The organism is Paenibacillus sp. TSM33 (assembly GCF_056099025.1).
Genome location: NZ_JBLZXB010000002.1, coordinates 1 through 57,671, shown reverse-complemented (window position 1 = coordinate 57,671; position 57,671 = coordinate 1). Strand labels below are relative to the sequence as shown.

The window sequence follows — 57,671 nt, the reverse complement described above, 5'->3', positions numbered from 1 at the left end:
ACGCTAACCGCATCTCGCATCCCTCCATCTGAAAGACGTGCAATATATTGCAGCGCATCCAAATCAGCCTGGATGTTCTCCTGTTGGCATATCAGGTCAAGCCGCTCTGTCTGCTCCTCCAGTGATACTCGCCGGAAGTCAAAACGCTGACAACGTGAAATAATTGTCGCGGGAATCCGATGCGGCTCTGTCGTAGCCAATATAAACATTACGTGTGGCGGCGGCTCTTCCAGCGTCTTGAGCAGCGCATTGAACGCTTCCGTCGTCAGCATGTGCACTTCATCAATGATATAAACCTTGTGCCGCACTTCTGTGGGCGCATATTTGACTTTATCGCGCAAATCCCGAATCTCTTCAACACCCCGGTTAGAGGCTGCGTCAATCTCCTGTACATCCATGACCGCTCCGGCCGTGATTCGTTTACAGGCTTCGCATTCGTTGCAAGGTTCCGGCGCAGGTCCATGCTCACAGTTGATTGCCTTGGCCAAAATTTTGGCCGCACTGGTCTTACCCGTTCCTCGCGGACCACTGAACAGGTAGGCATGGGACGTGCGATTTTCGCGGATGGCATTCTGCAATGTCTGGATAATATGCTGTTGTCCTACCATGTCCTTGAAAGCCTGCGGCCGCCAAGCACGGTACAACGCTATATGTTCCAATGCGCGTTCCCTCTTTCCCATTCACTTTCATGACCATTCATGGTCACTTCATTATACTATACTCCCGTCCGAATCTAAACCAGACACATTTCAATTTATAAGCACAAAAAAACATCTTCGCATAATCGCCAAGATGTTCCAATTCCTAAGTATATACCGTGCACCTGTTATTGATCGTTGTGATCCGAGCGGCAACCCTGAGCAACAACTCGGGCTAGGCGACCCTCCGGCACAAGAGTGGGCTTGCTTATGGCTGCTTCCTTCCGGACCTGACCAGGTTCACAAGTACTCATTGCGGAGGACCCAGCCGTCAACATTGTGCGCAGGGACCAGCCTCACATCAACAACACCTCTAACAGGAATTCAACCTCGCTATAGCGGATTGCGAGTTACAGGGCACCGCTACCTCCCCATCTAGCACGGTGAAAATAAGTATATCTCATGGTTGCACAAAATGCAAATAGCAAATAACGACAAAAAGAGCCTCCTGCAATTGCAGAAGGCTCTAATAACTTTATAACTTGCGGTAACTTATTACATACCGTATTTCTTTTTGAAACGATCCACACGTCCACCAGCATCAATAAATTTCTGCTTACCTGTGAAGAACGGGTGGCAAGCGGAACAAATTTCCACACGCAGAGATTCCTTCACGGAACCAGTTTCAAACGTATTTCCGCAAGCGCAAGTAACATTAGTTACGTTAAACTTCGGTTGAATAGCCTGTTGCATTAACTTTCACCTCTTTCCGCCCTGAACGTCCTATCAGTCCAGAGTTGTATGAACACATGTTCAAATTATAGCACTTGAATATAAGTGTTTCAACATCTTTTTAGCATACAAAACCAGTGTAACATCGGTGTGTTTCAAGTAGCTGACGACCGTTAGGTTCTAGCAAATTTGGGACGTGCCAACCCTTGCGGCGGCACATGAGTGTAAGAACCGATAACCACATCAGGCAGTTCCTCACGATAAATCTCAAGCATTTGCTTCATACCAAGTATCTCCCCTTGAGCCGGTGGAATCAACTCCAGATAGCTTTCAGGATCAATATTCAAATTACGCATTTGAATCAGCTTGAGCTTAGTGCGTTTGGCAAATTCAATCATTGCCTCAATTTCTTCCTCCCGGTCTGTTACACCCGGAAAAATCAAATAGTTAATGGACGTATACACTCCCTGCTCGGACGCATAACGGAGCGACTTTTCCACATTAGCCAGCGTGTATCCGCGCGGCTTGTAATACGCATTGTAATGGTCGTCCAATGCACTAATTGTACTTACTCGCATGAGATCAAGACCCGCATCCACAATCCCCCGGATATGATCACTCAGTCCTGCATTCGTATTGATATTAATATATCCCATATCTGTAACGGAACGCACTTCTTTGATCGCATCAATAATCAGTTTGGCTTGGGTGGAGGGCTCACCTTCACAACCTTGCCCAAAACTGATGATAGACTCAGGTGTCTTCAAATGTTCCAACATAACTTCTACAATCTCTTCCACGCGGGGACGGAAGTTCATTCTTGTCTGTGGAGATACAAAACCACTGTCATCCGGCTGTTCAGATATACAACCAAAGCAACCCGCATTACAAGAATAAGATACCGGAACTCCCCCTTCCCAGCGATTCAGGAACGTATTCGAGGAAGTAAGACATTCGTACCCCAGCGCACAGTTAGACAAATGCTGGTATAGCCTATTTTCGGGATACTGCTCTGTCATCCGCTGAACTCCCAATTTAACTTGATTGCGGTCGCAGTTTTCGGGATTCCATTTGGAAGGACTGTCACTTTGCTCTGCCGTCACATAAAATGCCCCATCTTTCCAGACAACGGCCGAATAACCGAACAAGGGGAGTTTATACTCCTTATCCGTCTTCACATATCCCGGCAGACATAGGCGAGTAAAACCTTGGGGTAACAAAGCCCCTACTGCCTGCATATCTCCCGGAAGAGAGACCATTTCCCCTGTTTCAGGGTTCATACCGACCGGGCGGGTGCTGGGCAGGCTTACCAGTGTGGCTCCTTCCGGCAACGGAATAAGCTCATCCTCCATGATTTCAACAATCATGTCTGCACTACGGGCAAGCCCATACAAAGAAGCATGATCATATACATTGCCTTTTTCGTCGGCATACACCAAATACATTATGGAGCTCCTTTCGTTCCATTAAGCGCACCATTAACCAAATGAATGGTAATGGCTGTCTACTTACAGAACAGATAAAATACATGGATTGGGTTTAATTGGTTGTGGCGGGAACCGACGCTGTGGTAGAACGCGTTGTTCTTCGTTGTTGACCACCAGAGCTACCTTGCGAGCCGCTGGAAGATGGTGCTGTCAAATCAAACGAAGCTAAAAACTCAGCGTTAGTTTTGCTGTTACGCAGTTTTTTGAGGAAGCCTTCCACAAAGTCATGGCTTTCCGTCATATTTTTACGAATAGCCCAGATCGTATCTAATTCTTCCTTGTTTAACAGTACTTCCTCACGACGTGTACCGGAACGACGAATATCAATCGCAGGAAAGATACGACGTTCTGCCAATTTGCGGTCCAAATGCAGCTCCATGTTACCTGTGCCTTTGAACTCTTCATAGATGATATCATCCATACGAGATCCTGTATCAATCAGCGCTGTGGCAAGAATCGTCAAGCTACCGCCTTCCTCCACATTCCGAGCTGCACCAAAAAAGCGTTTTGGACGGTGAAATGCTGCCGGATCAATACCCCCACTCAAAGTACGACCAGAAGGAGGGATGACGAGATTGTACGCACGAGCCAACCGTGTAATGCTATCCAACAGGATGACAACATCCTTTTTATGTTCTACGAGACGCAGTGCACGCTCCAACACCAGTTCTGCCACTTTGATGTGATTTTCAGGAAGTTCATCAAATGTAGAGGCCACAACTTCACCTTTGACAGAACGCTGCATATCAGTCACTTCTTCAGGGCGTTCATCAATCAACAAGACAAACAGCTCAATCTCGGGATTGTTGGTAGAAATGCTATTGGCAATTTCTTTGAGGAGAAGCGTCTTCCCAGCTTTGGGAGGTGCTACAATAAGTCCGCGCTGTCCAAGTCCGACAGGGGCCAGTACATCCATAATTCTCGTAGACAAATGGTTGGGGGAAGTTTCAAGGACTAATTTGGTTTGCGGATACAGTGGAGTCAGTGCAGGAAAATGTAGCCGCTCAGCAGCTTGCTCAGGACTTCTTCCATTGACGGCGTTAACTTGAAGCAATCCAAAATACCGTTCATTTTCTTTTGGCGTTCGGCATTTACCGGAAACGAGATCGCCTGTTCTCAAGTCAAACTTGCGGATTTGTGAAGCAGAGATGTAAATATCTTCGGTACTTGGGAGATAATTGATCGGCCTCAGAAAGCCGTAACCTTCAGGAAGTATTTCCAGAACACCCTGCATAAACATTAATCCGCTCTTCTCCGCTTGTGCGCGCAGGATGGCAAAAATTAATTCTTTCTTCTTGAGCGTTCCGTAGTACGGGATCTGGTATTGCTTGGCCAGCTTGTACAGGTCGGTCAGCTTCATTTCTTCCAGATCGGAAATTTGCAGATCCATATAATAACCACCTATTCAATTATTAAGTCCATTCATACATCTAAATGATAGACAATGATATCATAAACACCATCAACATAATTTTAACCAAAACAAATAAAGTTATGCAGCCAACTGCCTGGATTATACCGAATTATTCCGGTTTTCCGATAAAAGATTGTTAGGTATGAACCAACTCTTATATCAAGCAGCGGCTGCCTAGGTGTTACCCATTTTATAGCTTTGGTTATAGAATTCAAACGAGCACATGATTTAATTACTCAGTTTGCCGCCATACATCCGCGCCCAAAAGACGCAGGTTGGAGACAAGATGATCATAACCACGGTCAATATACTCGACACCTGCCACCTCGGTTACCCCTTCGCTTACTGTAAGTCCAGCAATGACAAGGGCCGCTCCGGCGCGCAGATCTGCAGCCTTCACTTTAGCCGCATTCAGTTGACCACCTTCAATAATGGCAGACCGACCCTCTACGCGAATTTTAGCCCCCATTCGCACCAGTTCAGGGACATGCTTAAAACGATTGCTGTACACAAAATCGCTCAACACACTGACACCCTGAGCTTGGGTTAGCAAGCTGGTCATAGGAGATTGTAAATCTGTGGCGAAGCCGGGATATATCAAGGCTTTAACGTCTACATGCCCATAGGAAGGTGCACCGAGTACGCGAATACTTTCATCGTATTCCTCGATGCCGATGCCCATTTCCTGCATTTTGGCAGTGAGAGCCTCCATATGTTTGGGGATTACATTGTCAATTAATACATTTCCACGGGTTGCAGCAGCAGCAATCATATATGTGCCTGCTTGTATACGGTCAGGTATGATGGAATGGCGGCAGCCATGCAGCTCCGACACACCTTCAATACGAATCGTCTCCGTTCCAGCGCCTTTAATAATCGCCCCCATGGAGTTTAACAGAGTTGCTACATCTATAATCTCAGGCTCTTTAGCCGCATTTTCGATAGTTGTGGCGCCTTTGGCACGTGCGGCCGCCAGCATAATATTAATGGTTGCTCCTACGCTGCTGACATCTAGATAAATCTTGGTGCCGCGCAGTTCTTTGGCGTGCAAATGAATAGCGCCGTGCTCGTTCGTAACCGTGGCACCCAGCGCTTCAAAACCTTTGATATGCTGATCAATGGGCCGGGGTTCAAAATTACATCCTCCTGGCAAACCGATGATCGCTTCCTTGAATCTGCCCAGCATGGCCCCCATCATATAATAAGAGGCTCGTAATTTCTTAACAGGTCCATTCGGCATAGGAATGGATTTAATGGAGGAAGGGTCTATCTTCATCTGGCTACCTTCCCAGGTAACCTTTGCGCCAAGCTCCTCCAATATTTCGGAATACACCGCCACATCACTAAGCAACGGCAAATTATCCAAAATGACTTCCGACTCTGCCAGAATGGCTGCGGGAATCAAGGCGATGGCACTGTTTTTGGCACCGCTGATGGAAACTGTACCCTGAAGCGGCCGTCCACCGGTGATCATCAATTTTTCCATAAGCTTGAGGGTCCCCCTACGTGTTTTGCAGTCGGTCAAACAATGAACTGAAACCATAAACTTTCAACTTTTTTAGTGGTGAAAATGGAAAGACACCGGCTAAGCGGTGTGCTTTCCATACCACACTATTCAACTGTACAGATTTAAATATTTTGTGCAGCATAATTACAGCTACAACGAAGAAATGCATCCAGTCTATGCAGAGGCATGACTAGTTGGAACTTATTACGCTTTGTTATTGGAACCAAACTCACGGATTTTACCGATAACTGTTTGTTTGATTGCTTCACGACCTGGTTGGATGAATGTACGTGGATCGTAAGCATCTGGTTTTGCAGCAAGCACTTCACGAACCACTTTCGCAAATGCGATTTGGTTTTCAGTGTTTACGTTGATTTTGGAAGTACCCAGGGAAATGGATTTTTGGATGTCATGTGTAGGGATACCTGTTCCACCGTGAAGAACGAGTGGCAGTTTCACAGCATCGCGAATTTCTTCCATTTCTTTAAAGCCCAGGTTTGGTTCACCTTTGTATGGTCCATGAACAGAACCCAGTGCAGGAGCTAGTGTATCGATGCCTGTTTCTTTAACGATACGTACACAATCGTCCAGCTTAGCGTACATTACGTCACCTACAACATCATCTTCTTGACCGCCAACCATTCCAACTTCAGCTTCAACGGAAACGCCTTTGGAATGTGCATATTCAACAACTTTCTTCGTTGTTTCGATATTTTTCTCGATTGGGCTGTGGGAATCGTCAATCATAACAGATGTGAAACCAGCGTCGATCGCTTCTTTACATTTGTCAAAGCTAGAACCGTGGTCCAAGTGAATTGCAACTGGAACCGTAATTTTCATGTCATGAATAAGACCTTCTACCATTTTAACAACAGTGTAGAATCCGCCCATGTGACGTGCTGCGCCTTCAGAAACACCCAAGATTACTGGGGATTTTTCTTCTTCAGCAGCGCCCAAGATTGCTTGAGTCCACTCCAGGTTATTAATATTGAATTGACCTACTGCATATTTTCCTTCGAGTGCTTTGTTCAACATGTCTTTCATAGATACCAATGGCATGGTTACAGTCCTCCTAAAGGTGTTTGGGTTTGTCTATATTTTTAGCCGACATCACATACGGGCTTATTATACCACAACCCATGTTAAATACTAAACAAGCTTTTGCATATCAACACATACAAAAATCACGCTCAGGACGCCGTTTTTCCATAGAATTGTATAAGGAGAGGATTTACTTTCAGTATTTCCCATAATCACAAACAAAAAACCCTGTTTTGTTAACAGAGTTCTCAACCATAATGACTCACCTAGTCACCTCTGAGTTGTTTGTTCACGGCAATCCGCATTTCATCAATATCAAAGGGCTTGGTAAAATGCATAAGTGCACCTAGCTCCGTCGCCTCTTTAATCATGTCCAGTTCTCCATACGCTGTCATCATAATAACCTTGATGTCGGGATTCATGCTTTTTAGGTGCTTCAGAATTTCGAGTCCGTCCATACCTGGAATTTTCATATCGAGCAGAACCAGATCAGGTGGTTCCTTCTCAACAATTTCAAGAGCAATTTTCCCGTTCGCTGCCTGAAAGGTCTCATAACCCTCACTTCCGAACACTTCCATCAGTAAAATCCGTATTCCATTCTGGTCATCGACGATTAATACTTTTTTCTTTTCCAATGTTTTAACCTCCTAAGATCTTAAAACGAGGATCATGCAGCTATTGCCATAACAGCGTCCGATGACGTACAATATCCGTCCCATACCTAAAACTATATTCGCTCCTGCAGAAAGAAAATCCTTCTCTTATACATAATTGTGGAATATTCTTTCATAATCAGGAAGCATGGGATAAAAAAAGACCTCCCAGAGGAGGTCTTTCAAGCTATAGCATTAACCTTGAAGCTGCAATGCCGCCTTTACAAATTCACGGAACAAAGGCTGTGGACGATTCGGACGGGAAGTAAATTCTGGATGGAATTGTACCGCCAGGAACCATGGATGCTCAGGAAGCTCGACAATTTCCACCAAACGTCCATCCGGTGAAGTACCAGAAATACGAAGACCTGCTTTTTCAATAACTTCACGATATTCGTTATTGAATTCGTACCGATGACGATGTCTCTCGTACACCAGCTCGTCGTTGTAGCAAGCCGCTGCCAGAGAACCTTCCACCAGCTTACATGGATACAGTCCAAGACGCATGGTACCGCCCAAATCTTCGATGTCTTTTTGGTCAGGAAGCAAGTCAATGACAGGATAATCGGTAGCCGGGTTAATTTCCGAGCTGTTGGCTCCTTCGAGCCCAGCCAGGGAACGAGCAACCTCAATAACAGATACCTGCATACCCAGACAAATACCGAAAAACGGAATTTTTTGCTCGCGTGCATAACGAATGGTGCTGATTTTACCTTCAATTCCGCGATCGCCGAAGCCACCCGGTACGAGAATACCGCCAATGCCGCCCAGCATGTCAGCTACGTTCTCGTCCGTTACTTCTTCAGCGTTCACCCAACGGATTTTTACGTCCGCATTTGCATCAAATCCAGCGTGAGAAAGTGACTCAACAACACTCAAGTATGCATCATGTAGCGCAACATATTTACCAACAATAGCAATTTCAACCGTTTTGTCCAACTTGCTGATTCGATCAACTAACCCTTCCCATTCGGTCATATCCGGTGCAGGTGTTGTCAGCTTCAGGTGGTTAACTACGATTTCGTCCAAACCTTCTTCGCGCAGGTTCAACGGAACTTCGTAGAGAGTCGAAGCATCGCGGCATTCTACCACTGCATTCGCATCAATATCGCAGAACAATGCAATTTTAGCCTTCATGTCGGAGGACAATTCATGCTCTGTACGGCAAACAATGACATTCGGTTGAATGCCGATGCTGCGCAGTTCTTTTACACTGTGCTGAGTTGGTTTGGTTTTAACCTCACCCGCAGCTTTAATATAAGGAATGAGCGTTACGTGAATGTACATGACATTCTCGCGTCCAACTTCACTTTTGAGCTGACGAATGGCTTCCAAAAATGGCAAGCTTTCAATGTCGCCTACAGTACCGCCGATTTCCGTAATAATGACATCCGAACCCGCTTCACGGCCTGCACGGTACACGCGCTCCTTGATTTCGTTTGTAATATGAGGAATAACCTGTACTGTACCGCCCAAATATTCTCCGCGACGCTCTTTGCTAATCACGCTGGAATATACCTTGCCTGTTGTGACATTGCTGTTCTTGGACAGATTAATATCAATAAAGCGCTCATAGTGTCCCAAGTCGAGATCCGTTTCCGCACCATCATCCGTTACAAACACTTCACCGTGCTGGTAAGGGCTCATGGTACCCGGATCGACATTCAGGTAAGGATCAAATTTTTGAATCGTTACCTTCAGTCCCCTGTTCTTCAAAAGCCTCCCCAGTGAAGCTGCCGTAATCCCTTTGCCCAAGGAAGACACAACCCCGCCTGTCACAAAAATATACTTCGTCACTGTTCAAAACCCTCCTAGATAAGATGCAAAATTCAGGCGACATTATGATGTTATCGTAACCCGTTTGCACGGATTATCATCCATGAAGAAGGCAGCGGTTATATTTTCCAATCCGCCGCCCTTAGCCCTCTTTCATGAGTGAAAACACCCCTATAAAAAACAAAAAAGCACTCCCGTAGTACGGGGCACTTTTATACAAAAAGCAAACATATAAGTGAATCAATCATAAGCCCAAGCAATAGTTTACCCCGTGTCCAATCCGCTGTCAAGGAAGTTATCTGTGTTAATTTGTCCTTTGAACCCGATTGGAATAAATCTATCTGAAAGCTATAAATCAGCAGGGGTTTCAAGAAAACGGTCATGAAAAAGGGGAGAGCGTATCTCCCCTTGCAACCTGTTCCTAACGAAGTGAATCGTCGTCGTCTTCGATCGACTCATCGTCATTTTCATCATCTGTATCTTCCTCATCACTGAGGTCTTCATCGTCAATAACTACGTCATCGTCACTATCATCGTCATCTTCTCCGTCGAACAGCTCGTCTTCGCCATCCTCGTCTTCGCTATCTGCATCGAAGTCGTCATCGGAGTTGTATGTTTCTTCTTCCTCATGATAGTCATCTTCGTCGTCATCGTCTTCATCGTTAATGATACGAGGACGCTTGGCGCCTGTCAGGGCATCTTCGGATTTATCTACCGGATACCAACGTTTCAAGCCCCACAGATTCGTACCGACACAGGCAAAACGCCCGTCAATGTTGATTTCAGTATATAGCTGAGCAATAACGTCATTAATTTCTTCGTCGGACAAGCCGCGCAATTTGGCGACTTCATTCATCAGGTCACGGTAATAATATGGAGTATTGGCTGCTTTCAATACCATAAATGCCAAATCCACCATTGGAGTCTCGTGGACTTTCTCCGGGTCAATCTTCAAGTTGAGTGGTGTACTCACCTAGGGACACTTCCTCTCACACGTAATTCACAAGAACATGTTTCAGAGCATACACGATACATGCAATACTAACATATCCATTATCAAAACTAAGTAAAACCTATTTGGAAGCAAATTGCAAGTTAAACATGGGTATCGTCATAATTTCCAAGAATATCCCTCTGCACAAGACGGCACACGTAAAAAGACGGGGTTCCCCCCGCCTCCGACTGTACCCGCTCCGGGAGAGGCCTCCCAAAGTTGTTGCACAAGAGCTTATGCCCTCCATGTATCGTATGTGTCCATAGCTACTTTGACACGACAAGCAGGCCTATTTCCATAAAAAAGGGGCAAGTTTCCCATGCCGTAGCTGACGCTTGCTCATACAATACCTCAGCATGGCTCATCGGAGGGGGACCGTCTCAAATGGACTATCCGGATTTTTTGCAGCGTTTGCATGAGGGTATTTCGGAGCCGTCCGGCAGTGGACGGAACAAACAGATTATCACGTTCGATAAGCCTCACCAATACCGGGAATGCCTGTCCTATCTCAGAAAGCTGAAACCTGAGCTTACGGGATTACGGCAAGTACAACCGGCTAGGCTAATCCGTGCTCTCATCGCTCCGCTTTCAGGGGGAGACAGGCTGGGCAAATATCACCACGGTGTTACCGTTGAAGAAGATACCCGCATAAAGGTTCACGCAGAAACGGCTTATATACCGAAAGCAGAGAAAAGCATTTCTATGCCATGGGGAGTCAAACAGGTACGTGCATACAAGGCTTGGCCTTCCTCGACAGGGAATCGGGTCAGAATCGGTGTGATCGACACAGGAGCGGATTTTCATCATCCTGATCTTCGCCATTCCCTTGCCAGAGGTATCAATTTGTTGAACCGGACCATGCTACCCTATGACGACAACGGCCACGGCACTCATATTGCTGGAACCATCGCGGCATCCAACTATGACGAGGGTATGGTTGGCGTAGCACCACGGGCTTTAATTCATCCTGTAAAAGCATTCGATCATAATGGAGCCGCCTATGTCTCTGACATCATTCTTGGTATCGACTGGTGTGTATTAAATCGTGTCGATATTATTAATATGAGCTTTGGTATGAAGTCGCGCAGCAAGGCACTGCTTGATATGGTGAATAAAGCATATCATAACGGCATTGTAATCGTAGCTTCCTCGGGAAATGAGGGTAAGCGTCGAAGTATTGACTATCCGGCCCGCTATTCCCAGACGATTTCAGTCGGAGCTACCGACAAATACAGACGTATCGCTCCTTTTAGCAATCGGGGGCAATTCGTAGACGTGTATGCACCCGGTGAGAAGATCAGATCCTCCTGGATTCATGGAAAGCATCATGAAATGAGCGGCACCTCTATGGCTACTTCCCATGTGACCGGGAGCATCGCACTTCTCCTTTCACTGAGACCGGAACTGGAGCCCGGAGAAATTAAAGCGCTGCTTAAGCGCACTGCCACACCGCTACGCCTTCGTAAAAGTGCTGGACGCACTTCCATCTCCACCAAGCTTGGAGAAGTGGATGCCTTCCGATTGATGCAAGAGGGCACAAAGTGAACCACGATCTGATGAATACTAAACCTCTATCGTTGCACCTGGCTCCAAAGAGTGAACTTCTCTGGCAGGACCTCCATGTTCATTATTTCCTTCTCTTATTAACTCATCTCGTACAAGGTCGGTCTGCAATTTGGGTGCATGAACGAGTACAACCTGTTTGCTAGGCATCTCCTTCAGCATTTGCCGTACATCCGATAATCCCTGGTGCACCTTGTAAATCAAATGCCGAGCTATACAGATGTCATTGGCGTCTGCACGTTCCAACAGATGTTTACCAAAAGAACCATTGGAAGCATGCCCGGTCAATATCACAATGTTCCTAATATCCTCCCCGCTATCCACATCGATCAGCATGTTGCGGTGATCCGACAGATATTGATAATACCAACGCGCTTGCGGGGAATCCATCATGCCGTCTCTTGTTACGATAATAGTGGCCGAGTTCCGTTCCAGCAGGCTTATTCGTTCCGCAGCATCACGAGGCACGAACACCCTGTCACTGTTTAATACATGTTTTATTCGCGTGGAAGCTTCCGGCCGCAGCCATTCTTCCCAGCGATTTAACTGTTTCAATCCGTGCCACAGTTCAGGCTCTACAATGATTGCTTGCTCAGGAAATTGCTCACTGGCCCATACGATCAACTCCTGTCCTCTCCCAAAGGCAGGCACCGGCAACAACACATGACCACCAGACCATAATATCTGCTCCATCTCGACCCTCAGCCGCTCCAGCTTAATAGGCTGCGGGTCTATATCCATGCCATAGGCGTTGTCTATGATGGATATGTCCACTAGATTGGACTTTGGCTTGCATTCAGGAGGGTCATCTATCCCCTCTCCCATACACAAGCCTGGTGCATCGGCAGCAAGAAGCTCAGATTCACGACTGTAGTCTCCAGAAAAGAACAACCGCTTCCCTCCCATTTCTACGATATACCACACTGCACCAGCCAAATGCCCACTGCGTCCCCACAGGATTCTCACACCGGGACAAGCTTCATGCCACACTCCTGACGGCGCTTCGTCTTCTAGATAGCGATAGGTAATGGATTGGATATCCTGTTCACTGTACGGCAATTCGCCACCTCTCGATTCAACATAAGTTTGCCAGGAGCGAAAATAGGAGCTCAGCTGCTCAGCGGTGGCCTTGGTCGTCCAGACCTCTCCCCGGTATCCATACTTGTACAGCAAGGGGAGCGCCATGGAATGATCCTCATGTGCATGAGACAGCAAAACAGTAGTTAGCTCCTTCACCTTCTGTGGCGGAAAAACCGGATATTGCCCGGTTCCTTCCTTTTTCACACCACAATCCAGCATGATACGATGCTGTTTTCCTTCAAAAACATAACAGGAGCGGCCATGTTCGCCCGCTCCACCCCAAATCCTAATCTTGGTCATCATCATTTCCACTTTCTCCGCGAGTTTAAGCTTTCCATTAAGATCAGTAGCAGTGTGGTCAACCCAACCGATATAACAGCCATCGCCATGCCAAGCGACACCTGTCCCTGCTCAAACTGGGCAAATATATAGGTTGCAGACGTCTGGACAGATGGCGGTAAAATCAGCAATGATCCTACCAGCTCTCGTGAAGCAATGGTAAAGGTCATCATCCAACCAGCGAGCATCCCAGGTACAATCAGAGGCAGTACAATCCGGCGGAATATGTAAGACGGACGCCCGCCAAATACCTGGCCCGCCTGAAAAAGGCCAGTGTCCACCTGCGTAAAGGCGCTTTTGACATACTGCACCGTATAAGGAACAAACAAAATAACATACGTCAGAATGACCATGCCGTATGTGTTATACAACGGAATTGGCATCCACGGCGAGTTCCACCACAAAATCAGACCCACCACCATAACAATTCCCGGCACTGTATTCGGAAGTAAGCTGAATGCATCAACTGTCCGTTGGATTTTCGTGCGTGAGCCACCGATAACAAGCGCAAACCAGGTGCCCAGCACCACAGCAAGCGTCGATGCACCCAAAGAGAGAAATACACTGTTCAGTAACGCTTCCATGCTTTCTGAGCCCCACGACAGCAGTTCCTTGTAATAGTCGAGTGTAATGTTGTTCCATGCCAATCCGATTCCCCGTAGCTTCATGGAGGAAGCCGCGATAATTGAAAAGTAAGGGATGCCAATAGCTGCGATGAGCAGCAATAGGATGAAAGCGACACTCAGTGCTGTAGTCCAACTGGATACACGAAGACGGGAAGGACGGGAACCTTTACCCCCTACCAGTCTGTATGTGAATTTTCGGTTGATCACCGATTGCACGTACCACATAAGTAGACAAGCCGTTAACAGCACTGAGGCCATAGACGTCGCTTTGCCAAAATCGATGGGCCAACTGGAAATATATTTGTGAATTTCAGAAGTCATAACCTCATACCCGATACGTCGCCCAAAGGTAGCAGGTGTGCCAAACTCGGCAATCGTTTTAACGAAAATGAGCAACGCACCCATTCCGTATGCCGATAGCAGTAGCGGTAAAATGATTCGACGGAACCTGTACAGAAAGCCTCCGCCCATGACGGCACCGGCCTCTTCCAGACTGCCGCCAATCCTTACCAGCGCCCCGCGCAGCAGCAAATACAGGAATGGAAACAGATGCAGACTCATGATCATCACCATGCCACCAAGGCTGAAGAAGGAAGCCGTTAAGAAATGCAGATCCGGGAACAATTGCTCCATATACCCGTTTTTTTGCATAAACAGAATCCACCCCATGGAACCGATGTAGGGCGGAGTCATAAACGGAATCAGCAGCACGACATCCAACCAGCGCCAGTGTGTAAGTCGGGTGTTGGACATGATCCAGGCTAGCGGAAGTGCAAGGAAAGTCGTTCCTGCGATCACACAGATGCCTAGCCAAATCGAGTTGAATAGCACGCCTGCAAATTGAGAAGCAGCTAACGTTCGAAAAGGCGCAGCCCATTGAAATTTTTCATCAACATACACACTTTGGAAGAAGATTTGCAGCAACGGCAGTACAATTAGGATAAAAAGCGCGATCAGTGCAAGTATCAAGGACCATCCCCTGATGTGTTTAACAGATAACCCTTCCATCGGCTTATTTGAACATTTGCGTGAACTTTTCCGTCACGTCTGTTCCGTGTTCACCCATCCATTCCCAATTCGTTTTCAGCAATGGAATCTCGTCCAGATTCGCACGCTTGTCAGCTTTGATATCCGTGCGTCCAGGGAGTAGGGAAGCATCTGCTACTAGTTTCTGTGCTTCGTCTGACAACAGATAGTCAATGAACGCTTTGGCATTTTGCTCATGCTGTGTGGACTTGAGGATTGCGGCAGGACGCGGGCTAATGACCGTTCCCTCTGTCGGATAAACGATGTCAATCGGCTCGCCTTTGGCTTTAGCCTTGTAGGTCATATAATCGACCGCAGCGACGACTACACCTTTAGCCCCCGTAATCACTGGATCTAGCGCTTCCTGATTGGCACCGGCCATGGCCACACCGTTTGCCTTGTACTGCTCAAATAACGTCCAGCCTCCATCGCCCTTGGCGCTCAGATAGCCTGTCATAAAATCCAACGCTGAGCCGGACAGCGATGGATCGGGAATATTAACCTGATCCTTGTACTCTGGCTTCGCCAAATCGGCCCATGAAGTAGGCGGGGATTTCACCAGCTTCTTGTTATAAGCAATACCTAGAGCAGAAGCACTGGTACTGAAATAGTTACCCTCCTTATCGGACCAATCCGGGTTTAGCTTGTCCGCATTTTTGGCATCTGGATAGGGAAGTGTAAGTCTTTCCTTTTTCAAGCCTTGTACAGACGGAAGCGAGGCCAGCACAACCACGTCCGCTACCGGATTCGACTTCTCCGCTTCCATTCGGGCTAAAATCTTACCGGTCGTTCCCTGAAATAACTCTACCTTAACCCCGCTCTGCGCCTCATACCCTGCTATCAGCTTTTTCGCCAGTCCATCCGGACCTGCGCTGTAAACAACCAGCTTCTGATCGGTCGACGCCACCCCTGCTTGCCCTGCTGATCCATCGGCTTGCGCCCCATCCTTCGATGTTGTAGCGGTTCCGCAGCCTGCCACAGCCAGTCCAAAAGTCAATGTTAAAGCAAGCATAGCCCCTTTTTTCCATCCTGTACGAAAAACACGCCTATTCATCATCTTGTTTATACCCCTTTTCCCTATGTTTCAAGTTGGTGGATGTATTGCGGTGATACCCAAATATGCATTTGTTCGCCTATGGGCAAGCGGGTGGAGTGATACGCAGTCCATTGCTCGCCGTTTTCGGCTACTAGACGGATTTCATAGCGATCGCCAACATAGCTGACATGCAGGATCTCTACTGTAAAAGTGTGCTGATCCGCTTGTTCCTGCTCCCATCGGACATGTTCAGGTCGAAATAGTGTCCGTTCCAACTCGATCCAGTTGGATTTGCCGATAAACCTTGCCACCTCTGGATGAGACGGACAACCATAGATCACTTCTGGTGTTCCCGTCTGCAAAATATGTCCACTTTTCATAACCACTACTTCATCAGACATGGACATGGCCTCGATCTGATCATGAGTGACATATAAGGCGGTCAGCCCCAGATCGCGCACAAGTGATATCATCTCAATGCGCATCTCCTCCCGAAGTACGGCATCCAGTGCACTGAGTGGCTCGTCGAACAAAACCAGTCGTGGCCGGATAGCAACTGCTCTTGCAAAAGCAACCCGCTGCTGCTGACCACCAGACAGTTGATGGGGATAGCGATCCTCCATCCCTGACAACCTCACCTTATCGAGTGCCTCTAGTACCACTGCCTGCAGTTCCTTGCCTTGAGCGCTAACAGACCTTTTCCCCCGCCTGCTCGCTCGCAAGCCGAAAGCCACATTTTCAAATACCGTCATATGCGGCCACAGCGCGAAATCCTGGAATACCATGCCAAAGTGGCGGAGATGTGCGGGAACATCCTTTTTGCGTTCAGCTGAAAAGAGAATTTCCTCTCCCATCGTGATTGTGCCGGTATCTGGTGTCTCCAGACCAGCAATCAAGCGCAAGAGCGTCGTCTTCCCACAACCGGATGGTCCGAGCAGTGTGGTGAATTTGCCCTGTCGTACGACCAGATTCGTCTCATGCAACGCGGTGGTATGGCTGAAGGTTTTACTTAATCCGCGAATATATAGATCCTGATTCATCGCATTACCTACCTGTTCTCGTGACTGACCCCAGTGTAAAACTTGAATTCGCAACCTGTGTTATTGGGAAGTTAAAACAAAATTAATTATTTCAATGAATTGTGTTAACACTCATAGATTTAATCTATATAGAGGCGGTTGATGCTGTTGCCCAGAGAATAAGCATGATTGTTCGACTTAACTGAAAGCGAGGCATTCTAAGTGAACTTAAGTCTTCTAAAGTTACACATTGTAGAGCTACTGAACAAGCACCATAAAATTACCACCGTAGCCGAGCTCCTCGGCCTAAAGCAACCCACTGTTACTTTTCATATGAAAAATCTGGAGCGTGAATTCGGTGTGAAGCTATTTGATACACGTATGGGCAAAATCATCCTGACGGATGCCGGAAATGCGCTGCTGCACTACGCCACCAAGATTAATGCACTTGCGGCTGAGGCTGAGCGGGTCGTCCGCGAGTTCGATACGCTCCAACGAGGGAGCATACGTATTGGCGCAAGCTATGTACCAGCTACCTATCTGCTTCCTGCCGTGCTGCACCGGTTTGCTCGCGATCACCCGGGCATTCACATCGCCTTGTCCGTGAAAACAGCGCCCGTGATCAAGGACATGCTCGCTCGCCACGAAATTGACCTCGGCATTATTTCGGCAGAGCCGTTTCAATCCCCAACGCTGCTCTCAGAATCCTTGGGAGCAGATGAACTGGTGCTCATCTGCTCACCCAATCATCCGCTCGCTAGCGAAGCCGATTTAACACCCGAGCGCATCGCTTCTTCCTCTTTTGTGTTGCATGGGAAGGATTCCAGCACACGCCACGTGACTGACAAATGGCTGGAGCGCGGTAGGCGCCGACTTCCATCCTATCTGGAATTAGATTCACTAGAAGCTATCAAACAGGCGGTTATGCTGGGAGAACACATCTCCTTTGTCTCTCGCCTTGCTGTTCAATCAGAGGTTGAGCGGGGTTTACTGATCATAAGACCTATTCCGGGCCAGCCTGTTGAAAGGCATATTTATATGGTCAGCAACAAAGATCGTCATCGCTCCGCGTTGATTCACAGATTCACTGAATATTTATGATGGAACCAAGATTAAATCTTAGCTGTCATATAAAAATTATGGTATTTTTTAACCAGAATACCATCTTAGCTTGACATATGACTGACAAATCACCCGTAAACTGAAGCGTGTAACCTATTCGGACGAACAGGAGAGGATGAAATGAAAACAAGCCTTCGTATCACCAAATTCATGTCAGTAGTAACTCTGAGTGCAGTGCTGCTCGCAACAGGATGGAAAGGGGCAGAGCCTGTACAAGCCGCTGCCAATGCCACACCAAGCTATGAGGTAAAGCTGCTGCTGGATACAGCTCAGGTCCTCAATGCGGATGGCTCTTTAAAAAGCGATATCGTAAACGAATTTCAAATAAGCGAAGATGCGCAACGATTGAGTGTCGAGTATTTTGATACAGACTCATTGCAACTGAATGACGAGGGTTGGAACGTTAGATTTCGCAAAAAAGAGGACAAAAAAAATTATGAATTAACCTACAAAAAGCGCTATACAGTCACAGGCGGAAATATCGACGCAGCACTCACCCAGGCCAATAAAGAAGGTTTCAGCGCAAAAGATGATAATTATGAGGCTGAGGTGGATTGGGGATACAACAAGCAGACACTAAGCTTTTCTAATGACAAGAAAACGAACGCCTCCAAAGGATTAGCTCTGCCTTCCCCGGATCAAGCGTTAAAACAATTGCAGGACAATCTTCCGGGTAAGCTAGAAAACTGGAAAAGCAGCAATTGGGGTAAACAAGCCTTGGCAAACTCCAGAGTACGCGGTCCTGTACAGGTCAGCAAATATGAGGGCAGCTTTCAGGGCTTGGATACTGACGTTGAAGTATGGCCTATTCGTAGCGCAAACGGATCGGGTACCGACAATATCATCGAAATCTCCTTCAAAACTTCGGATTACAATACTGCCGCAAGCAACCGTGCCAAGCTGATTAACCTGCTACAATCCAAAGGATGGCTGATTCCTGCCGATTCTCTGAAAACGAATCTGGTACTGGAACGCTATTAAACACTCGAACTAAAAATTACTCAAACCTAAAAAAGGAACCGAACGGGCCTCCCTGTAGAGGGCAGCACGAACGGTTCCTTTTTACTATTATACATATGACTACAGGGTCATTATGTTGCAGTTTTTTACTTACATACGTTCCGGTGCAGACACACCCACCAGCTTCAGTACATTGGCAATGGTCGTGCGGACCGCGCCAAACAAGGCCAAGCGAGCTTGCGTTTGAGCGGCATCCTCCGTGATGACACGCTCTGCCTTATAGTAGCTGTGGAACATGGATGCCAGCTCGTAGACATAGCGAATCATGCGATGCGGCGCAAAGTTTGCAGCTGCCACTGATACTTCCTCTGGCAACTCGCCAATTTTGCGTAACAGATCGTATTCATGCTCAGCCGTCAGCTTCGACAAGTCAACTTCTGCCAATGGCAGTACAGCAATATCCTGCTCTTCGGCTTGACGATATACGCTGCATGCACGTGCGTGTGCATATTGCACGTAGAATACCGGATTCTCATTGGAAGTGGAAATCGCCAAATCCATATCAAAATCCAGATGTGAGTCCATACTACGCATGGTGAAGAAGTAACGGATCGCGTCTACGCCCACTTCTTCCATCAGATCCTCCATCGTTACGGCCTTGCCAGTACGCTTGGACATTTTTACTTTTTCCCCGTTTTGGAACAAGCTGACCATTTGGGCAATCAGTACTTTAAGCTTATCCGGGTCATTGCCCAGTGCTTCCATTGCCGCTTTCATCCGTGGAATATAGCCGTGGTGATCCGCTCCCCAGATGTTGATGATCGTGTCATACCCACGAGCATATTTGTCGCGGTGATAGGCGATATCCGGAGTCAGGTACGTATAAGTGCCGTCATTTTTGATCAATACACGGTCTTTATCGTCGCCATACTTGGTCGTGTTCAGCCAAGTAGCTCCGTCCTTATCATAAATTTCCTCACGGTCACGCAGCTCATTCAGCGCTTTAAGCACTTCACCGTTATCATACAGTGATGTTTCACTAAACCAGGAATCAAAAGGTACACGGAACCGCTCCAGATCACGCTTGATCTTATTCAGTTCCTTTTCCAAACCGTATTCACGGAAATAAGCGGCACGATCTCCCGGTTCCATGGACAACAGAGAATCTCCCTTCTCAGCCACCAGTTCCTTCGCAAACCCGATGATGTCCTCACCATGGTATCCGTCCTCCGGCATCTCTGCAGGCTGTCCCAGCTCCTGCAAATAACGCGCTTCAATGGAACGGCTCATATTGTAAATCTGGTTCCCCGCATCATTAATGTAATATTCACGAGTGACTTGATATCCTGCAAAATCAAGCACGTTACAGAGCGCATCCCCTACGGCTGCACCACGTGCATGGCCCAAGTGAAGACTCCCAGTCGGATTGGCGCTGACAAATTCGATCTGTACCTTTTTGCCTGCACCTACCTGTACACGACCGTAATCTGCTCCTTGCTCCTGCACTTGTCCGATCACTGCATAGAGGTAGCTCTTGTTCAAACGAAAGTTAATAAATCCCGGCCCGGCGATTTCTGCACTTTCAATAGAAGCGGAAGCTAAGTCCATATTTGCAATCAAATCTTCTGCGATTTGACGCGGGTTCTTCTTCGCAATGCGAGTGAGCTGCATGGCTACGTTGGTAGCTAAGTCACCGTGTGACTTGTCTTTAGGTACCTCCAGCGTAATGGTCGGCAGCTCTTCACGGCTCACGATTCCAGCAGCCAGGACCGCTTCCTCGATTGCTGAGGTCACCTTTTGATTAATAAGTTCCAGTGGATTACTTGTCATGATTGTTGCTCCTCCTGTATATGCAAACTGATGGCAAAATGCCCCGAGAAATCCTCAAATACGTACAGATCATAAGTCCAGCTCACATGTCCGGTGAATCCATCCATCCGAATATCGAGCTTCTGCGTATGCGCAGACATGTTCAGGTTTAAATAAGGCGAGCGGTAAAATCCAGGCAACCTGCGTCCCAGTGCGAACGACTGCTCTGATTGTACCTCACCGTGACGAATCAGCTTTAGCTCATCCGGTCCGATCTTGACTGTGTTCCGTGTCGTACCGCCCTCAGGACTCTCTTGCAGCTCCTCGTACCTTATATATAGATGCTTCCCGCGAACGATTGCTTCTCCAGGAAGCTCCTGTACCACATCTTCTCCGTCATGATGACTATGAAGACGGATTCGAACCTTTGCATTGTGTGGCATGTGTTCAAACTCCATTCTATCGCTATCCTACTGTACTACTATATCCAGTTCCCGATTGCAATTCAAATGAGTTTTTACAAAAAGATGCTTTCGCCCTTAAAAAATTCAACTACTGTAGGTCAGCTGCACTGGATGCCTGGCTAAAACTTTCAATGAACCGGGAAGCCAAAGAAGACATGTATTTATCCTTCAACCAGACGGCAGCCACACGAGTGTGCAAATCTTCACACATAATTTCCTTAACAATTAAATGATTATTGCTGCCCAAAGACAATGCGGAGCTCGAAATCATGCCAATACCCAGCCCTTCGTTGGCCCAAAGAAGCGTGGTGCGGGCATCGTCATTTTTGCAAAAGTAGTTTGGCTCAAAGCCATGCTTCATACAGGTATCGTGGATCAATTGCTCAAAACGACGATATACGATGAGTGGTCTGTTCTTCAGCTCAGCCAATGATATGCTCTTCTGTTCGGGACTCCAATCATGTTCTTCCGTCATCACTGCTACCATCGGCTCAGTGGACGCATATCTACACCCTAAATCAGTGGTATTAAAAGGGGTTCTGACGATACCGACTTCTACAATTCCTTTGTTCAAAAGATCGAGAATCCGAAAGGTATTTCCCTCATGTATCTCAAATTTTACACCCGCATAGGTTTTATGAAATTCGGAAAGCCTGTCTTTCATCAGGGTTGCCCCAGAGGAAGAAACCGTTCCAATGGTAAGCGTCCCCTTCATCCCCATGGCAAAATCATTTATTTCCCTTGTCGTAGCATCCGTCAGCTCCAAAATCTGCTTGGCCCTGTTCCGTAAAATGATTCCGGCCTCTGTCAATTGAATGCTTCGTGAGCCTCGATGCACAAGTTTTACACCAAGCTCTTCCTCCAACTGCATAAGCTGTTGACTTAAGGGAGGCTGTGCGATTTGCAGTTTTTTGGCTGCCGCTGTAATCTGTCCAGCGTCTGCAATCGCTAAAAAATACTTGAGATGTCTCAATTCCATCATGAACCTCCGGTCCTGATATATGTAAAACCTATATCTCTAATATATATTAAATATTATTCATATGGTTGGGGATATGCCATAATCATATTCAGATATGCAATTACAATAGAAAACTTTATACAATATTCAGGTTAGGTGATGGTTTATTTGCTGAAATTTGCTGTTTTTTTGAAACCCTATAAAAAGGAAACGATTCTTGGGCCTCTGTTTAAACTAATTGAGGCTATTCTGGAATTGTTGCTGCCTACTATGGTCGCTTTAATGATTAATCATGGCGTTGGTAAGGGAGACACCCATTATGTTTGGCAAATGGGTCTTTTGATGTTGCTCATGACTATACTGGGCTTTGGCAGTTCTCTAGTGTGTCAGTTTTACGCAGCTCGTGCTTCCCAAGGATTCGGAACCACACTGCGCAATACGATGTTTAAGCATATTTCATCGTTTTCTTATGCAGATCTCGATAAATTTGGTACGCCCTCTCTCATCAACCGAATTACGAATGATGTCAATCAGTTGCAAACAGCTGTAGCGATGTTGATTCGTCTGGTTATTCGTGCTCCTTTTATTTGTATCGGGGCGATCATCATGTCCATGATACTGGACTTCCGCCTTGCTTTAGTGCTGTTGGCGGCTACACCCGTTCTGGCTTTGATTCTGTATGTAGTCATCACGAAGGCTTCTCCGCTGTACCAGCTATACCAGAAAAAGCTCGATAAAATCGCTCTGGTGCTAAGCGAAAATCTCACAGGTGTAAGGGTTATCCGTGCATTTGCCAAAAGAGGAGCTGAACGAGTAAAGTTCAATACCGCCTCAGATGACCTGACCCAGACCGCTATTCGTGTCGGCCGTATTTCTGCTCTACTTAGCCCAGCCACCTTACTGGTGGTCAACGGAGCTATTATTGCAATTCTGTGGATTGGCGGTATCCATATCCAATATGGATCTCTTACACAAGGAGAGATTATTGCGTTTATTAATTACATTACGCAGATTTTACTGGCCCTGATTGTGGTAACGAATCTCATTATTTTGTTCACCAAGGCTGCCACTTCAGCAGCGAGAATTCAGGAGGTCCTAGACACGGAAGCTTCGATTTCCGATACTGCCAATTCTGCATCATTCGATCAGGGAAGAACGGGTAAAATCAGCCCAGTACCAGCCATCTCTTTTGATCATGTCTCCTTTGGCTACAATAAGACAGGACAACTAGCACTTAGCGATGTAGTCGTAGACATCTATCCCGGTGAAACGGTTGGAATCATAGGAGGAACAGGCTCGGGAAAATCCACCTTCGTGAATCTGATTCCCCGCTTCTATGATGCAGTAGAAGGTTGTGTACTGGTCGATGGCATCGACGTACGGCATTACAAGCTGGAGCAATTGCGGCAGAAAATCGGGATTGTTCCACAAAAGGCACTGCTGTTCACCGGGTCTATAGCGGACAATATCCGTTGGGGACATGAACATGCGACCGATGAGGAAGTCGCCCGGGCCGCAGCTATCGCGCAAGCGGATGAATTTATTTCTAACTTACCGGAAAAATTCGACGCCCCGATCACGCGAGGTGGACTTAATCTGTCAGGTGGCCAAAAGCAGCGACTTACCATTGCCAGAGCTATTGTAGGCAATCCGGAAATACTGATTTTGGATGATTCCTCAAGCGCACTTGATTTTGCAACTGATGCCGCCCTTCGGAAATCCCTTCGGGAAAATAGCACCCGCATGACTGTCCTGCTGGTCTCACAACGAGTAAGCAGTGTACAGCATGCCGATAAAATCATTGTATTTGATGAAGGCCGGATTGTGGGAATCGGCACACATGATCAGTTGATGAGCAGCTCGGAGGTATATCAGGAAATTAATCACTCCCAGCTCTCAACGCAGGAGGTAGACCAATGAGTGGCAAGGAAACCTGGAGAAGATTGTTAACCTATGTGAGTCAATATAAATCAACAACGTTTTGGGTCATCGTCAGTGCGATTCTCAGCGTGCTCGCCAGTCTGGTCGGACCCTATATGATTGGCCGGGCTATCGACCATATGGTGAATAAGGGAGCGGTAGACTTTAGAGGTATTGCGCAGATTCTAGCTGGACTAGGCATTGTATATGTTGTAGGCAGTCTATTTAGCTGGCTACTCACATATTTGACGAACCGCATTGCTTTTCAGACTGTAAATGATATGCGACGGGAGTTATTCGATCATTTTAATATCCTTCCGTTAAGCTTTCATGACAATCATCCGCAAGGAGATAGCATTAGCCGTTTTGTGAACGATATGGATGCCGTGTCGGATGGCTTGTTGCAAGGCTTTTCCACCTTGATCACCGGATTGATTACTATTATTGGTTCGATTGTACTGATGCTGTATATCAGTCCGGTGATGACGCTGGTAGTATTAGTGTCTGCCCCCAACACATATGGTGTTGCGCGGTTCATTACTACAAAATCGCAACGCATGTTCCGCGAACAGGCCAAAATTTTAGGAAGTCTGAACGGTTATGTGGAAGAAATGATTGGCGGACAGCGGGTAGTTACTGCCTTTCATTATGAAAATCGCTCGCTTGAGGAATTTTCCGCCCGAAACGAGCAGTTGTATCAAGCCGGAGTTAAATCACAGTTTTACGGATCTTTGTCCAACCCTTCCACCCGATTGGTCAACAACATGACTTTTTCAGTCACCGCTATGATTGGTTGTATTTCAATCATTTTGGGTGGGATATCGGTAGGCGGTTTGTCGAGCTTTCTCATTTACACCAATTTGTTCGCCAAGCCCTTTAATGAAATTACAGGAGTGCTGACCCAGTTTCAGGCTGCTACAGCTTCTGCTCAGCGCATATTTGCTATTTTGGATTCACCGCCGGAGCAACCGGAAAAATCGAACGCCGTACAGCTGGAGCGCAGTAAAGGCACGATTCTGTTTGATCATGTGAAATTTTCCTATAATCCGGAACGGACGCTCATCACAAACTTTAGTTTGGAAGTCAAGCCAGGCACCCGCGTAGCTATTGTCGGACAGACCGGAGCAGGCAAAACAACACTTGTTAACTTGCTCATGCGCTTTTACGATGTGGACAGCGGTTCGATCTCCATCGACGGAGTGAATATCAACGATATGAGCCGGGACAGCCTGCGAACTAACTTTGGTATGGTGCTTCAGGATACATGGCTGTTCAGCGGAACGATCCGGGACAATATCGCTTACGGAAAGCCAGAGGCCACGGACGAAGAAGTCATTGCGGCTGCGACAGCTGCCAATGCGCATAGCTTTATCAACCGCCTGCCTCATGGTTACGATACGGTCATCAGCGGGTCAGGCGACAGCCTGTCGCAAGGGCAAAAGCAACTGCTCACCATCGCGAGGGTGATCCTCGTCGATCCACCTATGCTCATTCTGGATGAAGCAACCAGCAGTATAGACACCCTTACAGAAGCCCGTATTCAAAAGGCTTTTATGAAAATGATCGACGGACGCACCAGCTTTGTCATCGCCCACAGGCTATCGACCATCCGCGAAGCGGATCTGATCTTATATATGAAAAACGGCGATGTCGTCGAAAGCGGTACCCATGAAGGACTACTAGCAAGCGGCGGCCATTACGCCTCGCTCTATAACAGCCAGTTCACTACGGCCTAGCATTGCAGTTATGGTAACAGGACGTTACGTTCGTAAAAAACGTTCTCCTTAAAAGTCGGTTGCTCTTATGCAACCGACTTTTTTGTTGTGGCACAGAAAGGAGCTATTGCTTATGTAATTCATATCCCTGCTCCCGTAGCGGTCGGATGATCAATAGGCTCGTCCTCCTGAAAATCACGTCGATACCACCAGCCGATCAGAACGGCAATGGTGGTCATAGCCGCAGCCAGCAAATACACCTGCACCATACCAAATCGGTCAGCATACCAGCCCATGAATAATAAAGCCAGGCCAAAAGCGAGATTGGTAATCACATCAATCCCTGCCATCACTTTGGGTAGTTGGGCTGCTGGTGCACTGCTTTGTAGCAAGGTGCGGCGAATAATACCCGCCATTTGAACAGGTAATCCTGACACAGCAAAAAGAACAAGCGCAGCCACGGGAATGGTATTTAGCGCAAAGACAATGGTAATCAGTACATACACCAGCAGCGCACCGAGCATGTACAAAAAGCTGTTCTTTTGCAACCGCTTAACCAAGCCAACAACAATTAACCCACCCAAAATCGTACCGGAGAAAAAGGACGCGTTCATAAAGCCCCACCAGCTCTCATCACGATGCAACACTTGACTGACGTACGCCAAAATAAATACACCGAGCCAGGAGACTCCCCCAATACTGTCCACGCTATCGACGATCATTAGAGAACGAATACGGCGGTTGTGCCAAATGATTTTCCAGCCTTCCCCAAGCTCTTTCCAATGGGAGCCTTTTTCTTGTTCCTTTGCGGGTTCTTCCGCATTTGTCGGGGAATTCGAAGCTTCAAGACCTAGTTCCTTCTGATCCAGCGGATCACGAATGAAGGACGTGACAGTTACAGCCACGAGATAACAACAGGAGGCAATTGCAAGCGTATTCAGGGAACCCAGCCAAGCCACAATAATTCCGCTTAATGCCCAGCCTGCACACCTGACCACCTGATCACTGACCGCTACCATGCCGTTAGCCCGCATGAGTCCTTCACCAGTAGCCAAACGGGGGACAAGCGCATTACGCGCAGGATTGGTCCATCCATCCAAAAAAGACATGCCAAACACCATCACAAAAATAAACAGAAACGACCTCTGCTCAGGTACGATCCACAAATAAAGCAGCAACAGCGTAAAAATGACAAACTGCCCAAACTGGGAAAATAGCAGAACCTGCGTCAGCCGAAACCGACCGAGCACAATTGGTGCAACAAGCCCACTAAGCACTTGAGCCGACAATCGGAACAACGGGATTAAAATAGTCGTCATTAAGGAATTACTTGAACTGAATACCAACACCACCACACTCAACATGTAGATGATATCTGCTGCGTTGGAGATCGTCTGAGACCCCCACAGGTAATAAAAAGAGCGTCTGATCAAAAATGTTTCCCCCTCTTTGGTACATCGCCGATTTATGTATTTCCATAACCAAACCTCCCCTGTCGATATTACAAATCTGTTAAATGTCTGGTTTTTTGTATGTTCTACACACACCCTTAAATTTCCTTCTTTTATCTTAAAAGGAAATTCAGTGTCCAATATGTTTTCATGCCTACTCAATCTGATTTAGCACAAAAAAGCGTCTATAGCGCTCTTATCGCTCTATACTGGCGACAAAGAACACTAAGACGCTTTTTAAAATGTTTACTTCGTTAAATCTTCCACAAATTTAGGCAGTACAAACGCCGCTTTATGCAGACGCGGACTGTAATATCGAGTGTCCATCTCTGGAATTTGGGTCTCATCCACTTCCAGTGGATCATATTTTTTACTGCCCAACGTGAATGTCCAAAGACCGCTCGGATAGGTTGGAATGTTTGCACCGTACACACGCACAATCGGGAAAATTTCTTTTACATCTTTGTTGACCTTCTGAATTAGGTCAGCCTTGAACCAAGGATTATCCGTCTGCGCCACAAAAATGCCATCTTCCTTCAGCGCTTCAAAAATACCTTGGTAAAACCCGCGCTCGAACAGCGGCGCTGCCGGACCAACTGGCTCCGTCGAATCGACCATAATCACATCGTATTCGTTTTTGTGTTCGATAATATGCATATAACCGTCATTGACCAGCACTTCCACATTAGGCTCGTCCAACTTCCCAGCAATTTCAGGTAAAAACTTTTTAGAATATTCAATGACTTTACCGTCGATCTCAACCAATACAGCCTTTTCCACTTCAGGATGCTTGATGACCTCACGGATAACGCCGCCATCGCCGCCGCCCACAACCAAAACCTTTTTCGGATTCGGATGTGTATTCAGCGCCGGATGTGCTACCATTTCGTGATATACAAATTCATCCTTAACCGTGGTCATCACCATGCCGTCCAGAACAAGCATATTGCCGAATTCCTCTGTCTCGATCATTGCCAGATCCTGAAAATCTGTTTTTTCAGAGACGTAGGTTTGTTTGATTTTTGCTGTAATGCCGAAAGAGGGAGTCTGCTTCTCCGTAAACCACAAGTCCATCATTCCAACCTTCTTTCTGATCAAAGTATGTGTCCGGCAATCCGGTAGCATAAACATGGACTTTCCTTATAACTTCAACGCGCAAACGCCGAGTTTGCTATATTTATTGTACCAAACACACTTGAATTTCACACTTTTTGCATTATAAGCGATACCTGAATGGACCGCAAAAGCTTTTTTGGGGCTTAATCTTGTTTAAAATAGATACGTATGCGCATCTGATGAATAGACGCTTTCGGATTGACTATACTGAGAACATCAACTATGGAAGGAGGTGGCATGATGACCGATACGACCGGGCGATCCTCCAAGCGTAAACCGCTTTGGCTTCGATGCTTTCAAGGACTGATATCTCTCACGATTTTGACGGTCATCGCCGCCTGTATTCTGCTCGCCTACTTGTACACAACCAGCCTTCCGCTCGCCGATACGGATCGGAATTCACGTCTGCTTGATAGTCAGGGGCAAGTCATTGCCACCTTCTCTGCCGGAGGCAAGGAGTCCATTCCTGTCCACCTTGATCACATTTCGCCTGATTTAATAGCAGCTACATTGGCTGTGGAAGACCGGAAGTTTTACGACCATTTTGGCTTTGATTTCAAAGGCCTGGGCCGGGCAATCATCGTTAATTTGACCCGCTGGGACATGTCCCAAGGGGCCAGCACACTGACTCAGCAGCTTGCGCGCAATCTGTACTTATCTCACGAGAAAACCTGGACGCGCAAGGCCAAGGAAGCCATCTATACCGCACAGCTTGAAATGAAGTATTCCAAGGATGAGCTGCTGCAAATGTATTTAAATGAAATTTACTATGGTCATGGCGCCTATGGCATTGAAGCGGCTTCGCAAATGTATTTCGGTAAATCCGCAAAGGATCTGGATTTGGCCGAAAGCGCCCTATTGGCAGGTATTCCAAAAGGACCGACCTACTATTCACCATATAATCATATGAAAAACGCAAAGGACCGGCAAAAAATTGTACTGGACTCCATGGCACTCATCGGTAAAATTACGCCCGCTGAAGCCAGCAAGGCCTATGAGGAAATACTGCCCTTGCGGCCCGAGAGCCAGCGTCGGACAGTGGAAGCCGCTCCCTGGTTTCGCGATTACGTCCGCCAGCTAGCGACTCATCAACTTGGGATTAGCGAAGCGGTGCTTGAGCATGGTGGGCTAAGCATTTATACAACGCTGGACATGCACATGCAACAGGCAGCCGAGGCGGCTGTCAACGAGGGCATGAAGAATAGTAACGGACTGGAAACTGCATTAATCTCCATGGACCCGCGTAACGGACATGTCAAGGCTATGGTGGGCGGAACGAACTATGTAGGGAATCAATATAACCATGCGCTAGCCACAACCCGGCAGCCAGGCTCCTCTTTCAAGCCGATCATGTATCTCAGCGCGCTGGATTCCGGCCAATTGACGAGTACATCCAAATTCGAAAGCCGGCCGACGTTGTTCCACTACGACAACAACCGCAAAACTTATAAGCCCAAAAATTTTGGAGACAAATATTTGGGCGAAATAGATCTGCGGCGCGCCATTGCGGCGTCTGATAATATTTATGCCGTCAGCACCATTTTGCAGGTGGGAGCGGATAAGGTCATGGACCTCGCCAGCAAAATGGGCATTACGAGCGAGCTCAAGCCCGTGCCTTCGCTGGCGCTGGGCGTGTCGCCCGTCAGCCCGTTCGAGATGGCCTCGGCCTTCTCGGTCATCAGCAGCGGCGGGCAAAAGGTGGCTCCGGTGGCGGTGCTGCGCATCACCGACGCAGCCGGGCGATCGCTGTACGAAGCGCCGCAAGCAGCGCCTGTGCAGGTCGTGAAACCCGCCTCCGCCTATGTCCTCACCCGCCTCATGGAAGGCGTGTTCGAAGAAGGCGGCACCGGCAACCGGGTCGCGAAGCTGATCAAGCGCCCGGTTGCCGGCAAGAGCGGCACGACCAACACGGACGCGTGGATGGTCGGCTTCACCCCCGAGCTATCCACCGCCGTTTGGGTTGGATATGACAAGGGCAAGGCCATCAGCACGCAGGATGCCCGGCGGGCGGCACCGATTTTCGCACAGTATACAGAAAAAGCGCTGGAGAATGTGCCGCCCAAAATCTTCCCGATCCCTGACGGCGTAGTCAGCGCCTATATTGATCCGGCCAGCGGCAAGCTGGCTGCACCGGACAGCCCTGACAAGCGGCTGGAGGTATTCGTTAGCGGCACCGAGCCGAAAGAGACTCTATCGGGGCAGAATAACCCACAGGCATCGACATCTACTGATCAAGCGGAACGACAGGCCGAAAAAAAATCGTGGTGGGGCAATTTTAAACGATGGTGGATGGAGTAATAGCAAAAAAAGACTGGGAACGCCATGAGCGCTCTCCCAGTCTTTTTATCTTTGCTTTACTTATCTCATTCGCCCATTTTAGCTCTCTTGCCAGTGCCATCAGCCATCACCCAGTTAAGCCCCGCTCTTCCCTAAAGCTGCGCTATTACCAATAACAGCTAAACGACTCAATACGGTTAAGGTCTACACCATAATAAAACCAAAAACGTCCACTCCACCGAAAACCCGCTACCGATGTTCTGCCTACAAAGACAGGGTACAACCAGAAACGCTCTCCGTTCGTCAGCCATACAAACGTGTTGCGGTACAAACAACCGAAAATGGCTCCAGGGTCAACAGCATAGGCCGAAACTAGCGGCTTCGGTGGCGTAAATTGCGGTGGTGGAGAAGTGGGTGCTTGAGCTTGCTGCCCACCCTGCGGACCGAACGGCCCTTGCGGCGGCGGCGAGAACGGCTGTGGCGAAAATGATCCTGGGCCTGGTGGCGGACCTATCGGAGACGGGAACGAATCCTGCATATCAGGAAATTGTGGAATCGAAGGACCTGACGGCGTGAATGGACCCGGAGTACCCGGTTGCGTTCCGAAAGGAACTTGTGGTAGTAAAGACATGTGTTTCACTCCTTGTGTTCTAGGCTGATGTATCCTATGCGGGACATCTGCCCGTGGACTGGGCGAATCCCTAGATCGCCGCCAAACTCCGTCATTTCGTCCTTTTGTATCAAAATTTCTTATATCTCGACCCGATTAACTCCTCGTCTGGACATGCTCCAGCTCAATTTCATGCACCATTTTAATCTCGACTCGTTTCCTAATCTCGTCATACTGTTCCAGCAGCCGATGCTTATACCCTAATTGTTCGTTCATCCAACCTATCATAGAATCATCCTTATGCTCCGTGGACCAGCTAAACAAATCGCTATAGAGCTGATCAAATGATTCTTTGTTAAGGCGAGCAAAACGGATCGGCCGAGCCCTATAGCTGAGCTTTAGTTCCAACATTACATACAACACATCCAAGCGGTACTCCAATGCCTGTATACCTGCTTTGGATACATCGTAGCTTTTTATATCCTGAATAAGCTCTCTAAAGGTCAATCCTACATGCTGCATCGCAAAATAAGCCCACACACAACTTCCCGTAGCCGTTCCATGAGCCTCCCAAAGCGGATTCCACAAAATAGATCGGATCGTATCCTTTTGCCCTTCTCCAAACAATGCAATTCCAGCAATAATTCCAGCATTACAATCTACGGAAGCATGTTGCTCTCCCCAATGCACCAATCGCGGAACCATATCCTCAGTAGTACATTTAAAGCTCAGTAGAGGCAAAAACTCATTAAATAGATTCTGATCGACTGCCTTTTCCAATTCAGTCGCCAATCGTTCACGAAACAATTCGCATGGAAGATGTACGAGTCCCAAACAAGCATCCACAGATGCTGCTCCATATGGCTCTTTCACCCATGCGACGAGATCAGCCGTAGCTTCCACACAACCCAAATAACCTAGCGCATATAGTACACCATCAGGTATACGTTCGGGGGATGCCTGATTTCGAACGTAACGCTCGTACATATCCTGCGCCAAGGCAACATCTCCGCATCTCATGATCGGCTGAAGAAGTAGCCCCCTTTTATAATGATGAGGATCTTCTACAAAAAGCCAATATAACTCCCAGGCATCCTCCACGGTTCCATATTGGGCAACTACATCCGTATAGGCAGAAATGATGCTGGCATCCAGTTTATTGCCTGAGCCCAACATATCAATAAGTCTTGCTTTCGCGTCTATCATCTGGTTTCTCCCTTCTCAGTTATGCCTATCTTTCTTTATGAAGTACTTCTCTAATCGTGAATATTTCTATTACAAAAGAGAAAAAATGTTATCATCTATAATCCACTCAAGGGAGCTGATCTGATGCAGGATTCTAGTCCAAAAATCACAACGTTTTTCATGTTCCCCGGTCAGGCAGAGGAAGCCATGCAATATTATACCTCTGTATTTAAGCCGTCTGGTATCATGAGCATTTTTCATCAGGAAGATGGGACCGTGTTACATGCCGTATTCAACCTCAAAGGGCAGACCTTTATGGCCATAGACTATAACCATCAGGACAAACACTCTTTTACTCCAGCTCTGTCGCTATTCGTCACTTGTGATTCGGAAGAAGAAATTCATCATGTGTTTGGCCAGCTATCTCAGGAAGGCCGAGTTTTAATGCCCCTTGAAGCCTCACCCGTAAGCCAACAGTTTGGTTGGGTCGAAGACAAGTACGGTGTTTCATGGCAATTGAACTTGGCAAAAGGATAATCGACCTATTTTACTTAGCAATACACCATAACTCATCTTTTTTTGGTACTATTACATTTAGTAGGTGCTAGTAAAAGGATGTGTGTTTATTGTATACCGCCGATTGTGAAAAATGTTTTGGTTTATGCTGTGTCGCCTTGCCTTATGCCAAATCTGCTGATTTTGCCTTTAACAAGGATGGGGGAACTCCCTGCCAACACCTAAATGCGGATTATCGCTGTGACATTCATAAGAATCTAAGAAATAACGGCTTGCGAGGCTGTACCGTATATGATTGCTTTGGGGCAGGTCAAAAAATTTCCCAAGTTGTATACAACGGAAAAAGCTGGCGAGACAATCCTGCAATAGCTGAAGAAATGTTCAATATATTTCCCATCATGCAGCAGCTTTATGAAATGCTCTATTACCTAAATGAAGCCCTTAGCTTGCAAGAAACTCACTCCATCTATACCGAGTTACAAGAAGCAATGGCGAAAACCGAGCAGCTTACGGATCAAGATCCAAAATCCCTCATAGATCTTCATGTACCCACCCATAGGGCGCTAGTCAATGATTTACTTGTACAAACAAGTGAGTTAGTACGAGAAAAAGCAAAGAAGAACAGGGAACACAACAAATATAGTAAAAAAATCAAAAGTAGAGACCTTATCGGGGCTAACTTAAAGGGCGCTAATCTGAGAGGCGCCAACCTGAGAGGCGTTCTACTGATTGCTGCTGACCTGCGAGAAGCTGATTTGAGCATGACTGACCTTATTGGGGCGGACTTTAGAGATGCTGATTTAAGTGGGGCTAATCTGGAGGGAAGTATCTTTCTTACACAAGCGCAATTAAATTCGGCTAAAGGCAATGGTAAAACCAAACTGCCCCCTTCTCTAAGCTTTCCAAACCATTGGCTAAATTAATTTTATTATAAAGCAACATTGCTTACCCAGATGAAAAAGAAGTAGATCGCCCCACAAAGGTAACGGTCTACTTCTGAATTTTATTATTCACTCCGTCATTTTACTCATCCGCTACATGCTGCTCTGTAGTGCTTTCCTGATAAAAACAGACTTGTTCCTTACATCCATAACTAATAGTAGATCCAGTATCCTCATAATAGCCCATATCTTCGAAATTCGCTGGCTTTGTGGCTTCAATAAGATTTAGCAAATCCTGCGCGACTTCTTCTATAGAGTCTTTCTCAGTATCTCCCCCTATAGCTGGGCCACCCGGCCCCTCATATGCAGTCAGTATCCAGCTTTGGCCCTCCGAATTTGTTGCCTTAATTATGTACTCATAGGCCTTTTCAAAATCTTTCGATGTCCTCTGGGGTTCTCCGAATAAAGTAATTAGCGCTCCTCTAAAATGAGCAACAGTGTCCTCTTCCAGCGATGTAGCATGAAGAATATTGGATGTCATTAATGCAGCCTTTTGATCGTTAACTTTTATATATCTATATTTTGACACATACTTCTCGCCTGAATACTTTTTACTTTTTGGGGTTGATGCCTGTGGGGATATCTTAAACACACTCATACCTTTTCGTTAAGAGCTTTTCCTAGTCTCCGGCTTAAAGCTGCATACTGCTCTGCATTGGTGTCTGAAAATGCTTCTTCCCGGTTGGAGTATACATGCTGATACTGCGGAAGGCTTGAAAATTGCGACTTCGTAAAATCTATAATGTCCTCACCGATTTGGTTGTAATAATGCCAGCCGCTATCCAGCCAGGTCTTTAAAATATCACCGCCAAGCCTGTCCTGAACGACGAGCGCTGTGACACCACATTGTCCGGCAGCAGGATTATTGGCTGTCCATTTAGAACTAGACTCCAAAGACCAAGCCTGAAACAATGCCTTTTCTAATTTTAAAATACGGTTTGCATTCAACATGCGTCTCCCCTTTCGAAGCTATTCTGCATTTATAGTAAACGTGCCTTACTTATTTCAATCCATATTCCACACTCTGTGAATCTTGGCTTCTGACCTACATTCTCCATAAAATCAGCCAACTGCTCAGCTTGCCGGGTACCTTCATCGGTGAGTCGGGCATCTGGTTCCTGTCCGGTTGCTTGGGCATGTCTGATAAAATAAATTTTCTTCATGTCATCACTCCTAACCACCACACAAATGTAGTATTTTATATATGCACAAATAATTATTGTATTGGTAGTTTAGCAGATATAATCGTGCTTCTTCATCCCCAGTTCAAGTAATAGCCAGTTCTATCGAAAGGCCTTCCCTTGACCAATCAGTGAATTATCTAAAGAAAAGACTAACCAGGAATTCCTGGTTAGTCTTTTCTGAATGAAAGCTAGGCTTTTAAATGAACCCTTAATACAGGTACATCTGGAGAAGCAGATGAATTACCCAGTATCTCCACATGACTAATCATCTCTTGCCCATCTGGAACGATTACTGGAGTAATTACAGGTAATCCACCCTGCTGAATCGCATCCAGATCAAACTCCATCAATAATTGCCCTGCTTTAATGCTATCTCCTACTTGGACTTTAGGATTAAATCCCTGTCCTTTGAGGGAAACGGTATTAATGCCGACATGTATCAAAACTTGTACGCCAGATTCATGTTCAATAATGAGAGCGTGTTTGCTTTTCTCCATAACATGAGCAACTTTTCCCGCGAAAGGAGCGGTGACCCTACCCTCAGACGGATGAATAGCGATGCCATCCCCCATAGCTTTTGTCGAGAATGCAGGATCTGGAACCTCTTCCAGGGAAACCACTTTTCCTTTAACCGGCGCTACCATGTCGAACTGTTCAATACGGGGAGCCGCCTTCTTTTTCAACCATTTAAACATAACGATGCCACCTTATTTAGAGATTACATTCATAAACAGCGATAGGAAAAAAACTATATCCTTTTAGGAACCGGTTCCACGAATTAATTAAATAAAAACCGGAGTGAAACCGATTTCTATTTGAATTATAGTGAATGCCTTTCCATAATGTCAAGGCGATGATGTTCATAACTTACATGAAAAGGAAGTAGATTTCTATTTTATTGTCCGGTACATATTTCATGAGGTCAGAAAACTAACAATTGAAGGCATCATAAAGCTTAAATAGAGATTCCAATTCGGTTCTTCTTATAGGAAAAAGCAGCCTACAGTGGCTGCTTTTCTACAATACTATTACTTCGTTAATGCTAGGCTTACCCTTCCAGCGCCTGCTTCAATTCCTCAGGCGAAGCGTCCCACCATTCCTGGTTATGCGAAATCAGCAGGCTTCTGAGCGCTGCCTTATCTTCGCTACCGAGATCATCCAGCATGAAACGGCGCTTGAGTGCATAATCCATACGATTAACATGATCGGCAAGGATTTTCCAGCCGCGTTTGGCTTCGTCGTCAATCAGCATCTCGCAGGCCGTCGCGCCACCATACATACGTCCTTCGGGCGTACGGTCCACAGCTACCCATACCAGCCATACCTGGCGTCCGTTTGGTACGTCCTCTTTATTCGTAGAGAACTTGATTCCACGTTCTACTTTACTTTTGGCATGCATGGCACCGACATCAATTTTCGCCTCTCCTCGGTCAATGATGACCGGGGACATGCTGTTCAGGTCGATTGAGCCTGCGCCGAAGCCCTTATGTTTACTCTTGCCACTGACAATATTCAGTGCAATCTGCTTTTTGCCGTCCGGTTGATTTTCACTCATGCGTCACTATGCCTCCAATTTCCGTCTTCACACTCATTCTACACTATAAATATTTTAACTAATAATCTCCCGAAAGCAAACATATACATGCTGTAGATGCTTGTCAACGGGAGGTATCCATTGTATGACCCCAGCACGCACCAAAATCGTTTTATTGTCCACACTAGCCCTCGGACTCCTCGCAGGGACGTTATGGTTTGCCTGGCAACCCCCATCGCATTCCGCCCCTCAGTCCGCAGGCAAACCACTATACGGCTCCGAGTCTGAGTCTGCGCTTGCGCCAAATATGGGCAAGCCTCTAGGGGCCAACATCATGCCCGACCTGCCCAAAAACCCTCCACAGCCCGCTTCGGAAATTCTCAGCAAACGGGTGGTGGAGTATCACATTGATGTATCTCTGGAAAAAGGACGGGTTTTACGAGGCACTGAGACACTGACCTGGAAGCATCCGGGCAAGAAAACTGTGAATGATCTGTATCTTCATCTATACCCGAACGCCTTCTCTTCCATGGAAACCACCTTTATGAAAGAATCCGGGGGGAAGTTGCGCGGAGACACCATGCCCAAGGACGGCTTTGGCTCCATGACGCTGACTGAACTAAAAACAGAAGACGGTTTATCTCTCATGCACCGCACTCAATATGTACAACCAGATGACGGTAACGCAAGTGACCGTTCGCTTATGAAGGTGCGTCTACCCAAGCCGGTACGAGGTGGCGAAGAAATCACACTATATATGAAGTTTGAAGTCAAACTGCCTGGCATTTTCGCTCGTATGGGTGCGACAGATGATTTTGTAATGGCTGGACAGTGGTTTCCAAAGCTCAGCGTCTATGAGACTGCAGGACAACGTGGACGCGCCGAGGAGGGCTGGAACCTCCATCAGTATCATGGCAACTCCGAGTTCTATGCCGATTTTGGAATTTACAGTATACGGATTCGAGTGCCTGAAACACACATCGTAGCAGCGACCGGATTTCCCACCCGTGGTGCAGTACGACAGAACGGCCAAAAAATATATCAATTTTATGCCGATGATGTACACGATTTTGCCTGGGCCGCTTCACCCAACTTTGTAGCCGTAGAAGAACCCTTTTCTTCTGCTGAGGTTCCTGGTGTCAAAATCAAGCTCTATCTGGACCCGTCCCATAAGGAACTCAAAGGACGTTACATGAGCGCAGCCAAGGCCGCCCTTTCGTACTACAGCAAATGGTACGGGCCTTATCCATATTCCACTCTATCCATCGTCGTTCCACCCAAAACAGGCAGTGGAGCCGGCGGCATGGAATATCCAACACTCATCACGGCCGCAGCTGCGGACCAACTGAATCCTGGCTACAATCTGGAACGTACGCTGGTTCATGAGATTGGACATCAATATTTCTACGGAATGGTAGCCAACAATGAATTTGAGGAGCCTTGGCTGGATGAAGGCTTCACCTCCTATGCAGAAGAACGGCTCATGGAGCAAGAATATGGGCTTACCCCCAACTTGCCATTACAATCGGGACAGGTAGCTTCCCCACAGCCGCTAAACCGCGAATCCTGGAAGTACGGGTCGGCGGCTGAGTATGCGCAAAATGCCTATTCACGAGGTAAATTAGTACTACGAGGTATTGAGCGTCAGGTGGGTATGAAAAAAATGGACCGGATTATGCGGACCTACGTCCAGACTTATCGATTCAAGCATCCGACCTCACAGGATTTTCAACATGTCGTGGAGAGAGTGACCGGACGATCATGGAGCCACTATTTTGAACAATATGTATATGATGGCCAGATGGCGGACTTTTCAGTCGATCGCATCATGAATCACAAGTTGGAGAATGGATATGAAGCAATCGTGACGCTCAGCAAAAAAGGAGCAGATTATCCCAAAATCCCTGTTCAATTTACCTTCAAGGATGGTACAACAATATTCAAGGCATGGGATGGTGCGGGCAAAAGTACAACTTTCCGACTCAAAAGCGCTTCTCCCGTGTCCTATGTGACTGTAGATCCTCTATACACTATTGCACTGGAGAACAAGCATATTAATAATAGCCTGAAGGCTGAATTGGATGAAAAACAACAAACCCGTTGGAGTGTAAGTGTAACCAAGCTGTTGGAGACACTGCTTGGAAGTCTGTCATGGTGAGGTGTCTATGGATGCGGACTGTTATAAAAGAAGGCTGGGCGCTGGTGCGCATACGCTTTTATATCGTGATCATTTTATTTCTGTATCGTCTGCTGTGGGGAGTATTTCTCTATCGGCTGGTGCAGTCTGCCGTTATCCCGCTACTGTTACGTTATCCTGATCAGGGCCAAAACGAGCTGGGGAAGACTTTGTTTTGGATGGAGGGCCAGATAGCGCTGATGGACAGCCGGGAAGTGCATGTGTATTTGTGGATATTACTAGGGGCAACCGTATTGCGCATTCTGATCACTCCCTTCATTAGAGCCGGCATATATCAAAGCCTGCATACCGATGCGACTGAACCACAAAGCCTGTCCTTCTTCAAAGGGATGAAACGCCACGGTATGTCATCGCTATTGTATTACATCATCGAGTTGGGTTTGCTGCTGCTTCCCGCCTTTTGGGTGGTACCGAGACTCTATCCTATTATTGCAGGAACGCTGCAATCTTCCTCTTACCTGCTGCATTTGTTGCCCTATGCCATTGGGTGGATGGCTTACGGTTGGTTCATTCGGCAGTGTATCCTGTATATGCAACTGGGCACTGTCAGTGGTCACGCCATACTATCGTCCCTGCTTGCCTTCTTTCGCCAGCTTCTTCCGGCTGTTGGTATATCCCTGTTACTCGGTGCATGTGTACTGCTAGTTTTCGGTCTATTTAGCACCGTGGCGATGATTTGGACGGGTATGTTGGCGCTGATTCTCCAGCAATCGTATCATTTTGTTACCAGTCTGGTCAGGCTGTGGCATATCAGTTCGCAGTACCGGTTATGGCACATCGATATCTCCAGCAGAGGCTAACCCCTCTCCTTATGCTCTCTTCTGCATTTTTAGCTGTCGAAAAAACTTTTTTCTTTCCTGTGCAAACGGCACATAACTGAATACTGTTAACAGAATCTGTTCCTAGAGCGTTAGGAACAGATTTTTTTTGTAACTTTTTGCGATGAAACATTTGCCAAAGCCTGCTGTCTTTGTTACAATAATCGCAGTGAACTGATAGTAACAACTTTGTAATCTTTATTGTAACTTTTATCTTAAAAACATCGTTGTCGTGAATACTGCTCTCCAAGGTGCACATCTTAAGTTAAGCCTAATTCCTGGCACCTAGGAAGCGGGGGAACCAGTTTGGGTGAATTGATCTCGCAACAGAGTGGTCATAGGGGAACCTTCTACCGAATCCTTAAGCTAACCTCGCAGGCATTGGAAGGGGTATATTTTTTTTGAAGAAGAAGCTAACGATCGCAGCCATGGGTCTCGCCATTGCCTTTACATCTTTTACATTCGGTGGCAACAGTGCATTTGCAGACTCCAAGATGGACCAGGTCATCCAAGATGCCAAAGGAACGAACTATAGAAGCGGAGGCACTACACTCGAGGGATTCGATTGCTCCGGCTTCACAATGTATGTATTCAACAAACTGGGAATTAAACTGCCGCATCAATCTGGATCACAATTCAAAATGGGATCTTCTGTATCCCGCGATGAAATGAGACCAGGCGACCTGGTGTTCTTCAACACCACAGGAAGAGGCGTTTCCCATGTAGGTATCTTCGTAGGTGAAGGGAAATTCGCCCACTCCTCGACTTCACGTGGTGTAGTAGTTAGCTCACTGAACGAAAATTATTACGCTAACCGTTATGTCGGTGCAAAAAGAATCATGAGCACAGACGCATACCATTCTGTAGCTTCAGATATTCCTGATGACGACAACGTAGAATAACTACCGCACAGCAAGCTAACCCTAGCCGCAATTTGATTCTGGCCGGAATCGAATTGCGGTTTTTTATGTCCACTACATCAGCAATGATTATCATTACTGACGAACTGAACCCTCAAAAGGTTTCAGTTTTAGCGAACATCGTCGGTTTTACCGTCACCGCTGGGGGAGCATATGAGCAGTAAATCCTTCTTATTGAATGTATACCCGACTTAGGTACGAAATAAACACGCTTGCCATTCCCCTACAACTTGTCTACAATCTGTTGTTAATGATTGAAGTACCTGCATAAGGAGGAATGAAAAAGTGCCGGCCTCAATATCCAACTTCCGGATCGTACCGATGGACGAGCATCAAGCGGCTGAAATTTGCGAGTGGCGCTATGATCCCCCCTACAACATATACGGCTGGCTTCCCTGGGAACAAATGAAGGCACTTGAAGTCGAATTTGGAAGTCCCACACTTCGCCAAGAGCAATATGTTGCCGTACTGGACGAAGAAAATGAGCTGACGGGATTTGCTCAATATTTTCCTATGGTCGGTGTGACCCGGCTGGGCCTTGGGATGCATCCCAAAAGATGCGGACACGGTACAGGCTCCGATTTTGTCCGAGCCATTGCCGAGGAAGCCAGACGACGTCATCCGCATAATGAAATTGACCTAGAGGTTCTCACTTGGAATCAGCGGGCTATCCGAGCCTACAAGGCAGCTGGATTTGAGCTGACGGATACCTATGAACGCCAGACTCCAGATGGCAGAAAGCCGTTCCATTGTATGGTATATCGTCCTGAACAACAGAATCGGGTTCTATAAATAAGAGCGCCTTCGCTATACAACCGCGATGTTGTATAGCGAAGGCGCTCTTATTTATACGACAGATCATTACAAACTCAATGACTGCTGCGCATTTTTTCAAAAGCCTCATTATATTGTTGAGCTTCCTTAATATCTACGGCCATAATACCGCCATCATCCCAGGAGGTCAAACGCAGAGTCACGGTCTTGTAATCAATCGTAATAAATGGATGGTGATTAAATGCCTCAGATATAGCGGCAACTTCATCCACGAAGGCAATCCCTTTCATAAAACTGGAAAAATTATATTTCCGAACGATCCAACGTCCTTCCTCCAGTTCCCAGCCCTCCAGCTTCTCCAGATGTGCTTCAATCTCTTCTTGTGTAAAAGGCATGTTACGAACTCCTCCCCGTTTATACGGAAGCCTTTCAGCCGCTGAAAATGCGGCCAAAACTACAATATATTGGTGTACATATTACCACGGCCCCGTTGATAAATCCATAAGACGGCCTTTAGATCAAAGGGACCGACGTTAGCTCCTCATCTCCGATGAGTACATAGATTCGGTGCTGCTCTGGCTCATAAATCACAACGCCGCTGCCTACAGTGATTATGGGCTCCGTGCCCAGGGCATAAAATAAGTCTTCTGCCAAGGCTTCATTGACTTCCTGACGCCCCGCCGGGTCCAGCCTGTCCCAATCTGCTGCTTCCATTTCAAAAAATTCATAGCTATCTGGGATGCGTCCCACAGCCTCTGTCAAATCGTTCAAAATTTGTTCATACTCGCGCCCATGCTTTACTCCCATGCTATTTCCTCCAGTGGTTCAGCCATTCAATACCTAATCACCTTATTATACCGGAAATTGACCCTTAACAAAAAAGAGAGTTTTGTCGATAAATACTATAATCCGTCTCATAATGACGCGCTTGGGGCAAGGACGACCCATGCGGCATGAAAGGATTCAAAATCTATTCTCATGGATGAGGTGTATCATGCAAATTACAACCATTATTGGACTTGTGCTCGGGCTTGTGTCACTGGTCGTCGGGATGATCCTGAAAGGCGCTCCAGTCGTCAATCTGGTCAATAATCCCGCTGCTTACATGATTATTTTTGTCGGAACAGCAGCAAGTATATTCATGGCGTTTCCGATGGATGACATGAAACGGGTCCCAAAGCTGTTTAAAATTATTTTCACCCAGCAGAAATTGCTGGATCGCAAGGAGCTTATCGGTACATTTACCGAATGGGCATCCATTACCCGTCGTGAAGGTCTGCTCGCGCTGGAATCCAAGGTCGAAGAGATCGACGATCCCTTTATGCGCGGCGGTATGCGTATGATTATCGATGGTAATGATCAGGAGTTCGTACGCGATGTTCTGATGGAAGACATTAACGCTACCGAAGACAGACACCGCGCCGGCGCACTAATTTTCTCCCAGGCCGGTATGTACGCTCCAACACTCGGGGTACTCGGTGCGGTTGTAGGTCTGATCGCCGCTCTAGCCGACCTTAGTGACATGGAAAAACTGTCCCATGCCATTGCGGCAGCCTTTATTGCAACGTTGCTCGGTATTTTTACAGGTTATGTCCTATGGCATCCAATGTCCAACAAGCTGAAACGGCTATCCAAAAAAGAAGTGGAGCTTAAGTTAATGATGGTCGAAGGCCTGCTTTCGATTCAATCCGGTATCTCGACGATTGCCATCAGTCAGAAGCTAGCAATCTTCCTAACTCCAACCGAACGGGCTTCGATGACCCAGAAGGATGGCGATACCAGTGAGTAAAAAGAGACATGAACCGCATGAAGAGCATGCTGACGAAAGCTGGCTGTTGCCATATTCCGACTTAATGACCCTTCTGTTGGCTCTTTTCATTGTCTTATTCGGTATGAGCTCGCTCGATGCCAAAAAATTTGAAACTATGGCTCAATCCCTGAGTTCAGCTTTTAGTGGCGGTACTGGCGTGCTGGATCACTCGGCCGCGAATCCGTCGTCACAATCCATGGATATGGGCAAAAATAAAGAAGAGGTATCCCAACCTCTAAAATCGAAAGCCACCTCTACCTCTGACCTGCAGAAGCAACTTGCTCAGCGGGAAGAAGAGGATTTAAAGAAGCTTAAAAAACAGATGGATCAGTATATTCAAAATAACGGCCTGTCCACTCTACTGAACACCAAGCTGAACCAATCTCAGCTGATGATCACCATTAGTGATAATGCCTTGTTTTCATCCGGGCAGGCCGAAGTAAAACCGGAAGCGAGAAAGCTGGCCAAATCCATTTCCAGCATGCTACAGCAATTTCCTGGTTATGATGTCATTGTATCCGGTCATACAGACAATGTCCCTATTTCCAATAGTCAGTTCCCGTCCAACTTTGATTTGAGTGCCAAACGCTCGCTTAATTTCTTGCGTATTTTGTTGCTCAATCCACAACTCGATCCTACCAAGTTTGTATCCATCGGATATGGAGAGTATCGACCATTGGCAAGCAATCAGACTGGAGAAGGACGCGCCAAAAACCGTCGTGTCGAAATTTCCGTTCTTCGCAAATATCAGAACGGTACACAAGTTATTAGTCCTACCTCAAGCTCGAATGAAGGTTGATCATGAATATGTTATATGAACAAAGGCACCGCCGCATTTTTTTATGCAGCTGGTGCCTTTTGATTTAGCGATTCCTGTTCTCTATCCCTGTCATATACGAGAGCCAAGCGCTGTAGGCTACAAGAAGGCCTCTAGGCTTAGCTAAGCGTATAATCAAGCATCTGGCCCAGTTCCAGCTTTTCAGCCTCTGTTAAATCACGCCAGGCGCCTTTCTGAAGGGACCCCAACCGTATATTCATGATTCGCAGGCGCTGCAGTTTCTTAACTTCATAACCGAAGGCAGCACACATACGTCGGATCTGACGATTTTTCCCTTCTGTCAGAATAATACGGAATACGTACTCAGATACACGTGTTACCTCACAGGGCAGCGTCCGATGACCGAGTATCTTCACACCGCTGGACATCCCCTGCACAAAGGATGGTGTGACCGGACGATCCACTGTTACGATATATTCTTTCTCATGCTTGCCTTCTGCCCGTAAAATCTTATTCACAATGTCCCCATCATTGGTCAATAAAATGAGACCTTCCGAATCCTTATCCAGGCGTCCAATTGGAAATATCCGCTGCGGGTGCCCCACAAAATCAACAATATTGCCTCTAATGTGGCTCTCTGTCGTGCTAGTAATGCCGACTGGCTTGTTCAATGCAATATAGACGTGATCGGACTTCTCGCGCAGTGGCTTGCCGTTCACACGAACATCATCGCCTTCCTCCGCTTGACTGCCCAGCACGGCCACTTCGCCGTTAATCGTCACGCGGCCGCTCTCTACCAGCTTGTCCGCCTCCCGGCGCGAGCAAAAACCAGTTTCGCTGATAAATTTGTTAATGCGCAACCTGTGTACCCTCCATTTCTACGAACACACTTCCTCCTGCCCCCGACTCGTTACTCAGGCTTGGCGATCGGAAGCTGCACGAGGGCGGTTGTTCCCTCTCCCTCTGTGCTTTCAATATCCAGTGTGCCTTTATGGCTCTGTATAATACGCTGGCTGACCATAAGCCCTAATCCTGTACCTGTTTCTTTGTTTGTGAAAAAAGGCTCTCCCAGCTTAGACAGCATTTCTGCGGGAATACCCGTTCCCTGGTCCCGTATGAAGATTTTAACGTTTTCTCCCTCTAAGAACAAATGAATTGTGATGACGCCGCCTTTACTCATAGCCTCCATGCTATTTTTAAGTAAATTAATGAATACCTGTTTTAACTGATTTTCTTCAGCATATACCAGGGCAGGCTCATCCGTGACCTGAAGGTCGAATACAATACCTAGCAGATGCGCCTGGCTATCTAGCAAAGAAATAACATCACTCACAATATAACGAACATCTTTTTTCTGAAAATGGACTGCCTGTGGCTTTGCCAATATTAAAAACTCGCTCACGATCAAATTGATGCGATCCAGCTCAGACATCATAATATCGTTGTGTTTCATATTCAACACTTGATTTTGCTGCTGTAGTTGTAGAAAGCCACGTAACGTGGTTAATGGATTACGAATCTCATGCGCTACGCCTGCTGCCAATTGCCCTACGGTTGTCAGCTTCTCTGATCTACGCAGCAGTTCCTCCATGCGGTTACGCCCCGTGATATCACGCGAGACACAGATAAAGCCTAAGATTTCGCCTTGTTCATCCAGAATAGGTGAAGTACTCATACTAATCTCTACTGTACTTCCATCCTTACGCATTCGTAGGGTCTCGCTTGATACGATGCTTTCTCCCTGAAGCAGGCTCTCCTTCTGAAATTCATACTCCTCCTGTTGCTGCGGAGGCACAAACTCCAGCTTACGGCCAACCAATTCTTTCTTGGTCCATCCGTACAAAGCTTCGAAGGCATGATTGACCCGAACAACACGATCCTCCTGATCGGTTACATGAATCGCATCTGCCGTCTGATTAATAACCGATTCTAGATGCTCCTTTACAGAACGGTTTTCTTCATACATCTGTTCAAGTCTTCTCGTATACATCCCCAGGTTGTAGGCCATCGCATTAATGCGCTCACCTAGCCGTGCAAGCTCATGGCCGCCCTTAATTTCTAGCCGTGTATCAAAATGGCCGTCAGCCATCTCGTTCACTTTTCCCAAAATCGACTGAATCGGACGGACAAATAGGCTGGCGAGCACATAGCTTCCAATGATCACAACCTCCAATAGAACAATGGAAATAGCAACTAAACTGATCAATTGCTTGGATATAACAGAAGCGATTGTATCATAATTCATGACAATACGAATGACATAGGAATCACGGTTTGTCGGATAAAAAGGTATGTAACTGACAAGTACCCGTTCGCCTTTAATATAGCAATCTTGTACGATACTCTCTCCCGAAAGGATCGCCCTGGACACGGCCAAACGATCCTCAGGCACTCTCGTTAGTTGATACGTGCCGAATTGGATCGGTTCGTTGTACATGTAATAGTGTTTTCGATCGTTACCGTTCTTGTCCATCGTAGCGCCACCAAAGGTTGCAGGGTTGATTCCAGTTATCTCCAAAATGCGATAATCCACTTGCTGAGTCTGCTTCACAATCTCAGCTGGGCTCAGGAGAGGTATAAAATCCTGGACTGAAGTATCCTGAAAGGATATTCGAATTAAGTAGTTACGTTTTTGGTCATAATAAAATCCCCATTTATTAATATGTGAGGAGTCTGAATCTGTGTAATCAAAAGAACTGGTCCAAAAATGATCTAGATTCTGACCATGCGCCATGGCCGCCTGTCCATGCTCATATAATTGATCAACTGCATTTTTCCAATGCCCCATCAATGGATCGGAGGCCGTCAGCTCTTTAGGATTCGAAGATTTGACAACCTTATATCCCTGTCCATCTCGGATCATCAAAGAGATATTAATATCCCTGTGGAGTGTAGCTATCTGTTGTAGCTGTTCCTGCTGGATATTTCGGATGTCGGGATCGAGCTGATTGGCAGCCAACGTAGCAGAGAGCCACAGATTATATCCGAGCTGTTTGTCAACGGCCTCCCAGCTATGTCGAGTTTGTTCGATAGCTCCTCCGATAATTTTAGCCGTCAGAACCATTTTGGTTTCACTGTCACTTCTTAGATTTTCGTGGGTCGTGTAGTAATTGAGTGCGATGTTTAACAATAGGATAAACAGGACCGACCCCGACAAAATGATCGTTATTCTTATTTTTATCGACACACTGATTTCTCACCTCTTGCCGTATGCTGGCGATTAATGGCAATTGCTAACTCAATGATACCGTAATAGCGTCTGGGATACCAGCATTTACATTTACCGGATATACATAAATACACATCCTGTGAACAATGTTGTCAATAGGCGAGTATTTACCTACAATGTATTAAGATAATCATCCACATATAGTCCACAAATACACAGAAGTTATTATAAACTGTGGATAAACATGTGGATAAGTACGGTGTTATCCACAATTTTATTCACATCATGTTAACAACGGAATACTTGTTCGTTGGATAATTCAACGTTTGAAAGGAGCATTTTCCCAGTGACCATTATGGATCACGCCTATTGGATGAGAGAAGCCATTCAGGAAGCGTACAAGGCAGAAGCGTTAGGTGAGGTCCCCATCGGAGCTGTCATTGTAAAAGATAATGAAATCATCGGTCGCGGCTACAATTTGCGCGAGACCGACACCGACCCAACTGCTCATGCAGAGCTGGTTGCCATCCGGCAGGCCAGTGAGCATTTGGGAGCTTGGCGCCTGCTGGATTGTAGGCTGTATGTCACTTTGGAGCCGTGTCCGATGTGCGCTGGAGCCATTGTGCAATCACGCGTCCCCCATCTCATATACGGCACTACAGATCCCAAGGCGGGCTGCGCAGGCACGCTAATGAATTTGTTGCAGGAGCCTCGGTTCAATCATTGTACAGAAGTAACCAGTGGTGTACTTCAGGAGGAATGTGCCTCCATGCTAACAAACTTTTTTCGGCAGCTCCGGCAAAAAAGAGCGGCTGCCAAATGGTCTCCCCCCTCATCTCCATCCTGAGGAGGAAAAGTCCAAAGCTCTTCATCTCACTGCTAATTTCTCGGGAAAGGAGATCAACCCATGCCTATGAGCTTGTATAACACGCCTCAAGGTATCTTTTTACGCCCCCTCAGCTTGAAGGATAGCGAGGCCCTTCTCGCCCTTAGGCTTCAAAATAGGGATTCCCATGCGCCTTATGATCCGCTGTATGAGGATTCATTTTTCACTTTAGAGAAACAGCAGGAGTACATCCGTCAAAGATTGCGTCAAGCGGAAGAAGATCGAGGGTACTTATTTGGTATCTTTCTCTTAAAGCAAGAACGACTGATAGGTTATATCTCTATTTCCAATCTGGTGCGTGGAGTTGGACAATTCGCCGACGTCGGCTATATGATGGATCAACATGAGCAGGGAAAAGGGCATATGACGGCTGCTTTAAAGTTGATCATACAGTATGCCTTCCGTGCCTTATCTCTACATCGTCTCCAAGCAGGTACCCTTCTGCATAATGATCGCTCACAACGTGTATTGCAGAAGTGTGGCTTTCAGCCGGAAGGTATTGCTCGCAAGCTGGTACAGATTCAGGGCGAATGGCAGGATCATCAGATGTTCGGGATTCTAGCTGAAGATGACGTGTGACGAATCTGAACAACTGTACGGAGGACAACTTATTCATGGACAAAAAAACCGCCCGGCCTATGCCGAGCGGTTTTCTTACATCACATTCGAAGAAATGATGTTTGTAATCATGTCATCCTCTGTTTAAGGAGATACAGTTTGCATTTTTTGTTGTAGTTGTTCGATAGTGAGGACTTGGTCCGCTGTTGGAATCCCTACTTTAAATGATGCTTTTTCATTGATTTTGCTGTATTGCGAATAGCCTGTTACAGACAATTTCACATTATCTTTCGTAGAAGGATCATTCACTTCCACGTTCGCATTCAGATCTTGATACACAGGAACGTTATCCTTGTTTAGAGCAGTGTTAATGTCAAACTGTTTTACTGTCAAATAGTTCTTCAACTCATCCAGCTTTTTGCTGACTTCGCTGGTGTTGGATTGCAATTCTTTCTTCGCTTCAGCCAGTTCTTCCTTCTTCACTTGAAGCATGCTAGCATATTCGTCTTTAGACATTATATCCAGAACCTTAGGAAGCGCCTTAGTAATAAATGTATTGGTCGCTTGCTTCACGTTGTCGTTCGTGATTTTAAACTGAACCACTTGTTTAGCTTCAACGCCTTGTGGCAATTTAGCATCTTTAGGATCAATATCAAAGAAATACGTAGCTTGATCATACTCATTCATGATAGCAGCGATCACTTCATTCGCAAATTTCTGCGATTTTTCCTGATCCATGGCCGCAGGGTTAAATTCTTGCCCCGATTGTTTAGCCAGTTCTTGTGGATCAATGAGTAGGAACTTACCTACAACATCCTGCGGAAGCGGGTAAAATGGAATATTAGGAATTTTAACGTACAATTTATCTTTAGTCATTACCATTGGAATCGTAAAGCTAGTAGAAAGATCACCCTTCAAATGAATGCCAAGCGTCATTTCAGATTGGAAAGGCTCCTTTTGGTATACGCCATCCAGCGTAATGTCAGCATTTTTCAGCATGCTAGTTACCATTGCACTTTGCTCGGCTGGCACAGAAGCGGAGGTAATTGTCAGTTCCTTAACGGTAAATTGACTTTTGGATTCATAGGAATTCAACTTCATCGCATTTGCTGTACCAGTCGTAACAGCTTCCTTCGGTTCTAACTTCTTGCTACAACCTACCAGCGCTACCGTCATTAGCAACACCATAGTGAGGACCAAGACGGATAATTTTTTACTCATTGTGTAGATTCTCTCCTCTCATAATTAACCCCTTTTTTTATGCTAACAAAAAAATACACACCCTCTATTTTAACTTATATTCATAAACGGCGAAACACTTATTGGAAAATTTTCTTGCAATAAGCACAAAGACACCCTGGCTCTCTAACCAGGGTGTACTATACTTTGTAATATTTTTAGGAGAAAAGTCTGACTGCTTATGAACCTTGTCTGTTATGGTGATCCACGTGATTGCGCTGTTTCACCTTCTTGGAACCGGATAACGGCTCTTGTTGATGACTACGCTCACGCTTTTCGTTACTTCCACCAGATTCCTGTGCCTCAGGAACAGGAACAGCTCTAGGCTTGCCCATTTATGCATCCTCCATTCTCAGTCTAAATTATTGGCACATCAACGAATCCGTTTATTACCATTTAAAATAGGACTATAGATGGTTCAGATCTTCCGTTTTATCGTGATTCAGTGAATCCTGATGACGACGATCATTACGATCCTGCTGCACTTGCTGTGCCTGATGACTATTTACTGGACGTTGTTCCAAATCATCAACAATGTTGGACAGGTTTTTATCCAGTCCATTTTTGGCCTTGGTCATGTAGCCTTCCTCCTCATTCCTTCATGACTACGAATGCGTTAATGACTGTAGTGTTTGGGCGCATTGGTGAATGTGCCGCGTATAATCGGACACCAGCTGTTGAATGATATCTGTTCGTTCATCCACAGACCGTCCGTCACGCTCTACATCCACTAAGCTAACCTGTACTTCCCGAGAATCTACATACGTACACGCAAAATTAAAGGAGTACATTTGTCGGCCTTCTACCTCGATATGGATTCGTATAGCCCGGTTATCGGCTTCATCTGCCTGTACCTGTGATTTATCGCCTGAATTCAAAAGAATCGGCAGTTGTTCCTGCCAGGCCTCTACCAGCTTTTGCTGATCTACTGTCATTTCTCGATTCATGCCAGCACCTCCACATCTGATAACGTGTGAAAAAAACAAGTTTTTTATACAACAAAAAAGCCATTCTCCACGATTCCTGATCATTAGTGTATAAACCCTAATGTATCAGCTACCGTATTCAAATGGCTTGGTTTATTTTAGAATATGGCGGAGAGGATGGGATTCGAACCCATGTGGGCTTGCACCCTAACGGTTTTCAAGACCGCCCCGTTATGACCGCTTCGGTACCTCTCCAGGTGGTAAATGGATAAAGCTGCTTCCCTTCTCAAACAACTCAGGCGCAACAAAATTATTTTACCACAGAATTTTTAAGAATGCAAGGCTTACTATTTAGGAGTTATAACCTCAATGCCTCGCATGTATGAACGCAGCACTTCGGGAATCACAATGCTTCCGTCCTCTTGCTGATAGTTCTCCAAAATAGCAGCTACAGTCCGTCCTACAGCCAATCCTGAACCGTTCAGTGTATGTACAAATTCAGGCTTTGCCTTCGCATCTGGACGAAACCGGATGTTTGCACGACGCGCTTGGAAGTCTTCTGTATTTGAACAGGAAGAAATCTCACGGTACATGCCGCTCTCAGGCAACCATACTTCCAAATCGTACGTTTTGGCAGACGTGAAACCCATATCCCCTGTGCAAAGTGCCAGCACTCGATATGGAAGTCCGAGCAGCTGCAAAACACGCTCAGCGTTATTCGTCATTTTCTCTAATTCTTCATAAGAGGTATCCGGGTGAACCAGCTTGAGCATTTCCACCTTATTGAATTGATGCTGACGAATCAAGCCACGTGTATCACGTCCTGCTGATCCTGCCTCTGAGCGAAAGCAAGAGCTGTATGCCACATAATATTTAGGAAGCTGATCTGCATTCATAATCTCTTCACGGTGGTAGTTCGTTACCGGAACTTCGGCCGTAGGAATAAGATAATACTCGGTATCACGCAGTTTAAACAAATCCTCTTCAAACTTCGGAAGCTGACCCGTTCCGTACAGACTGTCCCGATTTACAATGTATGGAGGTAGCATTTCTTCATAACCATGCTCACTGCTGTGCAGATCCATCATAAAGTTAATTAGCGCACGCTCCAATCGCGCTCCCAGTCCCTTGTAAAACGTAAAACGAGAACCCGTCACCTTAGCTGCAGCCTCAAAATCAAGAATATCTAGATTCTGAGCCAACTCCCAATGTGCTTTAGGTGTAAAAGTAAACTCGCGCGGCTCCGACCAACGACGGATTTCCACATTATCCTCTTCCGAAGCGCCTACAGGCACAGTCTCATTAGGAATATTAGGAATCGACATCACCAGTTCGTCGATCTGAACTTCCAGTTCCCGCACTTGCTCATCCAATTCTTTAATACGATCGGAGACCTGGCGCATTTCAGCAATAAGATCATCCGCATTTTCCTTATTCTTCTTCAACTTGGCTACTTCACCAGATACGACATTCCGACGATTTTTGAGTCCTTCACTTTCCTGAAGCAACTCACGACGGCTTACATCCAGATCCGTAAAACCATTAATCAGATCCAGAGATTTACCTCTGTTCTGTAAAGCTTTCTCAACCCGATCAAGCTCATTACGCAAAATCTTTATATCTAACACAGGTGATCCCTCCTACACTACAAACCTGACTTTCCGCTATTCGCGGACCATATCCACAAAATACTGATGTAACCGGTAATCATCTGTTAATTCCGGATGGAAGGATGAAGCCAGCAAATGACCCTGACGGGCTGCCACAATCTCACCGTTATACTCAGACAGCACATCTACTCCCGTTCCAACAGATTGTATTAAAGGCGCGCGAATAAACACCGCACGAACCGGCTCCTCAATCCCTTTAATGTTCAAGTCTGTTTCAAAGCTTTCTCGTTGGCGGCCAAAAGCATTACGCGATACTGTAATATCCATGAGTCCCAAATGTGCTTCTTCCTGTCCTTGAATCGTTTTGGCCAGTACAATCAATCCCGCGCAAGTGCCAAATACAGGCTTGCCCTGATTGGAAAACTGACGTATAGCCTCTATAAAATCATACTTGCGCATTAGCTTACCGATAGTGGTGCTCTCACCACCGGGAATGATAAGACCGGACAGCTCATCGAGCTGTTCGATCTTCTTCACTGCTATACCTTCAGCACCCGCACGTTCAACGCTTCGTATATGCTCAGCTACAGCGCCTTGCAGCGACAATATACCTATTTTCATGCCGGTCCCTTCTTTCTTACCAACCACGATCCTGCATGCGCTCATGCGATGCCAGTTTGGAAATTTCAATGCCTTTCATAGGAGTTCCCAAATTCTTGGATACTTCTGCAATCAGCTTGTAATCCGTATAATGAGTGGTCGCTTCCACAATGGCCCGTGCAAATTTCTCAGGGCTATCCGACTTGAAGATACCAGAACCTACAAAGACACCATCCGCGCCTAAATGCATCATCAACGCAGCATCTGCTGGTGTTGCTACACCGCCTGCTGCAAAGTTGACCACTGGAAGCTTACCAAGCTCATGCACTTCCAACAGCAGTTCATAAGCAACTCCGAGGTTTTTCGCTTCTGCATACAGCTCGTCCTTCGACAGGTTTTGCACCTTGCGGATTTGACCATTGATAAAACGCATGTGACGAACAGCCTCAACAATATTACCTGTTCCCGGTTCACCCTTTGTACGGATCATAGATGCGCCTTCACCGATACGACGCAATGCTTCCCCTAGATCCTTGGCTCCACAAACAAATGGAACGGTGAACTCCCGCTTATCGATATGGAATACCTCATCCGCAGGTGTCAATACTTCGCTCTCATCGAGGTAGTCAACACCGAGAGATTCCAGTACCTTTGCCTCAACAAAGTGACCAATACGAGCCTTAGCCATAACAGGAATAGAAACAACCTTCATTACCTCTTCCACAATCGTAGGGTCAGCCATACGAGCAACCCCACCCGCTGCACGGATATCCGAAGGCACTCGTTCAAGAGCCATTACGGCTGTAGCACCTGCTGCCTCTGCAATCTTAGCCTGTTCAGCGTTCATGACATCCATGATTACGCCGCCTTTTTGCATCTCTGCCATACCTCTTTTTACACGCGAAGTTCCCGTTTCCATGTCGTTGCCTCCTGTAAGGGTTACGTTTAGATTCTAACTTAAGATTTTACCGCACGAACGCCAAATACACAATCATTTCAAGTTGCAAAATAAGTAATGCAGAACACGTAGGTCGGTTAGCGTTTCATCTTTAGAACAGATTCTTAATTCCCTGGAACAAATCACCGAAGAAATCACCAATTGCCCGGAATAGCATTCGGAACCAGCCGCCCTCTTCTACTGCCGTGGTTGTAACCAAATCAACAGTTTTCGTTTGGCCTTTATCCACGCCATCCGTTTTGTATGTGTACGTAATCGTACCGACTTTTGCCCCTTGCTTCAAAGGTGCCACGAGAGAGCTTGCTGGTGTTATATTCGTTGTAAAGGTTACCTTAGGATTGCCCGCACCCTTAGGGACGATAAAACTTACTGCATCTTTTGTGACGATCGGCACTTCTGTTTCTGTACCTTTGGTCACAGGCACATTCTCAACGCCCTTAACCACCGTCTTTGGAGCCACAACCTGCTTCACTTCAAAATTATCAAAGCCATAGTTCAGCACTTTAGCCGTCTCTGTAAAACGATGAGGCTCTGAATCTGCTCCCATAACTACACTGATGAGACGCATTCCATTACGTTCAGCCGTACCTGTAAAACAGTTTCCAGCATTGCTCGTATGGCCCGTTTTCATTCCGTCCAAGCCAGGATAAGCAAATTTCCTAAAGTTAGTAATATTTTTGTTCGCTTCTAGCATCCAGTTATAGTTAATAATTGGCGCCTTATCGGTTGGACGGAATTTGTACGATTGAATTGTGGTAAACCGTGTATAATCTGGATGATCCTTAATGATGTAACTGGCCAGAGTAGCTGCGTCTCTCGCTGTCATTACAGTTTCCCGGTCTGTTTCTGGTTGAAACCCTGTAGGCATATCCTTGCGATCCAAGCCAGTTGAGTTGATAAAATACGTGTTTTTCATACCCATTTTCTGAGCTGTTTCATTCATTAGTTTCACAAAATCCTGCTCGGTTCCAGATACGCGTTCAGCAAGAGCAACTGTTGCATCATTGGCAGAACCTACTGCCATGGCAATATAAAGCTCTTCTACCGTATGTTGATCCCCTTGAGCCAAAAAAATACGTGATCCGATACTCTTAGCAGCATTCTCGTTCACCGTAACCTTATCCGTCCACTTAAGTTTGCCTTGCTTAACCTGCTCCGCTACGATGTACTCTGTCATCATTTTAGTCATACTGGCTGGCGGGAGCGGCTCATCTGGATTCATAGAGAGCAAAACCTGCCCAGTGGAAGGCTCAATCAAAATGGCTGAACGAAGTGCCAGACTAGGGGGGTTAATAGAACCTGTTCCCGTGATATTCGTTGCTTCTGTTGCCGCTCCAGCAGCAAAAGTAGCCACGCTTGAATCGAAATTGCCTACAACAGGCAAGGCCGACATATACATCATATTAAGCACCATGACTGCGGTCACGCTCTTTTTAATCATGCTGCGTTTATTATTTTTCTTAAAATTGTTCGCTTTCAAATGAATACAAACTCCTCTCGTACCTCAACCCGAACCGTTATGTATAACGAGACGGTGGTCACAGCCTTTACTTGGCCAAAGAATTAATGTTTTAGTGTTATACAATTTAATGTCATTTCGTTTCCTAAGATATAGCTTGTCATGAGCATTCTGTGCTCGAATCTTTTTAACTGGTAAAAATCATCCAAAATACCTATGCGTCCTAACTCATCCATAACCTCATGAGAAGGCGGACACTTGTCTATTCTATCACAGGGGTATCTCTAAAAAAAGACAGGCAGAGCGAAATGCGCTCTGCCTGTCGTCAAGTCTATTACAGCCGAACTTTATAGAGAGTAGTTTGGTGCTTCTTTCGTAATCTGCACATCATGCGGATGGCTTTCGCGCAGACCTGCACCTGTAATACGGATAAAGCTTGTATCGTTTCGAAGCTCCTCAATATTAGCAGTACCACAATATCCCATACCGGAGCGAAGACCGCCCAACAGCTGGTGAACAGTGTCGGAAAGTGGCCCTTTATAAGCAACGCGTCCTTCAATACCTTCTGGTACCAATTTCTTGTCGTCATCTTGGAAATAACGATCTTTACTACCTTGCTTCATCGCAGCCATAGAGCCCATACCACGATATACTTTGAAGCGACGTCCTTGATAAATTTCCGATTCGCCTGGGCTCTCTTCCGTACCTGCAAAAAGACTTCCCAGCATTACTGCAGAAGCCCCTGCCGCAATAGCCTTTGTAATTTCACCGGAGTATTTAATACCGCCATCTGCAATAATCGGAATATTATATTCACGTGCTACTGTTGCACAGTCGTAAATAGCTGTAATTTGTGGAACACCAATCCCCGCAATTACGCGTGTTGTACAGATAGAGCCTGGACCAATACCGACCTTAACGACCGATGCCCCTGCTTCAATCAATTCGCGCGTTCCGTCACCCGTTGCTACATTACCTGCTACAATGGTCAGGTCAGGATAAGTTTTACGCAGCTCGCGGACTGCTTCAATAATGTTAATATGATGACCATGAGCGGAATCGACGACAATCAAATCCACACCAGCTTTTACAAGCGCTTCAGTCCGTTCAAACGTATCCTTGGAAATGCCGACAGCCGCACCGACCAGAAGACGCCCTTGTGCATCCTTCGCTGCGTTCGGAAACTGAATAGCTTTCTCAATATCTTTGATGGTGATCAAACCTTTGAGGTAGTTCTCTTCATCAACCAGAGGGAGCTTTTCAATTTTATGCTTTTGCAAAATAACTTCCGCTTCCTGTAAAGTCGTGCCTACCGGTGCAGTTACCAGTTCTTCCTTCGTCATGACTTCACTAATTTTAAGATCAAAATTGTGAATAAAGCGAAGATCGCGGTTAGTAATAATACCCACCAGTTTGTTCTCTTCGTTTACAACAGGCACACCAGAAATACGGTATTTACCCATAACAGCCTCAGCATCGGATACCAAGTGATCCGGAGTTAATGAGAATGGGTTGGTGATAACACCACTCTCTGAACGTTTAACCCGATCTACCTCTACCGCTTGCTGCTCAATCGACATATTTTTATGAATAACGCCAATACCGCCCTCACGAGCCATCGCAATTGCCAACACTGCCTCAGTAACAGTATCCATACCAGCACTCATTAAAGGAATGTTCAGCTTCACGTTATCACTCAAACGAGTCGCTACGCTTACTTCTTTGGGCAGTACCACCGACTTACGAGGTACCAACAAAACATCGTCAAAGGTAAGGCCTTCCTTACCGAATTTATCTTCCCACACCAAGATGATCCTCCTTCAAAATGTTTAGTCTGTATTGGTCTTGTTGTCTGTCCGACATGGACAAATCAAGGCTCTCTGAAAATATATTATTGCAATCTTAGCAAAGCGGTATAGGGGTGTCAAGCCTTCATCAACAGCCCTAACCCGTAGTATTTCCCTGTACAAACAACTGTACTCCTACGAAGGACAACCATTATAAACAAACGGTTTTAAAGGTACCTCTCTACTTACAAAAGCATATTTCACTTTGAGTAAGCAACAGAGAAGTAAGAATATAAAAAAATTCACTTTTATACAAAAAAAAGACCATGATCTCAATAAGATCATGGTCCTCTTTACTTGTTGCTTGGCAACGTCCTACTCTCCCAGGACCCTGCGGTCCAAGTACCATCGGCGCTGGAGGGCTTAACGGTCGTGTTCGGGATGGGTACGTGTGGAACCCCTCCGCTATCGCCACCAAACATGAAT

Annotated in this window: 55 protein-coding genes, 1 tRNA gene, 1 rRNA gene, 1 other RNA gene and 1 riboswitch (1 of these 59 running past the window's edge); of the genes, 17 read left to right on the top strand and 41 right to left on the bottom strand. The window is 46.4% G+C overall.

Going from position 1 to position 57,671, the window contains the following annotated elements:
- The 10 genes from dnaX to rpoE all read right to left on the bottom strand — a co-directional run.
- On the bottom strand, nucleotides 1-659 hold the 5' end (the start) of the coding sequence (gene dnaX, locus ACN6NF_RS00660) for a DNA polymerase III subunit gamma/tau (RefSeq protein WP_474314263.1). The gene continues 1,093 nt to the left of window position 1, outside the view; the window shows 659 of its 1,752 coding nt (coding positions 1-659); it begins with the start codon at nucleotides 657-659; the stop codon falls past the left edge of the window.
- A gap of 156 nt (nucleotides 660-815) precedes the next feature.
- Nucleotides 816-1,082, bottom strand: an RNA gene (gene ffs / locus ACN6NF_RS00655) — signal recognition particle sRNA large type.
- Nucleotides 1,083-1,193: 111 nt separating this feature from the next.
- Nucleotides 1,194-1,391: a 50S ribosomal protein L31 gene (gene rpmE / locus ACN6NF_RS00650; RefSeq protein ID WP_007428119.1), complete on the bottom strand. Its 198-nt coding sequence runs from the start codon at nucleotides 1,389-1,391 to the stop codon at nucleotides 1,194-1,196.
- A 152-nt stretch (nucleotides 1,392-1,543) separates the two neighbouring features.
- Complete coding sequence (locus ACN6NF_RS00645) at nucleotides 1,544-2,815, bottom strand: radical SAM family protein (protein ID WP_474314261.1); 1,272 nt, start codon at nucleotides 2,813-2,815, stop codon at nucleotides 1,544-1,546.
- A gap of 94 nt (nucleotides 2,816-2,909) precedes the next feature.
- On the bottom strand, nucleotides 2,910-4,247 hold the full coding sequence (gene rho, locus ACN6NF_RS00640; RefSeq protein ID WP_019685779.1) for a transcription termination factor Rho: 1,338 nt from the start codon (nucleotides 4,245-4,247) through the stop codon (nucleotides 2,910-2,912).
- A gap of 256 nt (nucleotides 4,248-4,503) precedes the next feature.
- Nucleotides 4,504-5,757 carry a UDP-N-acetylglucosamine 1-carboxyvinyltransferase gene (locus tag ACN6NF_RS00635; protein ID WP_474314257.1) on the bottom strand — a complete coding sequence of 418 codons (1,254 nt, stop codon included), beginning with the start codon at nucleotides 5,755-5,757 and terminating at the stop codon, nucleotides 4,504-4,506.
- A 225-nt stretch (nucleotides 5,758-5,982) separates the two neighbouring features.
- Entirely contained in the window at nucleotides 5,983-6,837 is an 855-nt protein-coding gene (fba, locus tag ACN6NF_RS00630; protein ID WP_123796625.1) for a class II fructose-1,6-bisphosphate aldolase, read from the bottom strand.
- Between the two features lie 248 nt (nucleotides 6,838-7,085).
- Nucleotides 7,086-7,454 (bottom strand): response regulator, encoded by a 369-nt coding sequence (locus tag ACN6NF_RS00625; RefSeq protein ID WP_014599366.1) that lies wholly within the window; start codon nucleotides 7,452-7,454, stop codon nucleotides 7,086-7,088.
- A gap of 213 nt (nucleotides 7,455-7,667) precedes the next feature.
- Entirely contained in the window at nucleotides 7,668-9,269 is a 1,602-nt protein-coding gene (locus ACN6NF_RS00620; protein WP_474314255.1) for a CTP synthase, read from the bottom strand.
- 400 nt (nucleotides 9,270-9,669) lie between these two features.
- On the bottom strand, nucleotides 9,670-10,221 hold the full coding sequence (gene rpoE / locus ACN6NF_RS00615; protein ID WP_013368770.1) for a DNA-directed RNA polymerase subunit delta: 552 nt from the start codon (nucleotides 10,219-10,221) through the stop codon (nucleotides 9,670-9,672).
- A gap of 405 nt (nucleotides 10,222-10,626) precedes the next feature.
- Between rpoE and ACN6NF_RS00610 the strand changes: the two genes are divergently transcribed.
- A complete protein-coding gene (locus tag ACN6NF_RS00610) occupies nucleotides 10,627-11,787 on the top strand; it encodes a S8 family peptidase (RefSeq protein ID WP_016818570.1) in 1,161 nt (386 codons plus the stop codon).
- 18 nt (nucleotides 11,788-11,805) lie between these two features.
- Here the strand turns inward: ACN6NF_RS00610 and ACN6NF_RS00605 are convergent, their stop codons facing one another.
- Genes ACN6NF_RS00605 through ACN6NF_RS00590 form a run of 4 tightly spaced genes read right to left on the bottom strand, consistent with a single transcriptional unit; the run spans nucleotide 11,806 to nucleotide 16,952 of the window.
- Nucleotides 11,806-13,191 (bottom strand): MBL fold metallo-hydrolase, encoded by a 1,386-nt coding sequence (locus ACN6NF_RS00605; RefSeq protein WP_474314252.1) that lies wholly within the window; start codon nucleotides 13,189-13,191, stop codon nucleotides 11,806-11,808.
- Nucleotides 13,188-14,858 carry an ABC transporter permease gene (locus ACN6NF_RS00600; RefSeq protein ID WP_474314251.1) on the bottom strand — a complete coding sequence of 557 codons (1,671 nt, stop codon included), beginning with the start codon at nucleotides 14,856-14,858 and terminating at the stop codon, nucleotides 13,188-13,190. The genes ACN6NF_RS00605 and ACN6NF_RS00600 overlap by 4 nt, the downstream gene beginning before the upstream one ends.
- 4 nt (nucleotides 14,859-14,862) lie before the next feature.
- Entirely contained in the window at nucleotides 14,863-15,933 is a 1,071-nt protein-coding gene (locus ACN6NF_RS00595) for an ABC transporter substrate-binding protein (RefSeq protein ID WP_474314249.1), read from the bottom strand.
- A 20-nt stretch (nucleotides 15,934-15,953) separates the two neighbouring features.
- Entirely contained in the window at nucleotides 15,954-16,952 is a 999-nt protein-coding gene (locus ACN6NF_RS00590) for an ABC transporter ATP-binding protein (protein ID WP_474314247.1), read from the bottom strand.
- A 201-nt stretch (nucleotides 16,953-17,153) separates the two neighbouring features.
- Here ACN6NF_RS00590 and ACN6NF_RS00585 point away from each other — a divergent pair, with 201 nt between their 5' ends.
- Nucleotides 17,154-18,032 (top strand): LysR substrate-binding domain-containing protein, encoded by an 879-nt coding sequence (locus ACN6NF_RS00585; protein WP_474314246.1) that lies wholly within the window; start codon nucleotides 17,154-17,156, stop codon nucleotides 18,030-18,032.
- A 141-nt stretch (nucleotides 18,033-18,173) separates the two neighbouring features.
- The gene (locus ACN6NF_RS00580) at nucleotides 18,174-19,034 is read left to right on the top strand and encodes a hypothetical protein (protein WP_474314243.1); all 861 of its coding nucleotides are present in this window, start codon (nucleotides 18,174-18,176) and stop codon (nucleotides 19,032-19,034) included.
- A gap of 129 nt (nucleotides 19,035-19,163) precedes the next feature.
- On the opposite strand, the gene argS is transcribed toward ACN6NF_RS00580, so the two are convergent.
- From argS to ACN6NF_RS00565, 3 genes are all read right to left on the bottom strand, one after another.
- Nucleotides 19,164-20,843, bottom strand: a complete 1,680-nt coding sequence (gene argS, locus ACN6NF_RS00575) for an arginine--tRNA ligase (RefSeq protein WP_474314242.1) — start codon at nucleotides 20,841-20,843, stop codon at nucleotides 19,164-19,166.
- Nucleotides 20,840-21,280, bottom strand: coding sequence for a YwiB family protein (locus ACN6NF_RS00570; protein WP_474314240.1), 441 nt, complete (start codon nucleotides 21,278-21,280; stop codon nucleotides 20,840-20,842). Before ACN6NF_RS00570 ends, argS begins: the two co-directional genes overlap by 4 nt.
- A 94-nt stretch (nucleotides 21,281-21,374) precedes the next feature.
- On the bottom strand, nucleotides 21,375-22,265 hold the full coding sequence (locus ACN6NF_RS00565; RefSeq protein WP_044788233.1) for a LysR family transcriptional regulator: 891 nt from the start codon (nucleotides 22,263-22,265) through the stop codon (nucleotides 21,375-21,377).
- 150 nt (nucleotides 22,266-22,415) lie between these two features.
- On the opposite strand from ACN6NF_RS00565, the gene ACN6NF_RS00560 reads away from it, so the two are divergent.
- Complete coding sequence (locus tag ACN6NF_RS00560) at nucleotides 22,416-24,167, top strand: ABC transporter ATP-binding protein (RefSeq protein WP_474314235.1); 1,752 nt, start codon at nucleotides 22,416-22,418, stop codon at nucleotides 24,165-24,167.
- The gene (locus tag ACN6NF_RS00555) at nucleotides 24,164-25,903 is read left to right on the top strand and encodes an ABC transporter ATP-binding protein (protein WP_474314232.1); all 1,740 of its coding nucleotides are present in this window, start codon (nucleotides 24,164-24,166) and stop codon (nucleotides 25,901-25,903) included. The genes ACN6NF_RS00560 and ACN6NF_RS00555 overlap by 4 nt, the downstream gene beginning before the upstream one ends.
- Nucleotides 25,904-26,022: 119 nt before the next feature.
- On the opposite strand, the gene ACN6NF_RS00550 is transcribed toward ACN6NF_RS00555, so the two are convergent.
- Together ACN6NF_RS00550 and speE are read right to left on the bottom strand one after the other, a co-directional pair.
- Complete coding sequence (locus ACN6NF_RS00550; protein ID WP_474314230.1) at nucleotides 26,023-27,315, bottom strand: MFS transporter; 1,293 nt, start codon at nucleotides 27,313-27,315, stop codon at nucleotides 26,023-26,025.
- A 264-nt stretch (nucleotides 27,316-27,579) separates the two neighbouring features.
- Nucleotides 27,580-28,407: a polyamine aminopropyltransferase gene (gene speE / locus ACN6NF_RS00545; RefSeq protein WP_474314227.1), complete on the bottom strand. Its 828-nt coding sequence runs from the start codon at nucleotides 28,405-28,407 to the stop codon at nucleotides 27,580-27,582.
- A 282-nt stretch (nucleotides 28,408-28,689) separates the two neighbouring features.
- On the opposite strand from speE, the gene ACN6NF_RS00540 reads away from it, so the two are divergent.
- On the top strand, nucleotides 28,690-30,747 hold the full coding sequence (locus tag ACN6NF_RS00540) for a transglycosylase domain-containing protein (protein ID WP_474314225.1): 2,058 nt from the start codon (nucleotides 28,690-28,692) through the stop codon (nucleotides 30,745-30,747).
- 145 nt (nucleotides 30,748-30,892) lie between these two features.
- Here ACN6NF_RS00540 and ACN6NF_RS00535 read toward each other — a convergent pair whose 3' ends face one another.
- On the bottom strand, nucleotides 30,893-31,357 hold the full coding sequence (locus ACN6NF_RS00535) for a transporter (RefSeq protein WP_250241649.1): 465 nt from the start codon (nucleotides 31,355-31,357) through the stop codon (nucleotides 30,893-30,895).
- 135 nt (nucleotides 31,358-31,492) lie between these two features.
- On the bottom strand, nucleotides 31,493-32,542 hold the full coding sequence (locus ACN6NF_RS00530; protein ID WP_474314223.1) for a hypothetical protein: 1,050 nt from the start codon (nucleotides 32,540-32,542) through the stop codon (nucleotides 31,493-31,495).
- A 123-nt stretch (nucleotides 32,543-32,665) separates the two neighbouring features.
- On the opposite strand from ACN6NF_RS00530, the gene ACN6NF_RS00525 reads away from it, so the two are divergent.
- Nucleotides 32,666-33,058 carry a VOC family protein gene (locus tag ACN6NF_RS00525; protein WP_474314221.1) on the top strand — a complete coding sequence of 131 codons (393 nt, stop codon included), beginning with the start codon at nucleotides 32,666-32,668 and terminating at the stop codon, nucleotides 33,056-33,058.
- 89 nt (nucleotides 33,059-33,147) lie between these two features.
- Nucleotides 33,148-33,960 carry a pentapeptide repeat-containing protein gene (locus tag ACN6NF_RS00520; RefSeq protein ID WP_474314219.1) on the top strand — a complete coding sequence of 271 codons (813 nt, stop codon included), beginning with the start codon at nucleotides 33,148-33,150 and terminating at the stop codon, nucleotides 33,958-33,960.
- A 100-nt stretch (nucleotides 33,961-34,060) separates the two neighbouring features.
- On the opposite strand, the gene ACN6NF_RS00515 is transcribed toward ACN6NF_RS00520, so the two are convergent.
- The 5 genes from ACN6NF_RS00515 to ACN6NF_RS00495 all read right to left on the bottom strand — a co-directional run bounded on the left by ACN6NF_RS00515 (nucleotide 34,061) and on the right by ACN6NF_RS00495 (nucleotide 36,717).
- Nucleotides 34,061-34,576: a hypothetical protein gene (locus ACN6NF_RS00515; RefSeq protein WP_474314218.1), complete on the bottom strand. Its 516-nt coding sequence runs from the start codon at nucleotides 34,574-34,576 to the stop codon at nucleotides 34,061-34,063.
- On the bottom strand, nucleotides 34,573-34,926 hold the full coding sequence (locus ACN6NF_RS00510) for a YunG family protein (protein WP_474314269.1): 354 nt from the start codon (nucleotides 34,924-34,926) through the stop codon (nucleotides 34,573-34,575). Before ACN6NF_RS00510 ends, ACN6NF_RS00515 begins: the two co-directional genes overlap by 4 nt.
- Before the next feature lie 32 nt (nucleotides 34,927-34,958).
- Nucleotides 34,959-35,141, bottom strand: coding sequence for a histidine phosphatase family protein (locus ACN6NF_RS00505; protein WP_474314215.1), 183 nt, complete (start codon nucleotides 35,139-35,141; stop codon nucleotides 34,959-34,961).
- 209 nt (nucleotides 35,142-35,350) lie between these two features.
- Nucleotides 35,351-35,857 (bottom strand): PTS sugar transporter subunit IIA, encoded by a 507-nt coding sequence (locus tag ACN6NF_RS00500; protein ID WP_474314213.1) that lies wholly within the window; start codon nucleotides 35,855-35,857, stop codon nucleotides 35,351-35,353.
- A gap of 353 nt (nucleotides 35,858-36,210) precedes the next feature.
- Nucleotides 36,211-36,717 (bottom strand): YwhD family protein, encoded by a 507-nt coding sequence (locus ACN6NF_RS00495; protein ID WP_016818549.1) that lies wholly within the window; start codon nucleotides 36,715-36,717, stop codon nucleotides 36,211-36,213.
- 124 nt (nucleotides 36,718-36,841) lie between these two features.
- On the opposite strand from ACN6NF_RS00495, the gene ACN6NF_RS00490 reads away from it, so the two are divergent.
- From ACN6NF_RS00490 to ACN6NF_RS00470, 5 genes are all read left to right on the top strand, one after another.
- Complete coding sequence (locus ACN6NF_RS00490) at nucleotides 36,842-38,854, top strand: M1 family metallopeptidase (RefSeq protein ID WP_474314211.1); 2,013 nt, start codon at nucleotides 36,842-36,844, stop codon at nucleotides 38,852-38,854.
- 11 nt (nucleotides 38,855-38,865) lie between these two features.
- Complete coding sequence (locus tag ACN6NF_RS00485) at nucleotides 38,866-39,693, top strand: hypothetical protein (RefSeq protein ID WP_474314208.1); 828 nt, start codon at nucleotides 38,866-38,868, stop codon at nucleotides 39,691-39,693.
- Between the two features lie 276 nt (nucleotides 39,694-39,969).
- Nucleotides 39,970-40,107: riboswitch (cyclic di-AMP (ydaO/yuaA leader) on the top strand.
- A 5-nt stretch (nucleotides 40,108-40,112) separates the two neighbouring features.
- Complete coding sequence (locus tag ACN6NF_RS00480) at nucleotides 40,113-40,613, top strand: C40 family peptidase (RefSeq protein ID WP_474314206.1); 501 nt, start codon at nucleotides 40,113-40,115, stop codon at nucleotides 40,611-40,613.
- A 32-nt stretch (nucleotides 40,614-40,645) separates the two neighbouring features.
- The gene (locus tag ACN6NF_RS00475) at nucleotides 40,646-40,795 is read left to right on the top strand and encodes a hypothetical protein (RefSeq protein WP_474314204.1); all 150 of its coding nucleotides are present in this window, start codon (nucleotides 40,646-40,648) and stop codon (nucleotides 40,793-40,795) included.
- A 121-nt stretch (nucleotides 40,796-40,916) separates the two neighbouring features.
- Nucleotides 40,917-41,423: a GNAT family N-acetyltransferase gene (locus ACN6NF_RS00470; protein WP_474314201.1), complete on the top strand. Its 507-nt coding sequence runs from the start codon at nucleotides 40,917-40,919 to the stop codon at nucleotides 41,421-41,423.
- Nucleotides 41,424-41,500: 77 nt separating this feature from the next.
- Here ACN6NF_RS00470 and ACN6NF_RS00465 read toward each other — a convergent pair whose 3' ends face one another.
- Both ACN6NF_RS00465 and ACN6NF_RS00460 read right to left on the bottom strand, forming a co-directional pair.
- Nucleotides 41,501-41,800, bottom strand: coding sequence for a 4a-hydroxytetrahydrobiopterin dehydratase (locus ACN6NF_RS00465; RefSeq protein WP_007428083.1), 300 nt, complete (start codon nucleotides 41,798-41,800; stop codon nucleotides 41,501-41,503).
- 118 nt (nucleotides 41,801-41,918) lie between these two features.
- Nucleotides 41,919-42,212, bottom strand: a complete 294-nt coding sequence (locus ACN6NF_RS00460) for a hypothetical protein (protein ID WP_474314199.1) — start codon at nucleotides 42,210-42,212, stop codon at nucleotides 41,919-41,921.
- 187 nt (nucleotides 42,213-42,399) lie between these two features.
- Between ACN6NF_RS00460 and motA the strand changes: the two genes are divergently transcribed.
- Together motA and motB are read left to right on the top strand one after the other, a co-directional pair.
- Nucleotides 42,400-43,194, top strand: coding sequence for a flagellar motor stator protein MotA (gene motA / locus ACN6NF_RS00455; protein WP_474314198.1), 795 nt, complete (start codon nucleotides 42,400-42,402; stop codon nucleotides 43,192-43,194).
- The gene (motB, locus tag ACN6NF_RS00450; protein ID WP_016818543.1) at nucleotides 43,187-44,014 is read left to right on the top strand and encodes a flagellar motor protein MotB; all 828 of its coding nucleotides are present in this window, start codon (nucleotides 43,187-43,189) and stop codon (nucleotides 44,012-44,014) included. The genes motA and motB overlap by 8 nt, the downstream gene beginning before the upstream one ends.
- 137 nt (nucleotides 44,015-44,151) lie before the next feature.
- Here the strand turns inward: motB and rluF are convergent, their stop codons facing one another.
- A complete protein-coding gene (rluF, locus tag ACN6NF_RS00445; protein ID WP_474314197.1) occupies nucleotides 44,152-44,853 on the bottom strand; it encodes a 23S rRNA pseudouridine(2604) synthase RluF in 702 nt (233 codons plus the stop codon).
- A 50-nt stretch (nucleotides 44,854-44,903) separates the two neighbouring features.
- Complete coding sequence (locus ACN6NF_RS00440) at nucleotides 44,904-47,180, bottom strand: PAS domain S-box protein (RefSeq protein ID WP_474314195.1); 2,277 nt, start codon at nucleotides 47,178-47,180, stop codon at nucleotides 44,904-44,906.
- 328 nt (nucleotides 47,181-47,508) lie between these two features.
- Here ACN6NF_RS00440 and tadA point away from each other — a divergent pair, with 328 nt between their 5' ends.
- Nucleotides 47,509-48,009: a tRNA adenosine(34) deaminase TadA gene (tadA, locus tag ACN6NF_RS00435; protein WP_474314193.1), complete on the top strand. Its 501-nt coding sequence runs from the start codon at nucleotides 47,509-47,511 to the stop codon at nucleotides 48,007-48,009.
- A gap of 60 nt (nucleotides 48,010-48,069) precedes the next feature.
- A complete protein-coding gene (locus ACN6NF_RS00430) occupies nucleotides 48,070-48,627 on the top strand; it encodes a GNAT family N-acetyltransferase (protein WP_474314191.1) in 558 nt (185 codons plus the stop codon).
- Between the two features lie 123 nt (nucleotides 48,628-48,750).
- Here ACN6NF_RS00430 and ACN6NF_RS00425 read toward each other — a convergent pair whose 3' ends face one another.
- The 11 genes from ACN6NF_RS00425 to rrf all read right to left on the bottom strand — a co-directional run bounded on the left by ACN6NF_RS00425 (nucleotide 48,751) and on the right by rrf (nucleotide 57,664).
- On the bottom strand, nucleotides 48,751-49,827 hold the full coding sequence (locus ACN6NF_RS00425) for a hypothetical protein (RefSeq protein WP_474314190.1): 1,077 nt from the start codon (nucleotides 49,825-49,827) through the stop codon (nucleotides 48,751-48,753).
- Between the two features lie 197 nt (nucleotides 49,828-50,024).
- Nucleotides 50,025-50,180 (bottom strand): small acid-soluble spore protein P, encoded by a 156-nt coding sequence (locus ACN6NF_RS00420; RefSeq protein WP_017427221.1) that lies wholly within the window; start codon nucleotides 50,178-50,180, stop codon nucleotides 50,025-50,027.
- Nucleotides 50,181-50,252: 72 nt separating this feature from the next.
- Nucleotides 50,253-50,423, bottom strand: coding sequence for a hypothetical protein (locus ACN6NF_RS00415; RefSeq protein WP_017427220.1), 171 nt, complete (start codon nucleotides 50,421-50,423; stop codon nucleotides 50,253-50,255).
- 27 nt (nucleotides 50,424-50,450) lie between these two features.
- The gene (locus tag ACN6NF_RS00410) at nucleotides 50,451-50,792 is read right to left on the bottom strand and encodes a hypothetical protein (RefSeq protein ID WP_017427219.1); all 342 of its coding nucleotides are present in this window, start codon (nucleotides 50,790-50,792) and stop codon (nucleotides 50,451-50,453) included.
- A gap of 145 nt (nucleotides 50,793-50,937) precedes the next feature.
- Nucleotides 50,938-51,026 (bottom strand) — tRNA-Ser (locus ACN6NF_RS00405).
- Nucleotides 51,027-51,118: 92 nt separating this feature from the next.
- Entirely contained in the window at nucleotides 51,119-52,399 is a 1,281-nt protein-coding gene (gene serS / locus ACN6NF_RS00400; RefSeq protein ID WP_474314185.1) for a serine--tRNA ligase, read from the bottom strand.
- Between the two features lie 36 nt (nucleotides 52,400-52,435).
- Nucleotides 52,436-53,002: a pyridoxal 5'-phosphate synthase glutaminase subunit PdxT gene (pdxT, locus tag ACN6NF_RS00395; protein ID WP_474314183.1), complete on the bottom strand. Its 567-nt coding sequence runs from the start codon at nucleotides 53,000-53,002 to the stop codon at nucleotides 52,436-52,438.
- Between the two features lie 16 nt (nucleotides 53,003-53,018).
- On the bottom strand, nucleotides 53,019-53,900 hold the full coding sequence (gene pdxS / locus ACN6NF_RS00390) for a pyridoxal 5'-phosphate synthase lyase subunit PdxS (protein WP_013368723.1): 882 nt from the start codon (nucleotides 53,898-53,900) through the stop codon (nucleotides 53,019-53,021).
- A 130-nt stretch (nucleotides 53,901-54,030) separates the two neighbouring features.
- Nucleotides 54,031-55,419, bottom strand: coding sequence for a D-alanyl-D-alanine carboxypeptidase family protein (locus ACN6NF_RS00385; protein WP_474314178.1), 1,389 nt, complete (start codon nucleotides 55,417-55,419; stop codon nucleotides 54,031-54,033).
- Between the two features lie 326 nt (nucleotides 55,420-55,745).
- Nucleotides 55,746-57,203 (bottom strand): IMP dehydrogenase, encoded by a 1,458-nt coding sequence (guaB, locus tag ACN6NF_RS00380; protein WP_474314268.1) that lies wholly within the window; start codon nucleotides 57,201-57,203, stop codon nucleotides 55,746-55,748.
- A gap of 344 nt (nucleotides 57,204-57,547) precedes the next feature.
- Nucleotides 57,548-57,664, bottom strand: a 5S ribosomal RNA gene (gene rrf / locus ACN6NF_RS00375).
- Nucleotides 57,665-57,671 lie beyond the last annotated feature (7 nt).

Coding starts and splice junctions, on each gene's coding strand:
- ACN6NF_RS00500 (WP_474314213.1), bottom strand. CDS start 35,857: ATGTTTAAATGGTTGAAAAAGAAGGCGGCTCCCCGTATTGAACAGTTC.
- ACN6NF_RS00465 (WP_007428083.1), bottom strand. CDS start 41,800: ATGCCTTTTACACAAGAAGAGATTGAAGCACATCTGGAGAAGCTGGAG.
- ACN6NF_RS00525 (WP_474314221.1), top strand. CDS start 32,666: ATGCAGGATTCTAGTCCAAAAATCACAACGTTTTTCATGTTCCCCGGT.
- rho (WP_019685779.1), bottom strand. CDS start 4,247: ATGGATCTGCAAATTTCCGATCTGGAAGAAATGAAGCTGACCGACCTG.
- ACN6NF_RS00535 (WP_250241649.1), bottom strand. CDS start 31,357: ATGTCTTTACTACCACAAGTTCCTTTCGGAACGCAACCGGGTACTCCG.
- ACN6NF_RS00420 (WP_017427221.1), bottom strand. CDS start 50,180: ATGGGCAAGCCTAGAGCTGTTCCTGTTCCTGAGGCACAGGAATCTGGT.
- ACN6NF_RS00540 (WP_474314225.1), top strand. CDS start 28,690: ATGACCGATACGACCGGGCGATCCTCCAAGCGTAAACCGCTTTGGCTT.
- ACN6NF_RS00495 (WP_016818549.1), bottom strand. CDS start 36,717: ATGAGTGAAAATCAACCGGACGGCAAAAAGCAGATTGCACTGAATATT.
- ACN6NF_RS00595 (WP_474314249.1), bottom strand. CDS start 15,933: ATGATGAATAGGCGTGTTTTTCGTACAGGATGGAAAAAAGGGGCTATG.
- argS (WP_474314242.1), bottom strand. CDS start 20,843: ATGACAAGTAATCCACTGGAACTTATTAATCAAAAGGTGACCTCAGCA.
- ACN6NF_RS00430 (WP_474314191.1), top strand. CDS start 48,070: ATGCCTATGAGCTTGTATAACACGCCTCAAGGTATCTTTTTACGCCCC.
- ACN6NF_RS00605 (WP_474314252.1), bottom strand. CDS start 13,191: ATGATGATGACCAAGATTAGGATTTGGGGTGGAGCGGGCGAACATGGC.
- ACN6NF_RS00565 (WP_044788233.1), bottom strand. CDS start 22,265: ATGGAATTGAGACATCTCAAGTATTTTTTAGCGATTGCAGACGCTGGA.
- ACN6NF_RS00600 (WP_474314251.1), bottom strand. CDS start 14,858: ATGGAAGGGTTATCTGTTAAACACATCAGGGGATGGTCCTTGATACTT.
- ACN6NF_RS00635 (WP_474314257.1), bottom strand. CDS start 5,757: ATGGAAAAATTGATGATCACCGGTGGACGGCCGCTTCAGGGTACAGTT.
- ACN6NF_RS00580 (WP_474314243.1), top strand. CDS start 18,174: ATGAAAACAAGCCTTCGTATCACCAAATTCATGTCAGTAGTAACTCTG.
- ACN6NF_RS00590 (WP_474314247.1), bottom strand. CDS start 16,952: ATGAATCAGGATCTATATATTCGCGGATTAAGTAAAACCTTCAGCCAT.
- ACN6NF_RS00610 (WP_016818570.1), top strand. CDS start 10,627: ATGGACTATCCGGATTTTTTGCAGCGTTTGCATGAGGGTATTTCGGAG.
- fba (WP_123796625.1), bottom strand. CDS start 6,837: ATGCCATTGGTATCTATGAAAGACATGTTGAACAAAGCACTCGAAGGA.
- pdxT (WP_474314183.1), bottom strand. CDS start 53,002: ATGAAAATAGGTATATTGTCGCTGCAAGGCGCTGTAGCTGAGCATATA.
- ACN6NF_RS00410 (WP_017427219.1), bottom strand. CDS start 50,792: ATGAATCGAGAAATGACAGTAGATCAGCAAAAGCTGGTAGAGGCCTGG.
- motA (WP_474314198.1), top strand. CDS start 42,400: ATGCAAATTACAACCATTATTGGACTTGTGCTCGGGCTTGTGTCACTG.
- rpmE (WP_007428119.1), bottom strand. CDS start 1,391: ATGCAACAGGCTATTCAACCGAAGTTTAACGTAACTAATGTTACTTGC.
- ACN6NF_RS00460 (WP_474314199.1), bottom strand. CDS start 42,212: ATGGGAGTAAAGCATGGGCGCGAGTATGAACAAATTTTGAACGATTTG.
- ACN6NF_RS00490 (WP_474314211.1), top strand. CDS start 36,842: ATGACCCCAGCACGCACCAAAATCGTTTTATTGTCCACACTAGCCCTC.
- ACN6NF_RS00645 (WP_474314261.1), bottom strand. CDS start 2,815: ATGTATTTGGTGTATGCCGACGAAAAAGGCAATGTATATGATCATGCT.
- ACN6NF_RS00505 (WP_474314215.1), bottom strand. CDS start 35,141: ATGAAGAAAATTTATTTTATCAGACATGCCCAAGCAACCGGACAGGAA.
- pdxS (WP_013368723.1), bottom strand. CDS start 53,900: ATGGAAACGGGAACTTCGCGTGTAAAAAGAGGTATGGCAGAGATGCAA.
- ACN6NF_RS00425 (WP_474314190.1), bottom strand. CDS start 49,827: ATGAGTAAAAAATTATCCGTCTTGGTCCTCACTATGGTGTTGCTAATG.
- ACN6NF_RS00530 (WP_474314223.1), bottom strand. CDS start 32,542: ATGATAGACGCGAAAGCAAGACTTATTGATATGTTGGGCTCAGGCAAT.
- ACN6NF_RS00570 (WP_474314240.1), bottom strand. CDS start 21,280: ATGGAGTTTGAACACATGCCACACAATGCAAAGGTTCGAATCCGTCTT.
- ACN6NF_RS00485 (WP_474314208.1), top strand. CDS start 38,866: ATGCGGACTGTTATAAAAGAAGGCTGGGCGCTGGTGCGCATACGCTTT.
- ACN6NF_RS00555 (WP_474314232.1), top strand. CDS start 24,164: ATGAGTGGCAAGGAAACCTGGAGAAGATTGTTAACCTATGTGAGTCAA.
- ACN6NF_RS00415 (WP_017427220.1), bottom strand. CDS start 50,423: ATGACCAAGGCCAAAAATGGACTGGATAAAAACCTGTCCAACATTGTT.
- ACN6NF_RS00515 (WP_474314218.1), bottom strand. CDS start 34,576: ATGAGTGTGTTTAAGATATCCCCACAGGCATCAACCCCAAAAAGTAAA.
- speE (WP_474314227.1), bottom strand. CDS start 28,407: ATGGACTTGTGGTTTACGGAGAAGCAGACTCCCTCTTTCGGCATTACA.